Below are 57,294 nucleotides of genomic sequence, written 5' to 3'. Positions count from 1 at the left end.
TCTCGTACCGGCTCATGCAGCAGAAGTTCACGGCCATCTCGAAGCAGGTGCTCGCCAATCCGAACGTGCAGGCCGTGGGCGGCTTCATCGGCGGCACCAACGCGATCAACACGGCGATCCTGTTCGTGACGCTCAAGCCGCTCGGCGTGCGCCACGCGACGGCCGACGAGGTCATCGCGCAGATCCGCCGCACGCTGGGCGACATTCCGGGCGCGCGGCTCTATCTGCAGTCGGCCCAGGACATCACGGTGGGCGGCCGGCAAAGCGCGGCGCAATACCAGTACACGCTGACCGCCGACGACCAGGACGACCTCGACAAGTGGGTGCCGAAGGTGGTCGCGCTGATGCACAAGATCCCGATTCTCCAGGACGTCAACACGGACCAGCAGGACAACAGCATGCAGGCGACCGTGAATGTGAACCGCGATGCGGCGGGACGCCTCGGCGTGAACTTCGACTCGATCGACAACGCGCTCTACGACGCGTTCGGCCAGCGCCAGGTCTCGACGATCTACAAGTCGGCCAACCAATATCACGTGGTGATGGAACTCGCGCCCGAGTATTGGACCGACCCCGCCGCGCTCAAGGGCATCTACGTGCCGGCCGGCGCACCGAGCGCGGGCGGCGCCGGCTCGGGCGGCAGCGGCAGCCCGGCGGGCGCGAGCGTCATGACCTCGGCCAGCGAGACCGCCGCGCTCGCCGCGGCGGCTTCGGCCGCCGCCGCGGCCGGCCCCGCCAGCACGACCGTCACGCCCGCCACGGCCGTGCTTTCGAGCGGCGAGCCGCTCGTGCCGCTCGCCGCGATGGCGCATTTCTCGATCGACCGCACGGCGATCTCGATCAATCACCAGGGCGTCTTCCCGGCCGTCACGGCGTCGTTCAACCTCGCGCCCGGCGCCTCGATCGGCGCGGCCACGCGCGAGGTCGACGACGCCGTCTCCCAGTTGCGCATGCCCGCCAGCATCACCGGCAATTTCGCGGGCACCGCGCAGGTGTTCCAGCAGTCGGTGTCGAGCGAGCCGCTCCTGATCGTGGCCGCGCTGCTCTCCGTGTACATCGTGCTCGGCATGCTCTACGAGAACCTGATGCACCCGCTCACGATCCTCTCGACGCTGCCCTCGGCCGGCGTGGGCGCGCTGATCGCGCTGATCGCCACGCATACGGAGCTTTCGATCATCGCGCTCGTCGGCGTGATCCTGCTGATCGGCATCGTGAAGAAGAACGCGATCATGATGATCGACTTCGCCATTACCGAAGAGCGCCAGCACAAGCTGCCCGCCGAAGAGGCCATCACGCGCGCATGCCTGATCCGCTTCCGGCCGATCATGATGACGACGAGCGCCGCGATACTCGGCGCGCTGCCGCTCGTGTTCGGCTCGGGCTACGGGTCGGAATTCCGCAAGCCGCTCGGCATCTCGATCATCGGCGGCCTCATCTTCAGCCAGATGCTCACGCTCTATACGACGCCCGTCATCTATCTGTGGCTCGACCGGGCCTATCAACGCTTGCGTCGCCGCAAGAAGGAAGCATGACCATGACTACGCCGTCATTCTTCGCGCAGTCTCTCTTCACTACGCTGTCGCGCCCGCGCGCCGCGCGCCCCGCCCTGCGCCGCTGCGCGGCCGCGCTCGCGCTCCTGTGGCTCGCGGGCTGTGCCGTCGGCCCGGACTACCACAAGCCCACGACCGAGATTCCGGCCACCTTCAAGGAAGGCGTGGACTGGCAGCGCGCCGACGCGAATCCGCAGGGATCGCTCTCCAGCAGTTGGTGGACCGTCTACGACGACCCGAAGCTGACCCAGCTCGTCGAGCAGTCGCTCAAGGCCAACCAGTCCATCGTCGCGGCCGAGGCAGCCTACCGGCTCGCGCAGGCCACCGTCGACGCCAGCGTGGCGAGCCTCTTTCCGGTCGTCACGGCGGGGCTCTCGGCCACGCGCAGCGGCACAGGCCCGGGCGCCGCCACGGGCGGCGTGAGCCCGACAACGGGCAGCACGATCGTGGGCGTGCACAACGCCGTGAGCGCAAACGTCGCCGCGAGCTGGGAACCCGACCTGTGGGGGCAGATACGCCGCGAGATCGAATCGAGCAAGGCCAGCGCACAGGCCTCGGACGCCCAGCTCGCAGGCGAGCGCCTTTCGATCGCCGCGAGCGTCGTGGACGACTACTTCGCGCTGCGCCAGGCCGATATCGACATCGCTTCACTCAAGACGCAGCGGGACATCGAGGCGCGCCTGCTCGACATCACGCGGTCGGCCTATTCCCAGGGCACGGCTTCGAACGACGACGTGCTCGCCGCGCAGGACGCGCTCGAACTCGTGTTGGCCGAGCTGCAGACCACCGAGACCTCGCGCGAGCAGGACGAGCACGCCATTGCCATGCTGGTCGGCGTGCCGCCCGCGAGCTTCACGCTCGCGCCGCAGCAGGATTACGCGTTCGGCACGCCGGCCGTGCCGCTCTCGCTGCCGTCGCAGTTGCTTGAGCGGCGGCCCGACGTGGTGAGCGCCGAGCGCTCGGCGGAAGCGGCCAACGCGAAGATCGGCGTGGCCGAAGCGGCGTTTTTCCCGGCGCTGGACCTGAGCGCGCAGGGCGGCTTCGAGCACAACACGTTCGCGCATCTGTTCTCGCTGCCAAGCCGCGTGTGGACGCTCGGCCCGGACCTTGCCGCGACGATCTTCGATGGCGGCGCGCGCACGGCTGCCGTGCACGAGGCGCAGGCAAGCTACGACGAGGCCGTGGCCAACTATCGGCAGGCCGTGCTGGGCGCGTTCCAGAACGTCGAGGACAGCCTGTCCTCGTGGAACCATCTCGCGCAGCAGGAAACGGCCTACGCGAACATCTACCAGCGCAACCAAGCGTTGTTCGCGAGCGTGGAGGCGCAGATGAGCGCCGGCACGGCCAGCGAGGCAGGCCTGCTGACGCAGCAGCTCACGCTGCTGCAGGCTGAACAGAACGTGAAGGACACCCAGGCGCAACTGGTGCAAAGCAGCGTGGCGCTGATCAGGAATCTGGGCGGCGGCTGGCAGTGGGATGAGCGCCGGGGCGCGGCAGTGGCGGCCGACGGTCCCGGCAGCGCCGGGCACGAGGCGCAACAGGTGCAATAGCATCACGGGCAGGGCGCCGCGAACAGACGCGGGCGCCCTGCCCGGCAACACCGGCTGAAAATCCGGAATCCGGTTTTACAGTCTAAACCCTGTATTTTCCATTTACAGCTTATACGTTGTATTTTGAATTTACAGCCTGCAGGCTGTATCATCCGGATAGCGATCCCCGCGCCCTGGAGATCCCCGTGGACTATCCGATCAAGACCCTCAGCCAGTTGCGCCCCATTCTCGTGGGCTTCCGCAAGGAGGCTGGCCTCACCCAGGAGGCCATCGCCCGGCGTCTCGGCATCTCGCAGCAGAGCTACGCCGCCTTCGAAGCCAATCCGGAGACGGCAAGCGTCGAGCGGCTCTTTCGCGTGCTGAGGCAGTTCGATGCCGCGATCAGGCTCGGCGCGCCCGAACCCTCCGAACGATCCGCGCCATCGACCGGTCCCGCCACGCCGCCCGCCCGCATGCAGGCTCGCGCCGGCCGGAAAGAGGCCGACGCCGCCAGCCAGCCCGCGCCCGCGAAAACGGCGTCGTCCCCCTCGCGCAAGCGCCGCAGCCCGTCGGCGGCCGGCAGCGGCACGCCACGCGCGCAGCGCCCGGCCGGCAAGACACGGGAGGACTGGTGAGCACGCGCCGCCCAGCGAACCGCCTCGACCTCTGGATGAACGGACTGCCTGTCGGGTATTGGGAAAACGTCCGCGGCGCCGAGCGTCTCGTGTACCTGGAGAGCTGGATCGGCGACGAGCAGGGCCGCCCGCTCTCCCTTTCGCTGCCCTTCACGCCCGGCAACCAGCCCTACCGGGGCCGGATCGTCTCCGACTACTTCGACAACCTGCTTCCGGACAGCGACCGGATCCGCAGGCGGATCGCCGTCCGCTACCGGACCGGCGGGACCTCCCCGTTCGAACTGCTCGCGGCACTGGGGCGCGACTGCGTGGGCGCACTGCAGATACTCCCCGCCGGAGAAGAGCCCACGGGACTCACGCGCATCAAGGGGCGCCCGCTCGGCGAGTCCGACATTGCAGCACTCCTCAGGGAAACAACGGCCGCCCCGCACGCGGGCGAGCCCGAATCCGCGGACAACCTGCGCCTCTCCATTGCCGGCGCCCAGGAAAAGACCGCGCTGCTCCACCACGGCGGTCAATGGCTGCTGCCCGAAGGCAGCACGCCCACCACCCACATCCTGAAGCTGCCGCTCGGTCTCGTGGGCAACATGCGCGCCGACATGCGCACGTCGGTGGAAAACGAATGGCTGTGCTCGAAGATCATCGCCGCCTTCGGCCTGCCCGTCGCGCACTGCGACATCGCCCGCTTCGACGACGCCAAGGCGCTCGTGGTCGAGCGATTCGACCGGCGCCTGGCGAGCGACGGCAGATGGATCGTCAGGCTTCCTCAGGAATACCTGTGCCAGACAACGGGCACGCCTGGACTCGGCAAGTACGAGGCCGACGGCGGCCCCGGCATCGAAGGCGTGATGGCCGTGCTCGACGGGTCCGCGCGCGCAGCGGACGACCGCCACGACTTTTTCCTCTCGCAGATCGTCTTCTGGCTGCTTGCGGCAACCGACGGCCACGCCAAGAATTTCAGCATTGCCCTGCTCTCGGGCGGCCGGTATGTCTCGACGCCGCTCTACGACGTTCTTTCGGCCCACCCCATCGTGGGACGCGGCCGCAACCATATCGCCCCGCAACGCGTCAGTCTCGCGATGGCGGTGCGCGGCCGGAACCGGCACTACCGCATCGACGAGATCGCTCCGCGGCACTGGATCGCCCAAGGCCAGCGAGTGGGGTTCGCCGCCGGGGAAATCGGGCAGATGATCGCGCGCGTGGCGGCGGACACGCCCGGCGTCATCGAAGCTGTTTCGGCGCAGATTCCCGCCGACTTTCCCGAAGACATAGCCGAGGCGATCTTCTCAGGCATGCGCAGGCTCGCGGCGCGGCTCCATTCGTGAGCGGACCGACGCCGCTTACAATCTGCCGGATAGACGACAACCCACACGATCACGCGATTCGCCGATGAATGCGCCGCAACGCTACCGCCCGCAACTGGAAACGACCGGCTGGTTCCACGGCCTGCCGGCCGGGCTCAAGGACTGGCTGATCGCCCACGGCTCGCTCATGACGCTCGACAAGGGGCAACGGCTCTATCGCTACGGCGACCGGTCGAACGGGCTCTATGCGGTGCTGGGCGGCGGGCTCACCATCGGCACGGTCGGGGCCGACGGCAAGGAAGCACTCCTCGCCGTGCTCGGCCCCACGGCCTGGATCGGCGAGATTTCGCTGTTCGACGGCCTGCCGCGGCCGCACGATGCAACGGCCGCCAGCCGCACCCTGCTCATGCACGTGCCCGAAGCAGCGCTGCTCACCCTGTTGGAAACGACACCCGCGTATTGGCGCGACTTCGCGCTGCTGATGGCGCAGCGGTTGCGCCTCTCGTTCGCGAACACCGAAGACATGACGCTGCTGCCCGCCGCGCAGCGGCTCGCGAGCCGGCTGCTCTCGATCGCGGGCGGCTACGGCGGCCTGCACGAGCGCGGCGAGCGCATCCGGCTCTCGCAGGAGCGTCTCGCCTCGATGGTGTCGCTGTCGCGGCAAACCACCAACCAGTTGCTCAAGAAGCTGGAGAGTCAGGGGATCGTGGCCCTGAAGTCCGGGGAGATCGCGATCCTCGACTTTGCGAGGCTTGGTGCCGCAAGCCGCGGCGAAGGCGATTCCGATACTGCGTAGCCGCTCAAGCCGCTCAGAGGCCCACGGCAAAACGGTCGAACGTGACGGCTTCGCTGGCGCGAGGCAAGGCCGCATCGAGCCTGCCCACGGCCTCCAGCAGCCGGCGGCCGGCCCTCGTCAGCGACAGGCGGCGGTCGCCGCCGGAACGCGATTCGAACGAAACCAGGCGGCGTTCGAGCAAGGTGCCGAGTTCGGTGCGATTCATGTCGATCTGGTCCGGCGAATGACGGACCAGCATCAGCGTGGCAAATTCGTGCGGGCTCAACATCGGGTCGTCTCCCAGTAACAGTCATGCCGCAACCAGGGGCACAGGGCCGTGTATGTTCGGGGAGAAATGTGACAGACGCATGAATGTCACAAAAAATTCGTGCCGCGACCCACGGCGTTCGATCCGCCTCTCAGGCCTCCGCCATGCGCCGGATTCGCCCCGGCAGCAGCAGCGCCGCGCCGAATGCCAGCAGATGCAGTCCGGCGAGCGCCACGAAGACCGGAAGATAGGACTCCGAACGCGCGCTGCCCGGGTGCTGCGTCGCCAGCGAGACGACCACGGCCAACAAGGTGGTCGCGACGGGTCCGCCCAGTCGTTGCGCGATGTTCAATGCCGTGTTCGCCACCGGAATCCGCGCTTTGGGAATCGAGGCATACGCGGCCGATATGGCCGGTATGCTGATCGTGCCCTGCCCCACACCCGCCGCGAACAGGCCAATCACGGCCCACACCGCCGAGAAGCCCTGCCCGGCCATCCACGCGAACGCGACCGTGCCGAGCAACGCCAGCCATGCTCCGCCCGCCGCGACTGCACGACAGCCGAATTTGTCGCTCAGGAATCCGAGCGTAGGGAACGAGCACATCATGCCCACGCCCGTCACCGCAACGAGCCAGCCCGCCTGCGAGGCGGCCAGCCCGCAGCCCGCTATCAGGTAGAGCGGCACGGCAAGCTGACGGCCATACAGGATGGCGTTGGCAAAAAACTGCGTGAACGCGGCAATGGAGAAAATCCGGTCCGCGAAGACCCGCACGTCGATCAGCGCCGTGCCGCCCTTGCGCACCGAATGCCACAGGAATCCCGCCAGCAACGCCGCGCCGGTGAACAGGAGCCACAGTCCTTCGGGATGCGAAGCATTTTGCAGCCCGTCAATGAGTGCGACGAGACCCGGCGAGATCAGCGCGAAACCGGTGAAATCGAACGGACGCTTCTGCAAGGCGCCGCTATCGCCGGGCAGCAGCGACGCCGCCAGCACGACACCCAGCAGGCCGACCGGTACGTTCAGATAGAAGAGCCACGACCACGTTGCGTGGGCAAGGATCGCACCGGCCAGGACCGGGCCCACAATGGGAGCGAGCAGTATGGGCAGGCTCGCGTAACCCATCACGCGCGCCATGTTCTTCCCCGCCGCCCGCGCGATCATCATCTGCGTCATGGGCGCCAGAATGCCGCCGATCAGCCCCTGGAATACTCGCGCCCCGGTCAGCTCCGCGATGGTTCGCGATGCACCGCATAGCACCGACGCCACGGTGAACATCGAAAAGCAGATCATGTAGAGCCGCTTTGCGCCGATGCGGTCGACCAGCCAGCCGTTGAGCGGCAGCATGAGCGTCATGGCCAGCAGATAGCCGCTCACGATCCACTGCACGGTCGCGACGGGCGAATCGAAAACGTGGGCAATCGTCGAGAGCGAGACGTTGACAACCGTCGAATCGAGTTGCGCCATGAACGGCCCGATCGTGGCGACCATCGCCACCTTCCAGACCGTCCAGTCGACCGCGGCAGCGTCGGCCGCCCTGGCCCGCTTGCCTGCCCCGCTCACGACCCGGCTATCCGGCGCATGATCGCGGCGGCCTTGAAGAGCGTCTCGCGTTCGCCGGCATCGAGTTCCGCGATCGCCTCCGAAAGCCATACCTGCTTCGCCTCGCGCGTCTTCTTGCGCAACTGTACGCCTTTCGGTGTCAGTTCGATCAGCATCTGGCGGCCATCGGTCTCGTGCGGGGTGCGCCTCACGAGACCCATTTCCTCCAGGGCCGCGACGGTCGTTCCCATCGACTGCGGCCTCATGCCTTCGGCGCGCGCCAGCGCCGCCGTGGTGGCCGGGCCCTCGCCGGCAAGACGCGACATGACGACGGACTCCGTCATGGAGAGTTCGTCCGCATGCGCTTCGCTGCGGGTACGCCGCACGAGCAGACCGATCGCCTGGATCAGTTCGAGAACGGCCTCTTCGAATGCCTTGGTACGCATAATTTCCGGAACGGTATGGAAAGGGATACCGGAAGCATGCCGGAAGCCAGCCAAACTTACAAGGCAAACTTGCAAGTTTGGCTGACTTGATTTCGCAGCGATGCCGCAGTGATACCGTAGTGACGCCTTTTTCAGCCCGTCCTCGTGGGCCGCTCCTCGCCCGCCTGCCCCGCCGCGCATTCCTCCACGAGATCGCGCAACGTCGCCGCAAGGCGCGCCCCCGGATCGTCGACGATCACGGGCCCCTCCTCGCGCCGCAGCGTGCCCACGCCCACGAGAATTTGCGCACGCGCGGTGCGCTCGCACAGCCGTCGCACGAGGTTGCGCAGATAGGGCGGCGCCTCCGGCGTGTCGAGCGACACCACGCAGATCACGGGCGTAGCGTCCGGATCCACCATGCCCGCGCGCGTGCTGCGCACCTGCTCGTAGCTCGTCGTCACGCACGGCACGCCGCGCCGCGCAAGCAACTGCGACACGACGGCCGCGACGACGTCGTCGAACGCCCCGCGGCCCGGCACGCACAGCACGGGATGGCCCTCGCCGCGCGTCGATGCGGCGCTTTCGGCACCCGGTCCTTCCGGCGGGAAATGGCGCGAGTCGTCCACGGATTCGAGGTCTTCGACGATGTCGAGCAGTGCCTGGTTGATGCGCGCCAACTGTTCGGCGGGCAGCACGCCTCGCAAGGCGTCGTTGCGCGCGAAGCGCAGCCCCTCGAACACGACCTGCTCGTAGTAGTCGATCAGCGGCATCTCCGTGAGCAGGCGATCTGCCTGCAGCAGCGCCTCATGCGGGTCGTCGGCGAGCAGACGCTGGTAGCAGGTCTGCGCCGGCGTGAGCGCGGGCTGGTCGCCCAGCAGGATGGTCAGGAAGTTGAGGCGGTCCACATAGCGGCCGAGCGTGACGATGCACAGCGTGAGCGGCGTGGAAAGCACGAGCCCGACGGGTCCCCAGAGCCAGGTCCAGAAGATCGCCGCCACCACCACCGCCAGCGGCGAGAGCCCCGAGCGGCGCCCGTAGAGCATAGGCTCCGCGAACTGCCCGGCCACGACATCGACGACGATGAAGAGGATCAGCGTCGACACGGCCATGGTCCATTGCGGCTGGATTGCGGCAGCTAGGACGGTGGCAAGCACCGCCGCGATCCAGATGCCGATGTAGGGCACGAAGCGCAACAGTGCCGCCATGGCCGCGAACAGCAAGGCACCCGGCACGCCGATACCCGCGAGCCCGACGGCAATGACCGCGCCCACCGAAACGTTCACGCCCAGTTGCGCGACGAAGTAGCGCGACAAACGCTGGGAGGCGTCGTTGATGGCCGTCGTGGTGCGATGCAGGTCCTCCGAGCCGAACACGCTGATCAGCCGGTCGCGCAGGTCCTCGCGCTGCAACAGGATGAAGATCGTCACCACCAGCACGATGAAGCCGGTTTCGAGCGGCCCGACGATCGGCGACAAGGCCCGCTGCGCGAGTTCCATGGGCGTGGGCGCGGGCGTATGAACCTCCACGGGCATCGGCACCGCGGGCGCGTTGCGTGCGGCCCGGCCGCGCGGCGGCGGCAGCGCGGGCGGGGGCGTCGGCGTGATGCGCTGCAGCGCGGTCGCGGTACGCGCCATGAGACTGTCGGCACGGCCCACGGTCTTTTCGTGGACCGTCTCCACTTTCTGTTCGATCGCCTCCTGGTATTGCGGGAGATCGGCGGCAAGCTGAACGATCTGCGCGGCGATCAGCGCGCCGGTGCCCGCCAGGGCGAGCACCGTGGCGAGAACCGCGAGGAAGATCGACAGGAACTGCCCGAGGTGCAGGCGGCGCAGCGCCGTCACGAGCGGCGCGAGCAGGAAGCTCAGCAGGACCGAAAGCGTGATGGGTATCAGCACCTCCCGCCCGAAATACAGCCCACACACCACGACCACGCCAGTGATCACGGACGCGAGACCGTGCAGCGTGGGCGAACTCGGCGGAAAAACACGGTTGCGCCGGCCATGCGGCGGCAAGGGAAAATTCATGTCGTAGCGAGGCGGTTTCATGGGGCGGCCCGGCGGACCGTTTGCGGGATCATGGAGGCTCATGACTTGCCCGGCGAGAGTTCCTGGTTGCGCGAAGCGAGGAACTGGATCAGGCCGTCGATGCCGCCTTCCTGGATCTTCTCGCTGAACTGCGCCCGGTAGGTCTGGATGAGCCACGCACCCAGCACGTTCAGGTCGTAGAGCCGCCAGCCCTGCGGGGTCTTGTACAGCCGGTAGTCGATCTCGACGGGCTTGCCGCTCGTTTGCGCCAGTGTGCGCACGACGGCGTCGGTATCGCCGGGCGCGGTGCGCATGGGCAGATATTCGATCTGCTGGTCGGGCGTGAGCTGTGCGAGCGCGCCCGAATACAGATGGATCAGCAGCAACTGGAACTGCGTGACGAGCTGCTCCTGCTGCTCCGGGGTGGCCGTGCGCCAGTAGCGCCCCATCGAGAGCCGCGTCGTGCGGCGGAAGTCCACGTAGGGCAGGATATCGCGGTCCACGATGCTGCGGATGCGGGCAATGTCGTCCGGTGCGATCGCCTGGGTCCGCACCTCGTCCAGCACTTGCTGGGTCGCGGTCTTGATGAGCGCCTGCGGATCGGACTGGTCGACGGCGCTCTCGGCCAGCGCCGGCGCGGCAGGCGCCAGCGAGACCAGCAGCACGAAAACGAGGAATAGCCTTTTCATTGAAATCTCGCAGGTGGGCCGCGCCGCTGGGGCCGCAGGGGGGGCCGCGCCGTCCTGGCCGGATCTCGCGGGCCGGGTCGCCAAAGACGCATGCGCGCCATGCCGGTCAGTCTATCGGTTCGGGGCGTGGAAGGTCGGAATGCTGCAGGGTCGGCGCCGCGCATCGTTCAATCTTGCACTGAAACATCATTTTGAAGCAAATCGCATACCAGTGCGCGACGGGGCCGCGCCGCCGGATTCCGGCCCGGCAGGGCGCCCCAATCCGGTCGCTATGCGCTTGTAAAAATTTCAGCGCCGGCAATCACGCCTCGAACGTGCCGCGATATTCCGGTGCGGCGTCCCGCCTCGTGTTGATCTCGAACATCACGCCGCCCGGCGCCCGGCAGAAGAAGCGCGAGCCGCGTCCGTTGTTGAAGACCTCCGTCTCCATCTCCACGCCCTCTTCCCTGAATCGTTCGTACAACTCTTGAACAGCTTCGAAACTCGGTAGCTCGAACCCGGCATGGAAGGCGCGAGGCCATGCGGGCGCATCGCCTTCGGCGTGGTCGATCACCACGTCGAAGCCCGGACGCTTGAGGATATACGAACGCTCCCACGTTCCAGAGATCGAGAAGCCCAGGTAGCGCTCGAAGAATGCAGCCGTGGCAGCCGTATCGGCAGAAGGAAAGCTCAAGTGATTGAGTTTCATGCTCTTGATGTCATCAGTCATCGTCGTTCTCACGTAATGCGGCAAAGGCCCCATGCCCTCGCCAACCGACGACATCAGAATATAAGCAAAAGCTCGCATTCCTCAACTCGCATTGCGAACTGGGAGACGAACCGTCCAACCTCAATCAGGACAAGGGTTTCGGCGTGCCGCTAACCTGCCGGCGCACACGTTGCTCGTTTTCAGGCGGCGGCGCGCACTGCCTGAAAGCCGTATTTGGCCCGGAGGAACCCGATCAGATTTCGATGCCGAGCGCGACGATACGCCGGTAGAGCGTTGCGCGCGCCATGCCGATTCGCGTGGCGGCCTGCGCAACGTGGCCGCCAGCCGCGCGCAAGGCATCGATCAGGAAGCGCCGCTCGAACTCGCGCATGGCGTCGCCATAGCTCGACGTTTCGATGCCTTCGCTCCCGCCGTTCACGAGTGCAGGCCCACCGCCGCCCCGCGCGACACCCTCGCCGCCACCGTCGCCGATGAAGCTCGCAAGCGAACGGCCATCAATACATTCGTTCTCCGAAAACAACACCGCACGCTCCAGGGTATTGCGCAGTTCGCGCACGTTGCCGGGCCACGCATACGAGCACAGCAGCGCCAGCGCATCGCGGTCCAGTTCGAGATGCCCCGCGCCGGTCTCGACGGTGAGCTTGTCGAGGATCGCGGAAGCGATGGCCTCGATATCGGTCAGGCGCTCGCGCAGCGGCGGCACGCGGATCGTCAGCACGTTGAGGCGGTAATAGAGGTCAGCCCGGAACCTGCCCTGCGCCACGAGCGCGGGCAGGTCGGCCGAGGTAGCGGCAATGATGCGCACGTCGGCGCGAACGATGCGATTCGAGCCGAGCGGCTCGAACTCCTGCTCCTGCAGCACGCGCAGCAGCTTGCCCTGCAGGGCGAACGGCATGTCGCCGATTTCGTCGAGAAAGAGCGTACCGCCGCTCGCCAGCTCGAATTTGCCGATACGCCCCTTGCGGTCCGCGCCCGTGTACGCGCCCGCTTCGGCGCCGAAAAATTCCAGTTCCAGCAAGGTTTCGGGAATGGCCGCGACGTTGACCGTCACGAGCGGCCCGTCGGCACGCCCCGAAGCGCCGTGTATTGCATGGGCAAGCAGCTCCTTGCCGGTGCCCGTCTCGCCCAGCAGCAGGACCGGCGAGGCCAGGCGCGCCGCGCGGCGCGCCTGCCGCTTGACCTCCAGACTGACCGCGCTCGTGCCGATGAGGCTCGAGAAGCTGTACTTGGGGCGGCGCACCTGCGCGAGCGAGTGCCGCGTGCTGATCAGCTCGGCGCGCAGGCGCGCGTACTGGCTCACGAGCGGCGACAGGCCCTTGATCTCGTTGAACAGGACGAAGCCCACCGCGCCGATCGTCTCGCCGTCGTCGTCCTTGATCGGCAGGCGCGTGACGACGATCGAGTCGCGGTCGGTTTCGAGAATGTCGAGCAGGATCGGCTCACCGGTCTGCACGACCTCGCGCATCATGCTGTTCGGAATGACCGCCTCGCAGTCGAGGCCGATGACGGCCTGCGGATCGTCGAAACCGAAACGCGCGGCGTAATCGCGGTTGATCCAGACGACCCGCGCATTGCGGTCGACGATCACGGTCCCTTCGCTGAAATTTTCGAGAGTCTTGAAGAGCGACTGCATCGCCAGCCGCCTCACGTGGTCGTAGTCGGCAAGCAGTGCGGGGGGGGCGAGTTCCATCCAGTGTTCCGTAGGGTGCGGGCCCGGTACAGGCCTTGATTCTCATTTTCGGGACGCATTATCCCAGAAGCGAGATCACGGCGCAGGCAGGCATGCGCGCGCTGCCAGAGACGGTAGTCGGCTACGATCTGCCCTCACGTCTCAAATTTGGGACGCACAGGCGCCGTGCGAAGCCAGCAAGGCTCCGCGGCATGCCCCCGGAACCCGCCGGCACACCGGTGAGCCGCTTGCAGCAAGGCCGGCCACCAACTGGCATACTCCGTGCTTAAAGCCGACGTCGCGCACAACCGCCGCGCGATCGCATGACGCGCAGACCCCGCGCGCACAAACAAACCCCTGGAGACAAGATGTCCTTTGTAATTGTGATCGCCGCTCTGGCGTTCCTGATGCTGGTGGCCTACCGCGGCTACAGCGTCATTCTCTTCGCCCCCATCGCCGCGATGGGCGCCGTTCTGCTGACCGATCCCGCCGCCGTCGCGCCCGTTTTCTCGGGCATCTTCATGGACAAGATGGTCGGCTTCGTGAAACTCTACTTTCCGGTGTTCCTGCTCGGCGCCGTCTTCGGCAAGGTCATCGAACTCTCGGGCTTTTCCGAAGCGATCGTTGCGGCAGCCATCCGGTACATCGGCCGTTCGCGCGCCAATGCCGTGATCGTCGCCGTGTGCGCGCTGCTGACCTACGGCGGCGTCTCGCTCTTCGTCGTGGTCTTCGCCGTCTATCCGTTCGCGGCCGAACTCTATCGCCAGAGCAACATTCCGAAGCGGCTGATGCCCGGCGCGATCGCACTCGGCGCCTTTACGTTCACGATGGATTCCCTACCCGGCACGCCGCAGATCCAGAACATCATCCCCACCACGTTCTTCAAGACCACCGCATGGGCCGCGCCCGTGCTCGGCACCATCGGTTCGCTCTTCATCATCGTGGTGGGCCTCGCGTATCTCGAGTGGCGCCGCCGTGCGGCCATGGCGAAGGGCGAAGGCTATGGCACCTCGCTCGTGAACGAGCCGGAGCACGTGCAGACGACCGACCTGCCGAATCCCGTGCTCGCCATCGCGCCGCTCGTGCTCGTGGGCGTGGCGAACTTCGCGCTCACCAAACTCATTCCGCAGTGGTACGGCGCCAGCTACACCGTTTCGCCCGACGTGCTGCCTGGCGTCCACACGCCCGTGAGCGTGCCCGTGAAGAGCGTGGTGGCAATCTGGGCCGTGGAAGGCGCGCTTTTGCTCGGCGTGCTGCTCGTCATCGTGACGGCGTTCGGCCGCGTGAAGGAGCGCTTTGCGGCCGGCACCAAGACCGCCGTGGCAGGCGCGCTGCTTGCCACGCTCAACACGGCTTCCGAGTATGGCTTCGGCGGCGTGATCGCGGCGCTGCCGGGCTTTCTCGTCGTCGCCAACGCACTCAAGGCCATCCCGAACCCGCTCGTCAACGCGGCCGTTTCGGTATCGGCGCTCGCGGGCATCACCGGCTCGGCGTCGGGCGGCATGAGCATCGCGCTCGCCGCCATGTCGGACACCTTCATCAAGACCGCGCAGACCATGCACATTCCGCTGGAAGTGCTGCACCGCGTGGTGGCCATGGCGAGCGGCGGTATGGATACGCTCCCGCACAACGGCGCCGTCATCACGCTGCTCGCCGTGACGGGGCTCACGCATCGCGAGTCGTATCGTGACATCTTCGCAGTCACGATCATCAAGACGCTTGCCGTTTTCTTCGTGATCGCCGTGTACTATACGACCGGGCTTGTTTGAGGGATTGGGATCGTGTGCCGGTCTCCGTCCTGGCGGGACCGGCACACGCAGCACATTGCGCGCGGGGTTACGCGCCAATGTGCAATCCTGAACGTCAGGGCGTTACGACCTGAATGGCGTGCCGCAGCTCCTGGAAGCTGCGCAAGCCCGCAAGACCCAGCTCCCGCCCGATGCCGCTCAAGCCGAATCCGCCCCACGACACCTGCGGATAGATGAGCTGCGGCGTATTCACCCACACGAGTCCCGCACGCAAGGCACGCCGATAGCGTTGCGCCATCTCTTCGCTGCGCGTGACGACCGTCGCGACCAGACCATAGCGCGTGTCGTTGGCGAGCGCGATGGCTTCGGCGTCGGTGCGAAACGACTTGACGCATGCGACAGGGCCGAAAATCTCGTCGGTCCACAAGACGTTATCGGCCGGCGGCTCGGCAATCACGACCGGCGCCATGAAGAAGCCGTCGCCGGCATCCTCCATGCTTTGCCCCTGGAATGCGACCTGCGCACCGCTGCGGATGCCGGCCTCGACGAGCGACTGGACGCGTGCGCGCTGCGCCGCTGAAATGAGCGGCCCCATCCCCACACCCTGCGTTCCCGGTGGCGCGACAACCAGCGCGTTCACCGCCGTTTCGAACGCCGCCATGAACTTGCGGTACAGGCTGTCGTGCACGAGGATGCGCGCGGTAGCCGAGCACATCTGCCCGGCGTTCGCGAACGCGCCGCCTACCGCGAGCGAGACGGCCAGGTCGACGTCGGTATCCTCGCGCACGATCAACGCGGATTTGCCGCCCAGTTCGAGCGTCACGCGCTTCATGTCCTCTGCGGCGGCGCGCATCACATGCTTGCCGGCGGCCGTACTGCCGGTAAACGAAATCTTGTCGACGAGCGGATGCCGCGTGAGCAGCGCGCCCACCTCGGCGCCGCCGTTCACGACATTGAGCACGCCCTCGGGCACGCCGGCCTCGGCGAGCAGGTCCACGAGCGCGTGCTCCGTGGGCGAGGTGAGCTCCGAAGGCTTGAGCACGACCGTGCAGCCGGCCGCGAGCGCGGGAGCCAGCTTCCACGCCGTCGTCACCATCGGGAAATTCCATGGCACGATCAGCGCGGCCACGCCGACGGGATCGTGAAAGCGCTCTGCCGCCACATCGGCACCCGGAAGCGGCACCGACTCGGCCTGGAACGCGGCAGCCTGCGTACAAAGTTCGGCATACCAGGCAAAAGTCGCTGCAACGTCGCTCACGTCGGTCGAGGCCTCCCCAGGAGGCTTGCCGCTCACGCGCATCTGCAGCACGGCCAGTTCGTCGCGCCGGGCCTCGACAAGATCGGCGACCTTGCGCAGGATTGCGCCGCGCTGCGCCGGCGTGGTGTCGCGCCAGCCGACAAAGGCCTCGCTCGCCGCGCGTACGGCCCCGTCGATCTGCGCGGCGCTCGCGCTCTCCTGCCAGCCTATCGTGGCGCCAGTCGAAGCATTGCAGACCGCACTGCGGCCTTCGGCGCCGCTCGCATACGCCGCCCGTCCGGCAATACGGGCGGCAGGCAGCACGGGCAATTCGCCCGCGCTGCCGTCGAACCATTCGATCCTGTTCATCGCATGCGCCCTCAACGATAGTGAACGCCAGGCATTATGCAGAGCATCTCGTAGGCGAGATTCGCGCCCACGAGTGCCGTCGTGCTCGCCTGGTCATAAGGCGGCGAGACCTCCACGAGATCCGCGCCGACCACATTGAGTCCCTTCATGCCGCGCACGATCTCCAGCCCTTGCTGCACGGTCAGGCCACCCACCTCGGGCGTGCCCGTGCCCGGCGCGAAGGCGGGATCGAGCCCGTCGATGTCGAAGCTCAGATAGACGGGCGTATCGCCCACGCGCGCGCGCACCTCTTCCATCAGCGGCGCGAGCGAGCGGTTCCAGCAGGCCTCGGCCTGCACCACCGTGAAGCCCTGCGCGCGGCACCAGTCGAAGTCGTCGGCGTGATAGCCGGTGCCGCGCAGGCCGATCTGGGTGACCTTGTCGCATTGCAGCAGCCCGTCTTCCACGGCGCGGCGAAACGGCGTGCCGTGGGCGATCTTCTCGCCGAACATGGTGTCGTTGACATCGGCGTGCGCGTCCACGTGCACGACGGCCACCTTGCCGTACTTCTTGTGCAGCGCGCGCAGGATCGGCCACGCGATCGTGTGATCGCCGCCGAGCGTGATGGGGCGGCAGCCGTTGGCGACGATGCGGTCGTAGGCGGCTTCGATCAGGCGGATCGAATCCTTGAGGTCGTAGGGATTGGTGGCGACGTCGCCGATATCGGCCACCTGCAGCGAATCGAACGGCGCCGCGCGCGTCGCCATGTTGTACGGGCGAAGCAGTACGGACTCCGTACGGATCTGGCGCGGACCGAAGCGGGCGCCGGAGCGGTTCGAGGTGCCGATATCGAGCGGCACGCCAACGAAGCAGGCGTCGAGTCCCTCGGTGGTGGCCGCGTGCGGCAGCCGCATCATCGTGGCGATGCCGCCAAAGCGCGGCATGTCGTTGCCGCCGAGCGGCTGGTTGAATTCGTGCGTCATGGCGCCGGTCTCCTCATCGGTGAAAACGATCGAGCCGATGATAAGTGGAGAACGTGCGCGCAAAAATTCCAAAGACGCGGTGTTTACATCGAAGTTATCGATGTAAACACCGCGTCCTTTCCGCGAAAGCGAGGGATTACCCTGGGATCGTGTCAGGCTGCGTAAGGCCCGCCGTGGCGCGAATGCCGCCCTGCTCGCAAGCCGCGGTCACTCGCGCCACGAGTTCGCGCTTGTTGCCCACGCCGAGTTTCGCAAACGCGCGCTTCGCATAGGACTCCACCGAAGCGTGCCGCACGCCGAGAATCTCCGCGGTTTCAGGCAGGGTCTTGCCGGAGATGAAGTGCTTGCAGGCCTCGTACTCGCGTTTCGACAGACGAATGCCGCCGGCCGCGACCATGGCGTCGAAGCGGGTCAACGGTACGTCGGTGGATTTTCTCTGCGCAACGAGCCTTGCCGCTGTCGTGGACGCGTGCAACTCCAGCGCGGGAAAGAGAAAGTCGCTGACGCAACGAAACTGCCGCATCTCTTCGAGCGAAAAGGGCGGGCGGTCCAGCGACCGTTCGAGCGCGATCGAAAGCTGGGCAAAACGCGTACCGCGGGCCAGCACGCATTCGTGCCCGATCGAAACGTCGTCGTAAATACGCTTGCGGAATTCGCCGGGAGGAATCGCCTCGATGTCGCGCACCACGAGCAAGGTGCCGATCTTGCCGCGTATGCCTGCGAAAAGGGGATCGTTGGCCTGGAAGCGCTCGTAGTAGAGCGTCATGACCTCCGAAATCTCCGTGTCGGCCCGTTCGATACCACTGCTGCCTATCCATTCGCAGCGATAGCCCGACGGCATCGTATCGTCCACGCGCGAGCGCTCCACGTGTGCGACGTCGATTGGAATCACGCTATTGAGGAACCTGGCCAATTGGGGCACGAAATCAGGTGTGCCGATGACCTCGACCATATCGCCCATCGACTTGAACGTAACGGGAAGAGGATCGGTGTTTTTACTGGAGGGGGAAGTATTTAGCAGCATGCCGTTCTACCTTTGGCAGTTCCCGCCAGTATAGCAGCGCCTTTCGCGCGGTTGGACCGCTCCGCCGAAAGCGGGGCGCCCTCGCGATAAAAGCCACTTTGCCCCCCCGAATCCGGGGCATACCGGGCAAGCCGGAATCGATAACTTCCTGCTTACCTTATCGACGGTTGAGTGAGACATAAAAATGAGCAAGCTGATTCAGGACATCGTATTGCTGGGCGCAGGCGAAGGCGAATTCACCAGGCTGGAATTCGGCATGGACGAAATCGACTGGCGCGGCGCGGCGGGCGAAACCCGCAACTACGTAGCCGGCTGGTGGGAAGGCAAGGTCGGTTCCGTCGACTTCCCCGAAACGAGCGCCGACGAAGCGGTCTGGCTGACCGAAGGGCGCATTGCGCTGACCGACGTTGCCGGCAACCGCAAGGAATTCAGCGCCGGCCAGGGCTACCTGCTGCCCGCCGGCTTCGCCGGTCGCTGGGAAACGCTCGAAGACGCCAAGAAGTTCTACGTCGTGCTCGAACGCGCGTAACTTTGCGCCGCGGCGCGCCACTATCAGAAAGATCATGAGTGAAATCATGGAGAGGAGAACGGCGGCAAAGATGGCCGCCCGGGACCGGCGCGCGCCGGTGACGCCGGACGTCGAAGCTGCGCTTGCGAACGCGAAGCTCTCCCCGTATTGGCTCGACAATCCGGCTGCGCCCGCTGCCGAGCCGGCACTGACCGGCGAAACGAAAGCGGACCTGCTCATCGTCGGCGGCGGCTTCACGGGCCTGTGGGCAGCGGTGCAAGCGAAGGAACTGATGCCCGAACTGGACGTCGTGGTGATCGAGGCGAACCTCGTGGCCCACGGCGCCTCGGGACGCGCCGGCGGCATCATCTCCACCTCGGTGATGCACGGCCTGCCCAACGCGGTACGCGTGTTTCCCAACGATATCGACCAGCTCGAACAGTTCGGGCAGCACAACCTCGATGGTTTCGAGGCTACACTCAAGCGCTACGGCATCGATGCGGACATCGAATGGAACGGCGAAATGACCGTGGCCGTCGATCCCGATCATGTGGAACATCTGCGCGCCGACTACGAGCTTCACAAGAGCCACGGACACGACGTGACGCTGCTCGGCCGCGAAGCAACCCGGGCACAGCTCGATTCGCCGCTTTTTGCCGGTGCGCTGTGGTCGCGCAATCGCAGCGGCATCGTGCATCCCGCGAAGCTCGCTTGGGGCCTCAAGCGCGCCGCGCTCTCGCTGGGCGTTCGCCTTTACGAGCACACGCCCCTCGAAACCGTCGCCGACGAAGGCGGCACGGTGTACGTGACGACGCCCAGGGGGGGCGTGCGCGCGCCGCGCGTGCTGTTCGGCAGCGGCACGGCCAAAGTGGGCGTGTCCGACATCAACCGCCGCGTGATGCAGGTGCGCGACCACGTGCTGGCCACCGAGCCGCTCACCGACGAACAGCTCGCGCGCATCGGCTGGACGAATCGCCAGGGTATCTACGACACGCGCACCCAGCTCAACTACTTCCGCCTGACCCGCACCAACAGCATCATCTTCGGCGGGCTCGTGAGTTACCACTTCGACGGCAATCCGGATCCGCAACAGGATCGCCAGCGCGAAACATATACGCGGCTCGCGCAGGCGTTCTACAAGACGTTTCCGCAGCTCGCCGACGTGCGCTTTTCGCATGCGTGGGGCGGACCGATCGATTATTGCTCGCGCGGTTCTGTCTTCGCGAAGCGCTACCTGGGCGGCAAGGGCGTGTTCGTCGCGGGCTACACGGGCTTCGGCGTGGCCGCGAGCCGGTTCGGCGCCTTCATGGGCCTGAACATCCTCTTCGATCGCAACAGCCCTGAACGCAAGCTCGATATCGCCAACCAGAGTCCGACGTGGATCCCGCCGGAACCGTTCCGCTGGATAGGCGCAAAGATCACCTTCCACGCGTTCGACGGCGCGGATGCGGAAGGCGGCTGGAAGCGCGCGTGGATCAACGGGCTGAAGTCCATGGGCTTCCCGATGTAAGCGGTCGACGGCCTGCGCGCACCGGTTGCGTAGCGCCAGGCAGTCCGAATTGCAGGATGCGTCACGATGTTTTCGAATACCTCTGACCTCGATTTGCGGCTGATCCGCGTGTTCCTGGCGGTCGTGGACGCCCGCGGAATCACGGCAGCCGAAGCCTCGCTCGGCGTGCGCCAGTCGACGATCAGCACGCAGCTCTCCGTGCTCGAAGCACGCGTGGGCTTCAAGCTTTGCGAGCGGGGACGCGGCGGCTTTCGGCTGACCTCGAAGGGCGAGCGCTTCGCCGCGACGGCTCGCGAACTGATGGGCGCCACGAGCGAATTCGTGGCGCGCGTACGCGAGATCGACCGCAAGCTCGTGGGCACGCTGTCGATCGGCCTGATCGGCCACGCGCCGCTCGTCGAAAACGCGCGGGTGGCCGAAGCCATAGGCGCATTCCAGCAGCGCGACCAGGCGGTAAGCATTTCGATGAAGGTGAAATCGCCCCAGGAGCTGGAGGAAGGGCTCATCAATCGCCAACTGGATCTCGCTATCGGCTACTTCTGGCATCGTGCGCCCGGGCTCGTCTATCAGCCGCTCTTCACCGAAAGACAGGTCATTTACTGCGGCCGCGGGCATCCGCTCTTTCATGCGAAAGCGCCGGTCACCGCGGAAGACCTGAGGGGCAGCAATTGGGTATGGCGCAGCTACCCAATACCGGAAGAGCAGACGGGGTTCGCGGAGCGCCGCGTGACGGCGCACGCGGACAGCATCGAGGCAGCGACGATCCTGATCATGTCGGGCGGCTATGTCGGCTACCTCCCTGCCCACCACGCAGCCCCGTTCGAGCAGAGAGGGCTTATCCGGGCACTCGGCAAGGCGGAATTCAGCTTCGATGTGCCGCTGCATCTCGTCACGAGGCGTAGCGCGGCGGCAAGGCCGATTGTCGACGCGTTTGTCGAAGATCTGCTCGACGTTTATGGACAAGGCGCCGATGCCTGTCATCGGTCCGATCGAGTGGTCGCGAGGTCGGTCTCGACAGCGAGTTCCGACGAGGACGAACCGGTGCTGAGCGGGTAGCAGCGGGTAGCAGCGGGTAGCGGCAGCATCGGGCCTCGCGATAGCGTAGCCCCAATGAAAAAATCCGACGCCGCGCCGCACGTCATGTGCAGGCCGGGCATTCCACAGGAGTGGGAGACAATGGTTGCAAGCAATTTCGTGCAAGTCGAGACATTCGGCTTCGAACCTCTTCGCGATCTCTCGCGTCACGCGCGATCGATCGACCTGTTCGATTTGCTGTTCGGCGAAATCGACACGTTTTCCAGTTCGGCGCCCGGCCGCTATCCAGCGCCGGTCCGGCTTTCCGCGTTCACGATCGCGCTACGAAAGCGATCGTCGCCGCGAACGTCGCGGCCCGCACCTTCATTCGCGGCCTGACCGGCCGGCTCCGTTTGTCATCCCCTTTGCCCCCCTTTGTCACGCCGTTCGCCCTGCAGTTTGCTCGACGGGCGGCGGCATCGCCCGATCATTATCTTCAGGAAATACCAGCATGAGTCTTTGCCATCTTCGTCGTGCGACCGCTGTGGCGGCCGCCACCTTGTTTGCAGGTCTCTCCGTCGCCGCGAGCCAGCCTGCCCAGGCGGCCGACGACGTCTTGAACGTCTATAACTGGTCCGACTACATCGCAAAGGACACGATTCCCGATTTCGAAAAGCAAACGGGTATCAAGGTCAAGTACGACAACTACGACAGCGACGACACGCTGCAGGCCAAGCTGCTCGCGGGAAACTCGGGCTACGACATCGTCGTGCCGTCGTCGAACTACATGGCCAAGCAGATCCAGGCCGGCGTGTACCAGAAGCTCGACAAGTCGCAGATTCCGAATCTGAAGAACCTGAACCCGACGCTCATGAAGATGATTGCCGATAGCGACCCGGGCAATCAGTATGGCGTGCCCTGGGCCTATGGCATCGACGGCGTCGCCTATAACGAGCAGGCCGTCAAGAAGGCCCTCGGCGACAAGGCGCCGGTGGACAGTTGGGCTCTCGTGTTCGATCCGCAATACCTCTCGAAGCTGAAGGGTTGCGGCGTCTCGTTCCTCGACCAGCCCGCCGACGTGTTCGCGGCGACCCTGCAATACCTGCACAAGGACCCGAACAGCACGAACCCGGCCGACTACCAGGCTGCCTTCGAAGTCCTGAAGAAAGTTCGCCCGTACATCACCCAGTTCAATTCGTCGGGCTACATCAACGACCTCGCCAACAACGACGTCTGCGTGGCCGTGGCGTATTCGGGCGATGTCGGCATCGCGCGCCGCCGTGCCGAGGAATCGAAGCGTCCGTACACCATCCGCTTCTCGAACGTGAAGGAAGGCGGCGTGCTGTGGTTCGACATGATGGCCGTGCCGAAGGATGCACCGCATCCGCAAGCCGCGATGAAGTGGATCAACTACATCGAAGATCCTAAGGTTAACGCACAAATCACGAACGAGGTGTTTTATCCGACGGCCGACGCTGCCGCTCGCCCGTTCGTGACGCCGGCCGTCGCCCAGGACACGAGCATCTACCCATCCGAAGAGGACATCAAGAAGATGACCTTGCTGAAGTCGCTGCCGATCGAGATCCAGCGCCTTGAAAACCGTCTGTGGGCTCAGCTCAAGACGGGCCACTGATTATCTGAAGAAGAGACAAAGGAGACATTGCGATCATGAAATCGACGCCTTCAGTCAACGCCCGTCAGGCCGCGCCCGCACCGGCCGCCACGTCCCGGGACGCGTTCGTCCGCATCGAAAACGTCGTCAAGAAGTTCGGCGAGAGCACCGCGGTGGACAACGTGAGCCTGAGCGTCGCGAAGAACGAACTCTTCGCCCTGCTCGGCAGCTCCGGCTGCGGCAAGTCCACCCTGCTGCGCATGCTCGCCGGGCTCGAAACCGCCACCTCCGGGCGCATCTACGTCGACGGCGAAGACCTCGCGACGCTGCCTCCCTACCGGCGTCCCGTCAACATGATGTTCCAGTCCTACGCCCTCTTCCCCCACATGAGCGTCGAGGCCAACGTCGCCTTCGGCCTCAAGCAGGAAGGCACGCCCAGGAACGAGATCAGGGAGCGCGTCGCCGACGCCCTGAACCTCGTGCAGATGAGCCGCTACGCCCAGCGCAAGCCCCACCAGCTCTCCGGCGGACAGCAGCAGCGCGTCGCGCTCGCCCGCTCGCTCGTCAAGCGCCCCAAGCTCCTGCTCCTCGACGAGCCCATGTCCGCACTCGACAAGAAGATCCGCCAGAAGACCCAGCTCGAACTCGTCGGCATCATCGACAAGGTCGACGTCACCTGCGTCATGGTCACCCACGACCAGGAAGAGGCCATGACCATGGCCAACCGCCTCGCCGTCATGAGCGAGGGCCGCATCGTGCAGACCGGCACGCCCTCCGACGTCTACGAATTCCCCAACAGCCGCTTCTCCGCCGAATTCATCGGCTCGACCAACCTCTTCGAGGGCAAGGTCGTCGAGGACGAGCCCGACCACATCTTCGTCGAGAGCGGGGACCTCGAAACGCGCATGTACGTCAGCCACGGCATCACCGGGCCGCTGGGCATGCCCGTGGGCATCTCGGTGCGCCCCGAGCGCGTGCGCGTCACCCGCGAGAAGCCCGGCACGCCCCACAACTGGGCACGCGGCGTCGTCTCCGACGTCGCCTACATGGGCAGCTACTCGCTCTACCACGTGCGCCTGCCCGGCGGCAAGGTGGTCGTCTCCAACCTCTCCAGCTCGCACCTCATGAGCGAGGGCGCGCCCGCCTGGAACGACGACGTCTACGTCTCCTGGTCGCCCGCCAGCGGCGTCGTGCTCACGCAATGAGGAAGAGGACACCATGAGTACTTCCCTGCCCTCCACCCATGCCTCTGCCGCTTCCGGCGGCGCGCTGCGCGTCTTCTCGCGCCTGTTCTCCCGCTTCGTGCCCTCCGGCCGCACCGCCGTCATCGGCGTGCCCTTCCTCTGGCTCACGCTCTTCTTCGCCGTGCCCTTCGTGCTCGTGTTCAAGATCAGCTTCGCCGACCAGATGATGGCCGTGCCCCCCTACACCAACCTCGTCGGGATGAAGGACGGCGTCGTCCATTTCGCCCTGCAGCTCGGCCACTACGCCTTCCTCCTCCAGGACGACCTCTACATCGCCACCTACATCAGCTCCCTGAAGATGGCGGCCGTCTCCACCCTCCTGTGCCTGCTCATCGGCTACCCCGTCGCCTACTACATCGCCCGCTCGAACCCCGCCACCCGCAACCTCCTCATGATGGGCGTCATGCTGCCCTTCTGGACCTCCTTCCTGATCCGCGTCTACGCCTGGATCGGCATCCTCAAGGACGACGGGCTCCTGAACCACGCCCTCATGGCCATCGGCCTCATCCACTCGCCCCTGCGCCTCTATCACTCCGACGCGGGCGTCTACATCGGCATGGTCTATTCCTACCTCCCCTTCATGGTCATGCCCCTCTACGCCCACCTCGTCAAGATGGACCTCACCCTGCTCGAGGCCGCCTACGATCTCGGCGCGAAGCCCTGGGTCGCTTTCACCCGCATTACGCTGCCGCTCTCGAAGAACGGCATCATCGCCGGCAGCCTGCTCGTGTTCATCCCCGCGGTGGGCGAGTACGTGATCCCCGAACTGCTCGGCGGCGCCGACACCCTCATGATCGGCCGCGTGATGTGGGACGAGTTCTTCAACAACATGGACTGGCCGATGGCCTCGGCCGTCACGGTGGCGATGGTGCTGCTGCTGCTCGTGCCGATGGCCCTCTTCCAGCACAACCAGGTCAGGCAACTGGAGCAAGGCAAATGATCAGGCCCAACCGCACCCTCTCCACCGGTGTGCTTACACTCGGCTTTCTGTTCCTGTACATCCCGATCATCAGCCTCGTGGTGTATTCCTTCAACGAATCGAAGCTCGTCACCGTCTGGTCGGGCTTCTCGCTGAAGTGGTACGCCGCGCTCCTGCAGGACGACGAACTGCTCAACGCCGCGTGGCTGTCGCTGAAGATCGGCCTGATGACCGCGTTCGCCTCGGTCGTGATCGGCACGTGGTCGGGCTATGTGCTCGCGCGCATGGGGCGCTTCCGGGGTTTTGCGCTCTTCGCGGGCATGATCAACGCGCCGCTGGTGATTCCCGAGGTGATCCAGGGCATCTCGCTGCTGCTGCTGTTCGTGGCGATGGAGCAGTTCCTGGGCTGGCCGAAGGGCCGGGGCGTGCTGACCATGTGGATCGGCCACGTGATGCTGTGCGTCTCGTACGTGGCGATCATCGTGCAGTCGCGGGTCAAGGAGATGAACCGCTCGCTGGAGGAGGCCGCGCTCGATCTGGGCGCGACACCCTTCAAGGTGTTCTTCGTGATCACGCTGCCGCTGATCTCGCAGGCGCTCATCTCGGGCTGGCTGCTCTCGTTCACGCTCTCGATCGACGATCTGGTGCTCTCCGCGTTCCTCTCGGGCCCGGGCTCGACCACGCTGCCGCTGGTGGTGTTCTCGCGGGTGCGCCTGGGGCTCAATCCCGAGATGAATGCGCTGGCCACGCTCTTTATCAGCGCGGTGACGATCGGGGTGATCGTGGCCAACCAGATCATGATGGCCCGCGAGAAGAAACGCATGCGCGACATGCAGATGGCCTTCATCCAGCCCGATCCGGCCGGGGCGGAGCCGCCTGCCGCGCCGGTGGGCGCCGTGGGGGCGCCGCTGGGACGCCGCGCGGCGTGATTCGCGCCTGATTCCGGCGCGCTCCGGGTCGGGTTGCGATCCAGCCACGGCCCGAACCGCAAGCACCCGCAGGGCCTGAGAGACATCCGAACCTGTATCCGTAGTACACCGAAGCACAGCGTGGTCGAGTGTGCCGGATATCGGCGGCTCGTTCAACATCGGAAGCCAGACGCTCTCGAGCGCCACCAACGCCGATGATCCGACGCAGCAGATCACGGTCAGGGTGGAGTATCGCCACGACTGGGCCACGCAGCAGGTGTTCCTGCGCAGCGATGGTTCGTACAGCAGGAACAACGACCTGCCCGGCGCGCAGTTCACCTACTCGTTCTGACGAGGTCGCGGCGGACGGCAGCGGCGTGTACGCCGCCCTTCCCGCTTCCTTATTCTCCAGCCACCATGCCGATATCGCGCAACTGGCGCAGCCGCGCGTAAACGGTCGTGCGCGAAATCCGCAACTGCCGCGCGACCGCGGCTACGTTGCCGTTATGGTCGAGCATGGCCTGCTGAACGGCGCCGAGCATCTGTTCTTCAAGACTCGAACCCGCTTTCGGCGCGGCGGGCCCAGCACCGGACGCGATCGTTCCGGCATCGGCGCTGCCTGCATCGAGGTCCGTCTGCACGTGGCGCGCCGTGCTGCGATTGAGCGGCGCGCGTGCATATTGCACCCATAGATGACTGCCATCCGCGCGGGCAATGCGCTGCGGACCGCGCCGAGGCTTCAGCAGACGGCTCAGCAGGGCCGGGGGCGCATCGTCGAACACGTCGCGCAGCGCGAACTGCGCCATCGGCACGCCGTGGGGCAACGAAAGCATGCGCCGTGCGAGACGGCTCGCCGCACGCAGATGCCCGTCCTCCTCCACCGCCAGCACGCCCGCGAGCGGCGTGGCCAGCCAGCGCGGATCGTGCTGCAGACGCAGCAAATGACAACCGCGCAAGGTCGCGAAGAGACGCTGTTCGGCGGCCAGTGCAGCGAGCCGGAACTGCTCCTTCAGTTGTGCGAAATCGCGCTGCCCCGTGCCGGTGATATCGAGCGCGCCGACCACCTCGCCGTGCAGTCCGAATAGCGGCACCGCGAGGCAAGACACGCGTTCGAATTCGTCGAGATAATGCTGGCCGCCCGTCACCGTCGCTTCAATACCCTCGTGCAGCACGCAGCTTGGCGCTGTCGTGCCGATATGCGATTCGAGAATGCGGCGGCCGGCGATGATCGGCAGGATCAGTTCGTCGTCGCAGCCGGGGCTGCGGCGCGCGTGAATCACCGTGCCCTGCGGATTCACGCAGAAGATGGTCCACTCGTCGCCGCCGAATGCCTCCCAAAGTTGCTCGACTTCGTCGACGATGCAACTAAAGAGTCGCCGGTCGTCGAGCGATTCCCGCGTGCTGCGCGAACCGCTGAGCAGTTCGTATTCGGGTGCCTGCCAGGGCATCACACCCGCGTCGCGCGAGCGCGCCCACGAGCGCGCCACGGATTCGGGGAGCAAACCGGGGGTCAGGGCCTTGGGGAGTTGTCCGCCGTCGCCGAAGCGTTCACGGGCCGAATGCAGTTGTGCGAGCGGACTGGCGTTCAAGGGTGCGGGCGCGGACATGCGATTCATTCGGGCTCCCGTCGCTGCGAGGCAGGCGTGGCAATAAGGCGGACACCCGTGAGAATAGCGTACCCTGTGGCCCTCTGCGCGGCCACAGGTGCCCTATCGGCCGCCCGCTCACTCACGCATGCGCGAAACGCAGGATCGGCTTGAGCGTGATGCCGCGCGTGCTGTCCTCGGCGGCTTCGTTGATCTGCTCGACCGGATAGAACTTCACGAGCTTGTCGAACGGAAAGCGCCCCTGCCGATAGAGTTCGACGAGCTGCGGAATGAAGCGTTGCGCAACGCTATCGCCTTCCACGATGCCGCGTATCGTGCGCCCGCCCAGCAGCAGGTTGTTGATGTCGAACTCGGCCCGGGTGCCGAGAGGCGGCGCGCCCACCACGCCAATCGCGCCCAGCGTGCCAAGCGACTCGATCGCGCCTGCCAGCACCTTCGGATTGCCCGTCGACTCCAGCGCGAAGTCCACGCCGCCACCCGTGAGCGCGCGAATCGCTTCGATCATGTCGACTTCCGCGCTGTTGACGGTATGCGTAGCGCCCAGTTCCTTCGCGAGTTCGAGCCGCGAAGGCACGATATCTACCGCGACGATGGTCGTTGCGCCCGCCACGCGCGCGGCCATCACGGCGGACAGGCCGACCGCGCCCGCGCCGGTCTGGATGCCGCAACCGAGCGGCCCCAGCAACTCCAGCGGCGCATCGTGCGGCACCTTGATCGCGTTGTTTTCGCGTGCAAGCGCATGGCTTGCGAACGACGACTGCGAGAAGAAGTGGTCGTGCAGCGGCCGGCCTTCCTGGTCTTCGATGGCCGTATGCCCTTCGGGGTCTGAACCACCGAAATTCAGGCCGAAGAAGTGGCTGCAATACGCGCCGTGCCCGCCCGCGCACGGCTGGCAATGACCGCACGCGCCATAGGTCAGCACAACGTGATCGCCGGGCTTCAGATTCTTCACGTTCGGGCCGACCTCCTCGACCACGCCCGCGCCTTCATGGCCGAGCACGGCAGGCAGCGGCACCGGATAGTACTGGTCGCGCACGATCAGGTCCGTATGGCACAGGCCCGTGGCAACCACGCGCACCAGCACCTCATCGTCCTTCGGGCCACGCAGGCGCGCCTGCTGGATGACGAACGGTTCGCCCTTGCCGCGCGCGACCGCTGCCGTGACGGTACGGCCTGCGGTTGTCGTACTCATGTTGCGCCTCCTTGTTGCGTCGATAAGTTCGGGATGACTCGCATCGTCCGGCCCGCTCAGAGGGGATAGCGCGGCGCTTCGCCCTTCACGGTGAGCCACTGCCACTGCGTGAACTCCTCCCAGTTGGCCGGCCCGCCAATGCTCGTGCCGTTGCCGGAGGCGCCCACGCCGCCGAACGGATTGATCACTTCGTCGTTGACCGTCTGGTCGTTGATGTGCAGAAGCCCCGTGCGCAGGCGCTCGCCCATGTGCAGCGCCCGTCCTACGTTCGACGTGACGATGGCCATCGAGAGGCCATATTCCGTGTCGTTGGCGAGCTTGACGGCTTCGTCGTCGGTATCGAACGGCACGACCACGGCAACCGGCCCGAAGATCTCCTCGTTGAACGCCGGGTTTTGGGCGTTCACGCCGCTCAGCACGGTGGGCTCGAAGAACAGATCCTTGAAGGTCCCGCCCGTTTCGACCCGCGCCCCCGCTTCCTGCGCTGCCGCCAGCGCCCGCACGATATGGTCGCGCTGTGCCGTGTCGATGATCGGCCCGAGCGCGACATTGTCCGCAGCCGGATCGCCCACCGTGAGGCTCGACGCTTTCGCCACGAGCTTCTCCACGAAACGGTCGTAAATGCCGCGTTGCACGAGTACCCGGCCGGCCGCCATGCAGATCTGCCCCTGGTGCAGATACGCCCCCCACGCCGTGTTGGCAATCGCGAGATCGAGATCCGCGTCGTCGAGCACGATCAGCGAGTTCTTGCCGCCCAGTTCGAGCGAGACCTTCTTCAGGTGGCGGCCGGCCGCCTCGCCCACCTTGCGGCCCGCACCGGTCGAGCCCGTGAACTGGATCATCGCCACATGCGGATCGCTGGTAAGCGCCGCGCCCGCCGCACCGTCGCCCGGCAACACATGCAGCACGCCCGCGGGCAGGCCCGCCAGTTCGAACAGGCGCGCGATGGTGAAGCCCCCGCAAACGGAGGTGCGCGGATCCGGCTTGAGCACGACGGCATTGCCGAGTGCGAGAGCCGGAGCGACCGCGCGCATCGCCAGATAGAGCGGGAAATTGAACGGTGCGATCACGCCCACGACGCCCAGCGGACGGCGGCGCGCGAGCGAAAGGCGGCCCGGCACCGAAGGCAGGACTTCGCCCGCCGAGCGCGAGGGCAGCGCGCTCGCCTCGTGCAGTGCCTTGACGGTGACCTGGGTTTCGAAGCCCGCCTTGCCGCGCGTCGAGCCGCTCTCGCGCACGATCCAGCCGGCAATTTCGTCGAAGGACGCTTCGGCGAGCCGTGCGGCGCGGCGCAACACGGCCGCGCGCTCGTCGTAAGGCAGCGCGGCCCAGGCCTGCTGTGCCTCGAATGCCGACTTCGACGAAGCGGCCACGAGTCCGGCGTCGGCCATGCCGATCCGCGCAAGGCGCTTGCCGGTGGCGGGTTCGAGCACGTCGGCGGCCGAGGTGCCCTCGCACCACGAACCGGTGAAGAGCCGGCCATGCCAGACGTCGTCGTCGAGAAGGCGGGTGGAAGAAGAAACGCTCATGCTGACTCCTGTGTATATCAAGCTATCAAGCGAAAGCCGGGACGCAAGCGCGTGGGAGGCGCGGATCGCTGCCGGAACATCGCTACGTTAGGGAACAGGGGCCAGCATCACTATCGGGAATTGTTCGTGCCCCGGAAGGGTCCGTGGCTGCGAAGCCGGACGCCGGAAAGCGTTCAGTTACTGAACAGTGCGAAAGCGGCTGCGCGAGTCGCTCAGTATGTCTCGAGGTGCAGCCGCCCTTCACGCTTGAGACGCGGCCAGAGGGCGTTCCAGTCCAGTCCATGCCGACCGGCGATATCCTGGAGCGCCTGCAGCACCCCCTCTTCCATGCCCTTCAAACCGCAAACGTAGACATAGGTGCTGTCGTCTTTCAACAGTTGGGCGACATCCACGGCCCGCTCGCGCATGGCATCCTGAACGTAGCGCCTGGGCTGACCCAGCGTGCGCGAAAACGCCAGATTCGTGTCGATGAAGTCTTTCGGCAGATTGGTAAGCGGTCCGAAGTATGGTAATTCCTCTTTCGTCCTGGCGCCAAAAAACAGCATCAGCTTTCCAGTCACGCCCTTGAGGCGCCGCCGCCGGCGATATTCGGTCATCGCGCGCATCGGCGCGGAGCCGGTGCCCGTGCAGATCATCAGCAAATGGGAATTCGGATGGTTGGGCATCAGGAAGGTGCTGCCGAATGGCCCGATCACCGTCACGACGTCGCCCTTCTGCAGATCGCACAGATAATTCGAGCAGACGCCCAGGGTGTCGTTGCCGTCGTGATCGCGCGTGACGCGCTTCACGGTCAGCGAAACGTTGTTGTAGCGCGGACGCTCCCCGTCGCGCGGGTTCGCCAGCGAATACTGGCGTGCGTGATGGGGCTTGCCGTCCGGGGTCGTGCCGGGCGGCAGGATGCCGATCGATTGCCCTTCGAGCACCGGGAACGGCAGCGCGCCGAAATCGAGGACGATGTGATGGATATCGCTCTCGGCCGACTCGCCGGTCAGGCGGTAGTTGCCCATCACCGTCGCCGTGGCCGGTGTCTTGTGCGTGTAGAGGTTCACATAGGGCTTCGAAGCGGACCACGGCGGCACATTCGATCCGCGCCCGGTGTCCGTTTGCTGAACACCCGCCGGCTCGACCGGGCTCTCGGTCACAACGTCGGCGCCCGCCGGCTCTGCCTGAGCGCTAACCGATGCGCTCTGCGCCGGCAGTTCGTCCCACCCGAACTGCTGCTCGATGCCATAGGCGTCCGCTTTCAGGACGTTGCGCCAATTATCGATCGCTCCCGTAGGGCAGGGCGGGACGCAAGCCATGCAGCCGTTGCAGACGTCCGCCTTGACCACGTAGTTGCTGCCGTCGTGGGTAATCGCGTCGATCGGACAGGTCTCTTCACACGTATTGCACCGGATGCAGATTTCCGGATCGATCAGGTGCTGCTTCAGGATTTCCATCGGAATCGCTGCATTCATGGTTGTGCTCCCACCCCTACCGTCCGGTCTGCCTCAATGACGGGCGAAGCCGATCAGTTGAAACGGACGTATTCGAAATCGACAGGCTGACGGTTGATGCCCATGGCCGGCGGCGCGATCCAGTTCGCGAACTTGCCCGGCTCGATCACGCGGCCCATCAGGGAGGCCACGTAAGCGCGATCCTCCGGCGTCGCCAGCCATTTCGACTCGTTGGCCGCCCACTCGGCCTCGCTCACCACGCGCCCATCCGGCGAGATGCGCACGCCCGCGAACGTGCCGATCTGGCGGTTGAACGCTTTGTGCGGCACGGTCAGGCGGAAATCGATGCCGGCTTTTTCGAGCACCTTGTTCCAGCGATTGACGCCCGCCACCGAGTCCTTGATGTAGTCGTCGCGCAGCACTTCGTTCATCGCATTGAGCATGGGCACTTCGCGCTCGACGAGTTTGCCGTCCTGAACATCGAGCAGCCTGTAGCTCTGCCCCGTCAACTGGTGGTCGTCGTCGCGCTTCGTCTCTTCATAGCGGCCCTTCAGGCCCGAGCTGTAGAACGTCGCGGCGTTCGACGACTGGTCGGCACCGAACAGGTCGATCGTCACCGAGTAGTGGAAGTTCAGGTAGCGCTGGATCGTCCCGAGGTCGATCACGCCTGCGGCGCGCAACCGGCCTGCGTCATCCGTCTTCAGCTCGTTCATGACCTGTGCCGTGCGCTGCACCACGCGCGACACGCCGGATTCGCCGACGAACATGTGGTGCGCCTCTTCGGTCAGCATGAACTTCGTCGTGCGGGCCAGCGGATCGAAGCCCGACTCCGCGAGCGCCGAAAGCTGGAACTTGCCGTCGCGGTCCGTGAAGTACGTGAACATGAAGAAGGCCAGCCAGTCGGGCGTCTTCTCGTTGAACGCGCCGAGAATGCGGGGGTTGTCGTCGTCGCCCGAACGCCGGCCGAGCAATGCTTCGGCCTCCTCACGTCCGTCGCGGCCAAAGTAGCGGTGCAACAGGTACACCATGGCCCACAGATGGCGACCCTCTTCCACGTTCACCTGAAACAGGTTGCGCAGGTCGTACATGGAAGGCGCCGTGAGACCCAGGTGCCGCTGCTGCTCCACGGAGGCTGGCTCGGTATCGCCCTGCGTGACGATGATGCGGCGCAGGTTCGCGCGATGCTCGCCAGGCACGTCCTGCCACGCCGTTTCGCCCTTGTGCTCGCCGAAATGGATCTTGCGGTCCGCCTCGCCCGGCGTGAGGAAAATGCCCCAGCGATAGTCCGGCATCTTCACGTAGTCGAAGTGCGCCCAGCCACCCGGGTCGACACTCACGGCCGTGCGCAGATAGACGTCGTAGCCGTGCGAGCCCTCGGGCCCCATGTCGCCCCACCACGAGAGGAAGTTCGGCTGCCACTGCTCGAGCGCGCGCTGCAGCATGCGATCGTCGGCCAGATTGACGTTGTTGGGGATCTTCTCGCTGTAGTTGATCGTGGACATTACGGTTCCTTGTACGGTAGCGGGAGGCCTCGGAGGAGCCTCAAAGAGGCATCAAACGCGGGCGGTGTCGAACTGCGCCTTGCTGCCCTTGCCATAGACCTTCAGCGCGCCCTTCTCTCCCACGGCGTTCGGACGGTTGAAAATCCAGTTCTGCCAGGCAGAGAGGCGGCCGAAGATGCGCGTTGCCATCGTCTCCGGACCGTTGAACCTCAGGTTCGCTTCGAGACCCGTCAGCGCGTCGGGCGACATGGCCATGCGTTCCTCCAGCGCGATGCGGATTTCGTCGGCCCAGTCGATGTCGTCGGGCGCGGCGGTCACGAGGCCGAGGCGCTCGGCCTCCACAGACTTGACCGGCTGGCCGATCTTCGCGCGCGCCGCGTCGAGCGGTTCGGTTTCCTCATAAAAACGCCGCGCGAGACGCGACTGCTCCGTGACCATCGGATAGAGGCCGAAGTTGGCTTCGGAAAGCGTGATCGCGGGCTCTTCTTCCTCGTTCGACGGCAGCGCCACCATATAGGTCCGGTCGGCGGCGAAAGCCAGCTCGGCGAACGTGCCGGCGAAACACGAGCCGGGTTCGATCAGCGCGAACAGCGAACGCGACGATACGTCAATACGCGCCAGCGTACGGCGCAGCATGCCGATGGTTTCCCGGACGAACCAATGATCGCGATGTTCGAGCAGCGCGGCATCCGCGGCGAGCACGGCCTTCGCATCGCCGCCCGTCTTGAAGATCCAGGTGCCGATATCGAGCTCGTTCGTGCGCATCGACAGAATGGCGTCGTCGAGCTCGCGCGCGAACTGCAGCGGCCACCACGATGCGCCGGCCGCGACGATCGCGCCGATGCCTTCGGGAAGCGGGACCGCGGGCGCCTTCACGGTAAACGTGGCGGTACGCTTGGCACGGTCGATGGCGACGTCGACCGTTGCATAACTGAGGATGTCGTCGTGCTGGATGCGTTCGATGCGCGTGAGCACGATGCCTTGGGCGTCGGCCGGACGATCGCTTTGCGCCGCGAGTTCGAGCGCGCGTGCCTGCACGGCCTGGTCGAACTGGTTCGGCTTCACGACAGCGTCGACGAGGCGCCATTCCTTCGCCCGTTCGCCGCGTATGCCTTCCACCACCGTGCAGAAGATGTCGGCGCGGTCGTGACGAACCTTGCGCTTGTCGGTGAGGCGCGTGAGCCCGCCGGTGCCGGGCAGCACGCCGAGCAGCGGCACCTCCGGCAGCGCCACCGACGACGAGCGATCGTCCACGAGCATGATCTCGTCGCACGCCAGCGCCAGCTCGTAGCCTCCGCCCGCACAGGCGCCGTTCACGGCGGCAATGAACTTCAGGCCCGAGTGACGCGACGAGTCCTCGAAGCCGTTGCGCGTTTCGTTCGTGAACTTGCAGAAGTTGACCTTCCAGGCATGCGTGGAAAGTCCGAGCATGAAGATGTTCGCGCCCGAGCAGAAAACGCGGTCCTTCAGGCTCGTCACGACCACCGTGCGGACTTCCGGATGCTCGAAGCGGATGCGCTGGAGGGCGTCGTGAAGCTCGATGTCGACGCCCAGGTCATACGAATTCAGCTTGAGCTTGTAGCCGTCGCGAATACCGCCGTCTTCGGCAATGTCGATGCCCAGCGTCGCTACCGGACCGTTGCATGTCAGCTTCCAGTGCCGGTACTGCGAGGGGTCGGTGCGATAGTCGACCTGCGGGACAGCCGTTTCTGCTGCGGACATGAACGTCTCCTGATAGGCGCATCGTATTTCATGAACGATAGTGCATCATCAGGATCGTGTAAAGCATTTTAATGCATGAGTGTGCAAAGCGAGGTGCAAGCCCAGGCCGAAGCGCCCGGTCACAGCCCGCCGGAAACGTCCTCCGCGCCCAGCCGCGCGGCCAGCCGGTCGCGCAATTGCAGGTAGGCGTCCGCCAGCGTCTTTTCGCTCGTGTCGAAGGCCAGGTCGGCGCGGCTATAAAGCTCGTTGCGGCCCGCAAGGATGCGCTTGAGGTCTTCCATGGCCTCGCTGTTGCCGCGGTTGCCCGACATCGGCCGCAGATCACCTTGCGCAACGACCCGGCGCATATGGTCCTCCGGCGTCGCCTGAAGCCAGACCGTGAAGCAGTGGGCCAGCAGCGTATTGAACGTGGAAGGCTCGGAAACCAGCCCGCCCGGCGAGGCGATGACGGCGCGCGGGTGTTCGGCGATCACGGCTTCGAGCGCACGGCGCTCGTAGCGGCGGTAGGCACTGGCGCCATAGAGCGCGTGAATCTCGCTCGGCGGGCAACCCGCGAGTTGCTCGATCACGCGATTGAGCTCGACGAACGGCACCTTCCGCTCCTGCGCGAGCATGCGCCCGAGCGTGGATTTGCCGGCGCCGCGCAGGCCGATCAGCGCGATCCGCTCATGGCGATGCGGATCCCGCGAGGTCTGCGCGAACAGTTCGGACAACGCAATCCGGGCGCGCTGCAGCGAGGCCAGGTCGCGCCCCTGCAGCAGCTCGCGTATCAGCAGCCATTCGGCCGACGAAGTCGTCTCGTCGCCGATCACCTCGGCGAGCGGGCAATTCAGCGCGGCCGCGAGCTGCCGGAGCACAAGTATCGAGGCGTTGCCGGTACCGGTCTCCAGATTGGCGAGGTGGCGCTCCGAAAGCCCGGTCTCGAGCGCCAGCGACTTGCGTGTCATCCCCCGCCGCGCGCGCAGGAGGCGCACGCGCTCCCCCATGGCCGCGAGGAAAGGATCGCGGCTGGCCGCCTTATCCTGCTCGCCCGGCTCACCCGATTCGCCAGGCTCCCGCCCGGCCGCCTCGGTGTCCGCCAGGCTGTCGCCCGGTTCCTGCGCGCCATCGCGCCGCCCTTCAGAGTAAGTTTGCTTCATATCGCCAGACCAATTCCCACCGAAAAATGTACTATAGTGCTTGACAACGGTAATTCGACAAGATAATTTTCGCCAAAACGCTGACCGGCAGCAATTCCAGATACACGTGCCAGGGACACGCGAACTTCCGGCTCGTCGCGCCGGGAGCGAAACGCGCGGACAAGGTGCATCAAATTGCATCTCCCGCATCCGGAGACTAACGCATGTCCCCAGAAGACTTTCAGCGTCTGATCGCGGGCGTCACGCAGAGGATCGCCGGCCGCGACCTCGACGGCGGCCTCGAGGCCTGGCTCAACGGGACCTGGCCGCCCGGCAGCGAGACGTTCGAGGCGCTCGCGCAAGCCTGCCGCACCGGCGTTGCCGAGGGCTGGCTCTGCAACCGGGAAGGAGGCGGCATCCGTTACGGCCGGATCTTCAAGGCCTTGCCGCAAACGCACGGATTCTCGGTCGATGTCGTCGAGATGAAGGATCTCGTGGGCCCTCACCACGTGCACCCCAACGGGGAAATCGATCTGATCATGCCGCTCGCCGGCGGTGCGACCTTCGACGGCCATCCGGCCGGGTGGTGCGTCTATGGCCCCGGCAGCGCGCATTGCCCGACCGTAGCGAATGGCGAGGCGCTGGTCCTCTACCTGCTACCCGGCGGCGCCATCGAGTTCACGCCCGCGCCCGCCCGGAACTGATGAGTTTCGCAAGGGAAAGCGGTGGTGGCGGGCGCGCACGACAATCAGACAGCGAGCAGGGACGGAGACGAATACAGATGGACACCCCACTCAGGGCCGCAACCGGCTCCCCCCTTCCGGCCGTGGAACCAGCGCCGCCACCGCCGGCGCAATTCAACTTCGCCGCCCATATTTTTGCGCTCAACGAACCGCGAAGCGGCAAGCTCGCGTACATCGACGACGCGGGCGCAACGACCTACGGGCAGCTAGAGAACCGCGCGCGCCGCTTCGCCTCGGTCCTGCGCGCACAGGGCGTGCATGCGGAAGAGCGCGTTCTGCTGGTCATGCTCGACACCATCGAGCTGCCCGTCGCGTTCCTCGGGGCGCTCTATGCCGGCGTCGTGCCCGTCGTCGTGAACACGCTGCTCACGGCCGCCGATTACGGCTATATGCTTGCCCACAGCCGCGCTCGCGCCGTGGTGGCGTCGGGCGCCGTGCTGCAGGCCGTGACCCCTGCCCTCGATGCCGCCGCGCAAGAGGACCGCCTGCTGATCGTGTCCCAGCCGACCGGCGGCGCGCCGTCCGCCGCACCCGTTCTCGAAGCCCTGCTCGAAGCGGCCGAGCCCGCGGCGCATGCGGCGCCAACCGGCTGCGACGACATCGCTTTCTGGCTGTACTCCTCAGGATCGACCGGCAAGCCGAAAGGCACGGTTCACACCCACGCCAACCTCTACTGGACCGCGGAAACCTACGCGAGGCACGTGCTCGGCATCCGCGAAACCGACGTGGTATTTTCCGCCGCCAAGCTCTTCTTCGCGTACGGCCTCGGTAATGCCCTGACGTTCCCGCTTTCCGTGGGGGCCACGGCGGTGCTGATGGCCGGACGCCCGACCGTCGACGCCGTGTTCGAGCGTCTCGTGAAACACCGCCCCACCGTCTTTTACGGTGTCCCGACGCTCTATGCCAGCATGATGGCGGCGCATACGCGGCCGGCCCGAGCGGACGTCAGCCTCAGGATCTGCGCCTCGGCAGGCGAAGCGCTGCCTCGCGAAGTGGGCGAACGGTTCACGGCGCATTTCGGCTGCGAAATCCTGGACGGCATCGGATCGACAGAGATGCTGCACATTTTTCTCTCGAATCATCCGGGCGAGGTCCATTACGGCACGACCGGAACGCCCGTACCCGGATACGCGGTGGAACTGCGCGACGAAAACGGCGGTCCCGTGCCGGACGGCGAGGTGGGCGACCTGTACATCAAAGGCCCCAGTGCCGCGCTCATGTACTGGTGCAACCGCGAGAAGTCCCGCGCGACGTTCCTCGGCGACTGGGTGCGAAGCGGCGACAAGTACCGGAAACTGCCGGACGGCTGCTACGTCTACGCGGGCCGCAGCGACGACATGCTGAAGGTCAGCGGCCAGTACGTCTCCCCGGTCGAGGTCGAGATGGTGCTCGTGCAACATGACGCCGTGCTCGAAGCCGCCGTGATCGGCGTCGACCAGGGCGGGCTCGTCAAGACCTGTGCGTTCGTCGTCCTGAAACCGGACTTCGCCGCCAGCACGGCCCTCGCAACCGACCTCAAGGCCTTCGTGAAAGACCGGCTCGCGCCCCACAAGTATCCGCGCGACATTCTCTTCGTGGACGATCTGCCGAAGACGGCGACCGGTAAAATCCAGCGATTCAAGCTGCGGGAACAACAAAGCCAGGCTATGCAGCCTGCGACCTGATCATGGAAAGCACGGTCTTGACCTCATCGCCGGAAAATTATCCGTTTGCCTCGCTGCCCCCTTCGGACAATCGGGGGCCCGTGAAAATCGAATACCGATGGTTGAATGCGCATCTTCGCGACCAACCGGTCGCCGTCTTTCTGCACGAGGGGCTAGGTTCGGTCGCCATGTGGAAGACGTGGCCGCAAGCACTATGCGACCGGCTCGGCATGCGCGGGCTGGTGTATTCGCGCCCCGGTTACGGCCGCTCCACGCCCCGGCCGCCCGGCGCCAGTCTGCCCGTGAATTTCATGACGGACCAGGCACAGGATGTCCTTCCGGCGCTTCTCTCGGCTCTGGGCATTGGCGCCGCGGAACGCCGGCGGATGTGGCTCATCGGTCACAGCGACGGCGGAACGATTGCCCTGCTTTACGCGAGTGCATTTAACAATGAGCTGGCCGGCGCCGTGGTGATCGCTCCGCACGTTTTTGTCGAAGACATTTCCGTCGAAAATATTGCCGAAGCAAAGATAGCCTATGAAACCACTCCCATGCGGGAGCGCCTCGGCCGTTATCACGACGACGTCGATTCCGCGTTCTACGGCTGGAACGACGTCTGGCTGAGCGCGGCGTTTCGCGAATGGACTATCGTCCGCGAGCTCGCGGGCATCCGCTGCCCCTTGCTGGCCGTGCAGGCGCGCGACGACCAGTACGGAACCATGGCGCAGGTCGAAACCATTGTCGATCGCGTGCCCGGCTCGCAACTCTTTCCGCTCGAAAACGGCGGGCATTCGCCGCACGTTACCGTGCCCGCCCTCCTGAATGAGGAAATTCACCGGTTCATTTTATCGGCTGGAGAATCGGCCGGGGAATCGGCCAGAAAGCACGCGCCTTGAGCAAAGCCGCCGGAGAAGCGGCGAATCGATTTTCCGCGGTATCTCGCGCCACTCGGGAATTAGTGAAAACGTGTACTCGAATAGATTGCAACACAGGGGTCGCCTTGATTGACACTCGAATATGGCGTTTTTAAGATCGTCCGGAAATCCAGCCATGCAAGACGCAGTTCCCGATTCCAATAACGCTGCGCAAACCCATTTGCCGTCTTTAGAAGATCCCGCTTAAAGAAATAAAGCTCGTTGCGCGCGCACGCTGTTCGCTCGCGCAGACGATGCATCGAGCTGCCACGGCATCGAAGCTTTAAATAGCATTACTAATCAAGCCGCGTCATTCGACTATTACAGAAACTCGACGGCACGTTCCGTCCCGAAGGAGATCGACGATGTACAAGCAACGAGGTCTGCGCCTGAAGCTCATCGCCGCTGCAACCTGCCTGCTGGCAGGCGGTGCTGCCCATGCCCAGAGCAGTGTCACGCTGTATGGCCTGGTCGATGGCGGCCTGCTGTACACGAGCAAGACGCTCAACACGACCACCGGGCAGAACGCCGGCCATCAGTTCTCCATGATCGACAGCGGCAACTCGCCTTCGCAGTTCGGCGTGATGGGCACCGAAGACCTCGGCGGCGGCCTGAAAGCGGAATTCAAGCTCGAAAGCGGCATCAGCATGTCCAACGGCGGCCTGAACGACTCGAACGGCAACCTGTTCGGCCGCCAGGCCTATGTGGGCCTCGACAGCAACTACGGCGACGTGAAGGTCGGCCTGCAGTTCTCGCCGTTCTTCCTCTCGGTCTACGAGCTCGATCCGCGCGACCTCTCGCAGTTCGGCAGCGGCCTGCTGCCCTACCTCGACAGCGTCATCGCCACCGGCATCTTCAACACCAATTCGATCTCCTACACGAGCCCCAAGGTCTACGGCTTCCAGGGCAGCGTGATGCTCGGGCTGGGCGGGGTGGCGGGCGACTTCCAGGCAGGCCGCAACTATTCGGCGAACCTCTCGTACAGCACCGGCACGTTCCTGATCAACGCCGGCTTCTACGACAGCAACGCCGGCGGCGCCGCCACGCCGGTCCCCTCGACCTACGCGTTCGAAGGCCGCGTCATCGGCATGTCCTACAAGTTCGGCAAGCTCACCGCCAAGGCCTCGTTCACCAGCTACAAGGGAACGGGGCTGGCCGGCTCGTTCAACGACAACGTCTACAGCGGCGGTCTCGACTGGCTCGTCACGCCCAGAGTCGACCTGAACGGCGGCGTCTGGTACACGAGCGACCGCAGCGACACCACGAACCACTCCGTCATGGGCGCCATCGGCACCGACTATTATCTGTCGCGTGCCACGACCCTCTATGCGCAGTTTGGCGTGGTCAACAACCATGGCACGATGGATACCGGCCTTTCCGTCGACAGTGCGCTCAACGGCGCAGCCGGCACGACGGTCGGCGCGGACATCGGTATCCGCCACATTTTCTAACTGCCGGTCCGCCGTTCCGCGCGTCAACCTCCTCTTGAAAGGAAGAGAAACAACATGAAGAAGGCTAGCCTCATCACCACGCTCGCGTGTTCGCTGCTCCTGCTCGGTACGGCAGGCGCCTGGGCGCAGGGCAGCGGCGCCGCGGCCAGCGCGCCGGCCATGAGCAGCACGGCGCAGAGCCCCAAGGCCATGCGCAAGGCCAACCGGCTGCTCTCGAAGAACGTGCAGCGCGCGCTCGTGAAGGTCAAGGGACTGGATTCGAGCAATATCGTCGTTTCGGCGAAGAGCGGCGCGATCCTGCTGGGCGGCACGGTGCCCGAGGCCGACCAGATCCAGATGGCCGTGACCGCCGCGCAGGGGGTGAACGGGGTTCAGAGCGTGCAGAACGCCCTGCGGGTCAGGGCAATCGGCCAGTAACGCCCGCCTCGGGCGCAGCGCGGCGGATGCCATCTCCCGCGCTGCGCCCGGCTTCCCACCGCGCATTGCCGCGCAATTATCTCAAAACCCGCAACAGTCAATCGCACAACCGGGTCTTTGCCCCACTCCGGGCCACTTCTAGACTATCGCCACAGCGCCGCAAAACCGTCCGCAGCGCATTTCAAAATAATCCGTGGAGAGAGTCACCATGAAGTCGGTCATTCGCACCCTTGCAGTCGCCCTGCTCATCGCCGCTCCGGTGGCCGCTTTGGCCCAGACGAGCCAGCAGCCCGTCACCCGCGCCCAGGTGGAAGACCATCTCGCGCAACTCGAACAGGCGGGCTACCAGCCGAACGACTGGATGCACTACACGACCAACCTGCCCCAGGCCGAAATGCGCGTCGCCCAGCAGAACAGCGGCGACACGGCTTATGGCGGCGCCAACGGCGGCACGTCGCAAGCGGGCAAGTAATCCCCTCGCGGCCCTACGCCGGCATCGTCTGGGCCAGCCAGTCGATCAGCGCCCGCACCTTGGGCGGCAGGAAGCGGTTTGGCGGATAGAGTATCCAGACCGGGCCGCTATAGGCCCGCGGCTCGAACTCCCATTCAGGCAGCACCCGCACCAGCCGGCCTTCGCGCAGCGCCTGCGCCGCCGCGAACTCCGGAAGGCTGGCAATGCCCCAGTTATCGATCGCCGCGTCGAGCCGCGCCCCGACGTCGTTGGCGATATAGCGCCCGCCGACCTGCACCGTATGCCGCTGGGCGCCGCGCCGGAACGACCAGCGGTTGTCGTCCGCCGTCTCGCCCAGATAAAGGCAATCGTGCTGCGCGAGGTCCTTCGGATGGACCGGCATGCCGCGCTCGTGCAGATACGCCGGCGAGGCGCACGGCATCCAGCGCACCGTCCCCAGCCGCCGCGCGGCGAGCCCGGGCGGCGGCGCGGACGTCGGGCGGATGACGAGATCGACGTGATCCCGGATCGGATCGACCTCGTGATCCGTGAAGACGAGCTGGACCTCGACCTCCTCATAGGTGCGCAGGAAACCCGGAATCAGCGGATGGATCACGCTTCTCGCCACAGAAATCGGGGCGCTCAGACTCACGCGTCCGTGAGGACGCCCCGTCATCTGGGTGGCGGCATCCGCCGCGCTGGTAGCCGCGTCGACCATTTCCTGGCAGTGCCGATAAACCTGGGCGCCCGACTCCGTGAGCCGGATGCTGCGCGTGGAGCGCTCGAGCAGCCGCGCGCCCAGCGCCCGCTCGAGGCGCTGCATCTGCCGGCTGACGGTCGAGGGCGTGCTGCCAAGCTGGCGCGCGGCGACCGAGAAATTGCCCGCCTCCACCACCCGGGCAAACGTGGCCAGATCCGGCAGCAAGGAAAAGAGATCGGTAGGATTCATGCCTGCGGGAAGCCGTCCGGACGGCACGCGCATCTATGCATTCCAGACATAAAAGATGTTCTGAGGTAGCCGATTATCGCGCAGCGCGCATCATCGGACAATGTGGGCGTTTTCAACGACAGCCTCGCATGGGATCCTCATGAACGCATTCCCCCCTTCGTCCCGCTGGGCAGATCTGCTGGTGATCGCCGTGGCGCTGATCTGGGGCACCAGTTACGGCGTGGTCAAAGGCACGCTGCTGGTCTACCCGGTACTGAGCCTGCTCGCCCTGCGCTTCGGCATCACCTTCGTGCTGCTCGCGCCCGCGCTGCGCAAGCTGGCGACCCTACGGCCGGCGCAACGCTGGGGCGTATTCGGCGCGGGGCTCCTGCTGCTCGGCATCTTCCTCGCGGAGACCTTCGGCGTTGCCGCGACCCGTGCATCGAATGCGGCCTTCCTGATCAGCCTGTGCGTAGTCATGACGCCGCTCGTCGAGTGGGCATGGTTCGGGCATGCGCCGCGGCCCGCCGAGTGGGCGGCGGTGGGGCTTTCGTTCCTCGGCGCCTTCCTGCTGGCCGGGGGCCACTTCGTGTTCGGCTGGGGCGACGCGCTGATCGTGCTCGCCGCCCTGTTGCGCGCCTTGAGCACCTGTGCCGCGAAGCGCGTCATGAAGACCGGAGCCGTGCCGCCCCTGACCTTGACGGCCGTGCAGGCCGGCATCGTATCGTGCGGCTGCCTAGTGCTGGCATGGACGGTGGCCCGCGGGCAATGGCAGCCGCCGCCGGCTTTCAGTGGACACGGCCTGTTCTGGGGCAGCGTGATCTATCTCGTGGCGGGCTGCACGCTGTTCGCGTTTCTTGTGCAGAACTACGCAGTCCACCGCAGCAGCCCTACCCGCGTAGCGCTCCTGATGGGCAGCGAGCCCGTGTTCGGCGCGCTGTTTGCGAGCGTCTGGCTCGGCGAACGGCTCTCGCTTCCGGCATGGCTTGGCGGGCTGCTGATCGTCGCGGCGTCGCTCGTTGCCGTCGCCCGCCGCGAGCCGGCGGCGGTGCAGGAAAGCGTGACGGCTTGATGGCCTGGTGGTTGCGCGAGGCCATCGGGCGTCCAGTCACAGCGCCATCACGTCACGGTATAACGCCGCGGGAATGCGCACGCCGTTGCGCTCGCTGCGTGCACGCGCTTCGAACCGGCGCTGCGACGGCAAGCGTGCACCCTGCCCCGTCACCGCCTCGAAAAGGCGCTCGGCGCGCGCCTCTCCCGCCCGATAGTCGTCGCCCAGGAAGCGCCGCGGATCGATGGCGATCACGAGTTCGCCGTGGCAAGGGCTGGCGCCCGCTCCGGCGTCGAAGGCTTGCGACTCCATGCTGGTCAGGTCGCCAATCAGCGCGCCCGCCAGCAATTCCACCATCGCGGCCAATGCCGATCCCTTGTGCCCGCCGAAGGTCTGCATCGCACCGGCGAGCGCCGCGCGGGCGTCGGTCGTCGGCGCGCCGTCGCGATCGATGGCCCAGTGCCCGGGAATCGGCTTGCCTTCGCGCGCATGCAGCTCGATGTCGCCGCGCGCAATCGCACTCGTCGCGAAATCGAAGACGAAGGGATAGCCCTCGGCACGCGGCCACGCAAAGGCGATGGGATTGGTGCCGAACACCGGCCGCGTCCCGCCCGCTGGCGCGACCCAGCTATGACTCGGATTCATCGCGAGCCCCACGAGGCCCAGCGCCGCGATCGCCTCGACTTCGGGCCATAGCGCGGAAAAATGAAAGCAATGGTTGATCGCCATCGCCGCTATGCCTTGCGAAAGCGCTTTTTCGGCGAGCCGCGGCAAGCCCGTCTCGAACGCCAGCAGCGAAAAGCCGTAGTGCGCATCGACGGCAAAGAGGCCCGGCGCGATGTCGCGCAAGGTCGGTTCGGCGCGCGGGTCGACCTTGCCGCTCTTGATCGAGCGCACGCAGCCAATGAGCCGGTAGATACCATGTGAATGGCATTCGTCCCGCTGCCCCTGCACGATCACGCGCGCAATCGCGTCCGCGTGCGCCGGCGACGCGCCATGACGCACGAGCACCTCGCGCGCCAGCGCAAACAGTTCGTCAAGCGAAAGAACGATGTCCGCGCTGTCGTCACCCATTCCGGTCTCCGCGTTGGCGTATCAAAGACCGACGTCCGGCAGCGCAGGACGCGTGGCGAGCGCCTTCTCGACAATCGTCTTCACGAAAGCGAGCGTCTCGCCTTCCAGCGCCAGCCGCGGCGGACGCGTCACCGCGCTGCCCCGGCCCACCAGTTCTTCGCACAGCTTGATGCACTGAACGAGATCGGGACGCGCGTCGAGATGCAGGAGCGGCATGAACCAGCGATAGAGCGCGAGCGCCTCGTCGAAGCGCTTTTGCTTCGCGAGCCGGAAAAGCGTTTCGCCTTCCTTCGGGAACACGTTGGACATGCCCGAAACCCAGCCCTGCGCACCCACGGCAATGCTTTCCACCACCACGTCGTCGAGCCCCGCGAACAGCACGAAGCGATCGCCCACGGCGTTACGCAGGTCGATGAAGCGGCGCGTATCGCCGGAGGAGTCTTTGAAGCAGACGATGTTTTCGCAGTCCTGCAGGGCGATCAGCACGTCGGGCGTGACGTCGTTCTTGTAGATCGGCGGATTGTTGTAGACCATGACCGGCAGGTCGGTACTCGACGCCACGGCGCGAAAATGCGCGGCGGTCTCGTGCGGCTTCGCGGAATAGACGAGCGCGGGCATCACCATCACGCCGTCCACGCCCACGCGCTGCGCCTCGCGCACGGTCTGCCGCGCGAACGCGGTCGTGAACTCGGCAATGCCGGCGATCACGGGCACCTTGCCGGCCGCCGCGTCGCGCGCGGCTTCGATCACGGCAACCTTCTCGGACGTGCTGAGCGAGGTGTTTTCGCCGACCGTGCCGCACACCACGAGGCCCGACACGCCATCCCTCACGAGATTGCTCACGACCCGGTGCGTCGCCTCGATGTCGACAGAAAAATCGGCCTTCAACTGTGTACTGACCGCGGGGAACACACCGCTCCATTGGATAGCGTTACGGCTCACTGTGACAATCTCCTTCGTTGAATGTGTCGCTCCCACGCAGCGGCGGGAGGCATGAACGAAGTATCGCCATCCAGATTGCGCAAGGCTTGAGGGCAATCGCAGCGCAAAGAGACGAAATCGGCACAATCGCAGCACAATCGCGGCACGGCCCCGCGCGGCTCAACCCTCGTGGGAATCGGCGGCGCCGTGCTGCGACTGCAGCACGGCGCGGTACTGGCTCGGCGTGAGACCGACGGTGGCCTTGAACTGGCGCGTAAAGGCGCTGTGATCGTTGTAGCCGCAACGCGTGGCGACATCGGTGATGCTCAGGTCGTCCGCCAGCATCTCCGAAGCGGCGTCGAGGCGCGTTTTCAGCAGCATCTGCCGCGGCGTGAGGTGGAAGATCTTGTGGAAGTAACGCTCGATCTGCGCGACCGACATGTCGATCAGCGTAGCGAGATGCGAGAGCTTGAGCGGCTGCGCATAGTTGTCCTGGATGTACTTCGCCGCGATAGCGAGGCGCTGGTAGGCGGGGTGCGTGCCCTCGGCGGCCTGCAGGTCGCGCGAGATGCCGGCCACGCCCAGCACGCGGCCGTGCGCGTCGTGCAGCGGCACCTTCGAGGTGAGACACCAGCCGGGCTGCCGGCCCGGATACAGGTGCAGCTCCAGTTGATCCACGAGCCAGATGTTCTGGCGCACGACGGCCTTGTCCTGCTCCGTGTAGATGCGTCCAAAGCGTGCGGGAAAGACCTGCTCGGCCGTCTTGCCGAGGATCGCGCGCTTCTCCTTCACCGCACAGCGAGCCGCGAGCGTGGCGTTGACGAGCACGTAGCGCGCCTCGTGGTCCTTCACGAAGAAGACCACGTCGGGCATGGCGTCGAAGAGCGGTTCGAGCAGGGCGAAATGCGCCACCATCTGCGGCAGCGTCAGGTGCTCCGCGGCGGCGGGCAAAACCAGATCGGGCATGGCAGGATCGGACAAGTCGGAACCGGACCGATTATGCCGGTCTTGCGAACGCTTGCGCATCGGCAATTCCATCAGGCACGCCCATCGAGACCGCGCGGGCGTCGAAGCTCAGGTTTGGGATTCGGATTCGGCTTCCATCAGCGTGCCGATGCGCGCGGGTGCGAACGGCGGGCGCTGCCCGGCCCCTTGCCAGCCGAAGCAGAACGCCGCCGCCTCGCCGCAGACCTTGCCCTGGCACGCGCCCATTCCGCAGCGCGTCTGCAGCTTCGCGTCGCGCCAGGAACGGTGCCGCGCGGCCTCGCCGAACGAGACGTCCTCGCAGCGGCACAGCAACGTGTCGGGCGTGGCGAGCGTCCTCAATTGCGGATTCAGCGCAAACGCGGCGTCGAGGCGCGCGGCAAAGCGGCGATAGCGTTTGCGCGTGGCGAATAGCGCGGCCGCCTTTTCGCGCTCGCCGAGCGCGGCACAGGCGGCGATCCCGCCTTCGACGGCCGAAAGCTCCATACCGCCCACGCCCGTGCATTCGCCGGCCGCATAGACACCGGCCACCGATGTCGCTTGCCAGGCGTCGACGGCAAGCGCCGCCCCGCCCGCGCCATCTTCGAGACGGCAACCCAGCGCGGCGCCCACCAGCGTATTCGGAACCAGCCCGTATGCGCAGGCAAGACGATCGCATTCGATGCGCTGGACGTCACCGCCCTTGCGCACGAGTACATGCGTCAACTGCGTTTCCCCGCCCGCTTCGGCGACGTGCGCGCCGCACCAGTACGGCGTGGCGCGCAAGGCGGCGCGCAGGCGCACGGCCTGTGCGAGTTTGGCCGGAGTCGGCACGAGGCCCAGCGCGAAGCGCGCAACGCTCCGGGTATCGGCCTGCTCGACGATCGCCAGCACGCGTGCGCCTTGCTCGTGCGCCGTGACGGCGGCGGCCAGCAGCAGCGGCCCGGTGCCGGCGATCACGATGCGTTCGCCCCTTACCGGCATGCCGGCCTTCACGAGCGCCTGCAAGCCGCCCGCACCGGTAACGCCGGGCAAGGTCCAGCCGGGATAAGGAAGAAACCGCTCGCGCGCACCGGTGGCAAGAATCAGCTTGTCGTAGCCGACGCTAAAGCCGCGCCTCGCGTCCTGCACGAGCAACTCGCGCTCCGCCAGCGCCTGCACGACGCGTGCGGCACCGAGATAAGTCACGTTGGCGCGCTGTCCGAGCGGGTCCAGTACCGCGCGCGCGTCGCGATTGGGCGCATGGCCCGGCCCCTGCCGCCAGATCTGGCCGCCAGGCAGCGCGTTGTCGTCGACCACGCCGACGCTCGCCCCCGCTTCGGCCGCCGCTCGCGCCGCATTCAGGCCCGCGGGACCGGCGCCCACTACGAGAATGTCGAATTTCACAGACCCGCGCTCCCGGTCACGACTTCCATGCCGAACGCACAGACAGTCTGGCAAGCCAACTGATGCGGCAGGCCGTCGATCGTCACGCGGCACTCCTGGCACACGCCCATGCCGCAGACCGGCCCGCGCAATGCGCCGCCCACCGAGCGGCGCGTGACGCAGCGCTGCGCCTCATCGGCGATCGCAATGGCGGCCGCCACCGAACTGCCCGCGGCGACGTCGACACGCTTGCCGTTGACAGCGAGTGTCACGATCTCAGACACGGACCGCCTCCAAGGCCGCGAAACGGGCAGGCAGGTAGGGCGTGGCGTCGATCGGCAGACCCTGTCCCGCGCGCAGCATCTGGGCGGCGATGAGCCTCGCCGTGGCAAGCGCCGTGGTAACGCCGAGGCCCTCGTGCCCGGTGGCGAGCCACGTCGAAGGATGCGCATGCGCCGTCGCAAACGGGCCAGCCGGGCCGATCAGCGGCATGCCATCGCGCGTCGCGGGACGCATACCGGTCCATGCGCGGATTCCGTTCAGCGACGGCAATTGCGGCAGGTAGCCGGCGGCGCGCCGCAGCATGCGCGCGAGAATCGCGGGCTCCACCGCGGCATCGTCGTTGTCGAACTGCCGCGACGAACCGATCAGCAATTGTCCCGTGGGGCGCGGTTGCACATTGAACGCCACCGACGTGCCGTTCGTGTTGTGCGCGCTCTTGATGTAGCCGAGTTCGAGAATCTGATGCCTCACCGTGCCGGGATAGCGGTCGGTGATGAGCAGGTGTCCTTTTTTGGCCTCCAGCGGCAGGCCCGGCAACAATTCGGAGGCCTGAAGACCATTGGCGAGCAAAACCGCTCCCGCGGCAATCGTTTCGCCGCTCGCCAGCAGAACCCCCGAGCGGTCCACCCGCACGACTGGCGTATCGAAGCGGCACACGATACGGCCGGGCCCAGGCTGCTCGAGCAGGTGGGTGCAAACCGTCGGCGCGTACACGGCTGCGTCGTCGGGCACGATCATGCCGCCTTGCAAGCCTTCGCGTAGTTGAGGCTCCGCCTCGCGCAGCGCCCGCTCGTCCAGCATGGCGCACGCCACGCCCTGACCTGAGAGCGCCTGCTGACGCGTCTGCGCGAGCGCATACTCTTCGTCGTCCGCAGCAACCCAGAGGGTGCCGCAGCGAATGAAGGCATGCCGCGCGTCGAGTTGCGGCGCCAGCTCGTGCCACAACGAGCGTGACCATGCGGAGAGGGCGAATTCCGCGGGCGTGTCGTCCATCACGACGAGATGCCCCATGCCCGCCGCCGTCACGCCGCCGCCCGCGCCGGCGCGGTCGATAACGAGCACGTCGGCGCCCTGCTGCGCAAGCTCGTGAGCGCATGCTGCGCCGACAATACCCGCGCCGATCACGACGACATCCGGATGCGTGCCGGGCGCTTTCATCACGCGCGTATGCCCCACGCGAACGGGTCGTCTTCACTGAAGATCAGCTTCGACTCGGCGTTCACGTGCGCCGTGCCGCGAATGACCGGTCGCACATACCCCGCCGGCAGCGCCGGATCCGCTTCGTAGCATGCCTCGAACACGCTGCCGATAATGCTCTCCTGGCGCCACGTCTCGCCCGGCGCGAGCGCACCGTCGAGCGCGAGGCATGCCACCTTCGCGCTCGTGCCGGTACCGCAGGGCGAACGATCGTAGGCCTTGCCGGGACACAGCACGAAGTTGCGGCTGTCGACATCGGCACGCGCCGGGTCGGCGAAGAGTTCGATGTGATCGATAAGCGCGCCGCCCTCGCCCGTGATGCCGTTCGCTTCCAGCGCCTGCCGGATGCGCCACGCTGCCTCGGTCAATGACTCGGCGTTGGCCGCGTCGAGCGGCAGACCGTGGTCCGCAACGAGAAAAAACCAGTTCCCGCCCCACGCAATATCGCCGTGCACGCGGCCGAGGCCGGGCACGTCGAGCGGCACGGCCTTGCGGTACCGGTAGGCGGGCACGTTGCGCACCGTCACGCTGCGGTCCGCGTGCAGTTCGGCCTCGACCACGCCCACCGGCGTTTCGATACGATGCACGCCCGGCTGGATGCGCCCGAGATGCGCCAGCGACGCGACAAGACCGATCGTGCCGTGGCCGCACATGCCGAGAAAGCCCACGTTGTTGAAGAAGATCACGCCCGCCGAACACCCCGGGTCGTGGGGTTCGCACAGCAGCGCGCCGACCAGCACGTCCGAGCCGCGCGGCTCGTTGACGACGCCGGCACGCACGCGGTCGTACTCGCGGCGGAAAATATCGAGCCGCTCGGCAAGCGGGCCGCGGCCGAGATCCGGGCCGCCTTCGGTCACGAGCCGCGTGGGCTCGCCGCCGGTATGGGAATCGATTACGGTCAGCGTTTTCATGCCGCTAATCGTAGGTCCCGCCCCCGCAACCGTCTTGGTCGATTGCCTTGCCCGCAATGACGATTTCCGCACAGCGAAGCCGGAAATGGACCCGGCGTCATCCCTCTGATTAGCAGGGTATGACAGCCTGACGCGCTTCGATAAGATATTTGTAAGCAAGGCGATAAGCCGCCATCACGCCGGGCCGTAGCAAGTCAAAAAAACATAGCAACCTGAGAGAGCCACATGAAAACGCGGACGAGGGAGGCGACAGCCGACAAGGTTCCGTATTGCGCGCAGACCGCCGACGCGGCCATCGCCCATCTGGAGCGGGTCCTGACGGTCGAAGATGCGTGCGTAATCTTCGGGCATCGTTACTGGCTCGAACGCGTGCAACACCTGCTGGCCGCGCCGGACCTGCTTCCGCCGCATCGCGTACGTCTGCTGCATCTGCTGGAGCGCCTTCGCACGCCGCCGGTAGCAGTCCAGACCTGATCGGCGAGGCACCCCCTTGCCGCTAACCCTGGCCTTTGTCCGAAGGCCAGACACCCGAGGAAAGGTGCTTCAGCCACAGACTCATCAAGCCGGCACGGCCACGCACGCCGTATTTGCGAAAAATCCCGGTGATATACGAATGGGTGGTCGAAACGGCCAACCCTAGCCTCTCGGCAATCTGCTTCTCCGTGGCCTCGGTCAGCAGCATCGCCAGGACCTTGCGCTCATGGGGCGCAAGCTGGGCCAGCAGGACCGGTACGCCCGTTATGCCCGTCATGCCGCGCCTGAGTTCCGTCACGTCGCGCGCCACCCCTATGCGCACCCGCTCGCGTTCGAGCCAGCGCGCCGACCATGTGATGTAGACCTCGCTGCCATCCTTGTGGCGATAGCGGTTCTCGAAGCCTACCCGCTTGCGGCCCGCCAGCACCTCCCGCGCTTCCCTGAGCGTCGCGTCCTGATCGGCAGGAACCACGAAATCGATAATCTGTTGATCGATGAAGTCGGACGGCGCATACCCGAATATTTCCCGGCAGGCGTCGCTCACGTGGCGTATGTGTCCTCGCTCGTCCACGAGAAAGGTGGCGTCCGGCGAAAACTGCGCCGAAGTAATGACGAGTTCCAGCGAAGATTCACGCTTCATGGCGGTCTGGATGCTCTCGTGCATGACGGAATCAGGCTGCCAGACCGGACGCAGGCGTCCGGCACAAACGGGTCTGGCACAAAGGGCCTGACACAAACAGAATACAGCACGATCCGACCGGCCGCGAAGGCTTTCGAGCGGAAAGGAAGGCGGCGCGCGCATGCCGGGAAATCGCCCGTCCAGCGCCTCCACATGTCCGCAAACACCCTCGCTTTTCCAGTCCGCCGCAAGCTTGCTCAATCTGTTTAGGGAACCGAAGAGACTGGACATTCAGATGAGGAATTCTAAAATGCTAACGTCCGTAGCGAACGCCGCATAATCTGCCAGGCTTCCGTCAAGACGAACGCAACCTCTTCGCGCGGTTGCTTTCCCGCTGTTGCGTTTCCTTCAACAGGGAGGCGGCATGAGCACGAACGGATCGGCACAGGCGCTCGACCCCTCCGAATATATTGCCCGGCATCTGCAGCATTTCTCCGTACCCCAACCGGCGTCGACGGTCGTCGGTCATCACGCGGGATTCTTCCCGTGGAATCTCTACGTGCTGGCTCTCGCAGCAGGCCTCTTTGTCGTGATGGCTGGCGTAGCCACGCTCACGGACCGGCGGCCTCTGTTCCGGCTCACCCGGAGCATGAGCTTCGGGCGGCGCCTCTATGTGTGGTGGTCCTGCGCCTGGCGCCAGTGGCTCGCCAGCGCGCTGCTCTGCCTCGCCTTTCTCGTCGGGTACAACTACCTGGATTGGAAGACGGCCGCGCCGCTCATGCGGCTCTCGGCCGCGCTGACCCCGTCGGGCGCAACGGCATTATCGGCCATCGTGCCGGTCGTGATCATGGCCCTGCCGCTCGTGGCCACCGTTCTGGTCTATGTACTCCTGAGCCTGCCGCTCTCGGGCTACATGGTTCGAAGCGGACTGGCCGCGCACGCCTTGCCCGGACCCGAACGGCTCGGTCTATGGCACGCAACCCTGCTCGGCCTGACCACCTATCTGTGGTCCGTACCGGGCAGCCTGCTGATTGCGGAACTGATCGTTGCGCTGCCGCATCATGTCGAGGACGTGCTGCGCGCAATGCTCCTCGTGATCTGGAGCATGTATATCGTGCTGCCGCGCCAGGTGCGCCGCATCGCACGCCTTGCCACGCCTCTGCATTGACATGCCGCTAGCAAGGCCAGGGCGCGCCCTGCGTCCGGGTTTGAGTTCCGTCCTCACGGAAATGCCCGGCACCGGGCTACAGCAGGTGCGCGAGACGATTGCAGGTTTCCGGTGTAAAAATCGCATCGTAGCGGCCCCTGGCTGGCCGAATGAGACGATTGAGCAGGATATTGCTTCTTCGTGGCATTCATCGGCCTGCGCGCCCTTCTTACACTGTATGCAAGCCGTGACGAGTGGCGCACCGCGAAATCGCGCGAAGCCCATCGGTTACGTTCCGCCATTCAAGGAGGGATTGCGCCATGCGCATGATACAGAAAGACGTCGCCATCATCGGCGCGGGCACCGCGGGGCTGAGCGCCTACCGCGCGGCCCGTGCGGAGGGCGCCACCGCCGTGATCATCGAGGGCGGTCCATACGGCACGACCTGCGCGCGCGTGGGCTGCATGCCGTCCAAGCTCCTGATCGCGGCGGCCGAGGCGGCGCATACGGCAAGCCACGCGGCTCCGTTCGGCATCCATGTAGCCGGCGTGCAGGTCGATGGCGAAGCGGTGATGGCGCGTGTGCGCCGCGAGCGGGACCGCTTCGTCGGCTTCGTGATCGAGGGGGTGGAAGCCCTGCCGGCGGAGGACCGGCTGGTGGGATATGCGCGTTTCGTCGATGACCGCCTGCTGCAGGTGGGCGACCATACGCAAGTGCGCGCCGGGCGCGTGGTGATCGCAACCGGCTCGAAGCCCGTTGTGCCGGAGGTGCTGGCCGGGCTTGGCGACCGCGTGGTGGTGAACGACGACGTGTTCGATTGGACGACCCTGCCGCGCAGCGTGGCGGTGATGGGCCCCGGCGTGATCGGCCTCGAACTCGGGCAGGCGCTCGCGCGGCTTGGCGTACGCGTGAGCGTGTACGGCGGGCGCGGCAGCGTCGGCCAGTTGACCGACCCGAAGCTCGTGGAAACGGCGCGCGCGATCTTCGGGGAAGCGTTCCATTTCGAGCCGAGCGGCACGATGCTGAGCGCAACGCGCGACGGCAACGATGTGAGGTTGCGCTATCGCCGCCCCGATGGAACCGTTACTGAGGATAGCTATGAATATGTGCTGGCAGCCACCGGCAGGCAGCCCAATGTCGGGAACCTCGGGCTCGAGAACACATCGATCGAACTCGACGAACACGGCATCCCTCAGTTCGACGCAGACACGCTGCAAGTGGGCCCGCATCCGGTCTTCATCGCAGGCGACGTGAACGGCGTCGTGCCGCTCCTGCACGAAGCCGCCGACGAAGGCCGCGCAGCGGGCCGCAACGCGGCGCGCTATCCCGACGTGGCGAAAATCGAGCGCCGGGCGCCATTGGCGGTCGTGTTCTCCGACCCGCAGATCGCCCTCGTGGGTGCGCGGCATCGCGAGCTGCCCGAGGGCAGTTTCGTGACCGGCGAAGTGAGTTTCGAGGACCAGGGGCGCAGCCGTGTGATGCTGAAAAACCAGGGGCGGGCGCATGTGTACGTCGATCGCGCGACGCGGCGCTTTATCGGTGCGGAGATGCTGGGCCCCTCGGCCGAGCACATCGGCCACCTGCTCGCGTGGAGCCTGCAGATGGGCCTGACCGTCGACGCAATGCTGGCCATGCCGTTCTATCACCCCGTCGTCGAGGAGGGGCTGCGCACGGCGCTTCGGGATGCGGCGGCAAAGCTCGCGGCATGACCGAAGGCCGTCTCTCGACATCTGCCATGCTGCCCGGTGGGTGGGCTCTCGCCCGCCTAAATCCGGGCCGGGAGCGCCTTGGCAAAAAACTCGGTTACGCGGCGCAGGCGTGCCGGAACGAACCGGCGCTTCGGCCAGATGAGGCTGATGTCTCTGGCGTCGCGGATAAAGTCGTCGAGAACCGTGACGACTTCCGGATGCCGGAGTTCGTCGGCAAGAGAAGCCTTCGTGAACAGGCCGATGCCCATACCGGCCAGCACGCCCGCCCGGATCGTTTCGACGCTGTTGGAGGAAAGATTCCCGTGAACGGTTACGCTGAACCGCCCCTCTGGCCCGACAAACGGCCAGTTGACCGATTCCATCAGGCCTCCATATAAAAGGCAATTGTGATGAACGAGGTCGGCGGGAGTTCTGGGCGTGCCGAATCGCTCGAAGTAACGACGCGACCCGACGCAGACGAGCGGACTGCTGGCCACGGGCTTGACCACGGCGTCCGGTTCGTCGACCGGCCCCACGCGAATCGCCAGATCGATCCGGTCTTCCACCATATCGCGCACGAAGTCGGAAAGGATCAGATCCACTTGCAGGCCCGGATGGCGCGACAACAGCTCGGGTATCAGCGGAACGACGTGCAGGCGGCCGAAAGTCGACGCCGAGGCGATCCGGATCAAGCCCGAAACATCGAGCGTGCTGCTCGTCAGTTCTCCATCCACTTCATCCATCTCGTCCACCAGCGGTTTGGCCCGGTCGTAGTACCGCTGCCCCTGATCGGTCAGGGTCACGCTGCGCGTACTGCGGTTGAACAGCACGACGCCAAGACGCTTTTCGAGGGCGCCGATCGCCTTGCTGATGGCCGACTGCGACTCGCCCGTCCTGCGCGCCGCAGCGGAAAACCCGCCCGCTTCCACGACGGCAATGAAGGCGCTCAATTCGTGAAACCGATCCACCGCATTCCTCCAAAGAATCAATACCGCGGGACGCTCTGTCATTATGAACACTTTCGGCATGACTCACGCGGCGCGGGCGAAGATGGCCGATTCCCCTCGCGAATAGGTCTTATGAAAAATTTGCGGATTATCATCCGCACGGCCAGCAATTACGCTCTTCCTGTCATCCATCAGCAGACGAAGGAAGGTTCCCGTGTCCACTCTCACAGACAAAGTTGCCGTCATTAGCGGCGGAACGACTGGCATCGGTTTGGCTATCGCCCGGCGGTTCGCCGCCGAAGGCGCTCACGTTTTCATATTCGGCCGTCGCGAGACCCAGCTCGACGAGGCCGCCGCCCAGATAGGCCGCAACGTCACCGCAATCCGGGCCGACGCCGCGAACCTCGATGACCTCGACCGCGTCGCCGCGGCAGTGAGGGACGAAAAGGGACGCGTCGACATCGTCGTGTCGAACGCGGCCCTGGTGGAGCAGGCTCCCATCGACACGCTCACGCCCGAACACTTCGACAAGACCTTCAACCTCAACGCCCGCGGCCCCGTATTCCTCGTGCAGAAGCTGCTGCCGCTGATGACACGAGGCGGATCGATCATCCTCGTCTCCTCGGCCATGCACCTCATGGGCATTCCCGGTCATACCGCCTACGCGGCGACCAAGGCGGCGCTGCGTTCCTATACCCGCACGTGGGCAGCGGAATTCAAGGATCGCGGCATTCGCGTCAATACGCTGAGCCCAGGCGTCACCGACACCCCGATGCTCGACTCCCAGGTCTCGACGCCCGAAGAACGCGAGGCGCTGGTGAACATGTACCTGAGCATGGTCCCGCTCGGCCGGCTTGCCCGGCCCGAAGAGATGGCCAATGGGGCGCTCTTCCTCGCGTCCGACCAGAGTTCCTACATGACGGGCGCGGACCTGATGGACGACGGTGGCGTCGGCCAGGTTTGACTTCGGGCACGACGGAAGGAGCATTCAATGAGCTACGCAATCATCGGCCTCGGCAAGATCGGAACGGCCATCGCCCAGGCGTTCGCGCGCCAGGGAATCGAAGTCGCGGTGGCGGGCAGACGGCCGCCGGCGGCACTCGCGGCACTGGCGGCGCAAATCGGCCCGTCGCTCGTCCCGCAGCATATGGAAGACGCGGTCAAGGCCGACGTCGTTATCCTGGCCATGCCGTTCGCTGCCCACCGTGACGTCGCGCGGGCCGCCGAAAGCTGGCAGGGGAAACTCGTGGTCGACGCAACCAATGCGTTCGGCGTCCCCCCGGAGGAACTCGACGGGCTGCCCTCGACCGCCGCCATTGCGAAAGCGCTGCCGGGAGCGAAACTGGTGAAGGCTTTCAACCACCTGCCCGCCGGGACCCTGGCCCAAGGGGCCACGACACCGCAGGGAGGCCGGCGAGTCGTGTTCGTCTCCAGCGACGACGGCGCGGCCAGCGCCTCCGTGGCGGATCTGGTCGACCGGCTCGGCTTCGCGCCGGTCGAACTCGGGAAGATCGCCGAGGGCGGCCTGCTCGTCCAGGCGCGAGGCCAAACGTGGGGGCGGCTCATTTTCCAGGACCTGGCCAGGTTCGACCCACAGAAGCGGGCAGAGATCCGGGGCCGCCGTCAAGAGAGCGAGGACAACGACGAGATCTCGCCGGACGAACTGACGGGACTCCTGAATTCCCCCCGATGATCGCATCCCGGACGCTCAATGCCCCAATCCGCTGGCGGCAATCTGCTGCTCCACGTACTGAGCGAAAAGCGCATGCAAACGCGTGGTCGGATGCAGGTCGTCGGCGAACAGGTACGTCTGGTCCGCATTGGGCACGA

52 protein-coding genes and 3 pseudogenes (2 of these 55 running past the window's edge) are annotated in these 57,294 nt (G+C 65.8%); 27 read left to right on the top strand and 28 right to left on the bottom strand.

What is annotated here, in order from left to right; translation table 11 throughout:
* From WJ542_RS27575 to WJ542_RS27555, 5 genes are all read left to right on the top strand, one after another.
* Positions 1-1,532, top strand: partial view of an efflux RND transporter permease subunit gene (locus WJ542_RS27575; protein ID WP_411192741.1) — the final stretch only. Its footprint begins 1,696 nt before the window's first position; only the last 1,532 of its 3,228 coding nucleotides appear in the window; the start codon falls outside the window, past its left edge; the stop codon is at positions 1,530-1,532.
* Positions 1,533-1,534: 2 nt separating this feature from the next.
* A complete protein-coding gene (locus tag WJ542_RS27570) occupies positions 1,535-3,100 on the top strand; it encodes an efflux transporter outer membrane subunit (RefSeq protein WP_411192740.1) in 1,566 nt (521 codons plus the stop codon).
* Positions 3,101-3,285: 185 nt separating this feature from the next.
* Positions 3,286-3,714, top strand: a complete 429-nt coding sequence (locus WJ542_RS27565; protein WP_411192739.1) for a helix-turn-helix transcriptional regulator — start codon at positions 3,286-3,288, stop codon at positions 3,712-3,714.
* A complete protein-coding gene (locus WJ542_RS27560; RefSeq protein WP_411192738.1) occupies positions 3,711-5,039 on the top strand; it encodes a type II toxin-antitoxin system HipA family toxin in 1,329 nt (442 codons plus the stop codon). Before WJ542_RS27565 ends, WJ542_RS27560 begins: the two co-directional genes overlap by 4 nt.
* A 64-nt stretch (positions 5,040-5,103) precedes the next feature.
* The gene (locus WJ542_RS27555; protein WP_411192737.1) at positions 5,104-5,814 is read left to right on the top strand and encodes a Crp/Fnr family transcriptional regulator; all 711 of its coding nucleotides are present in this window, start codon (positions 5,104-5,106) and stop codon (positions 5,812-5,814) included.
* Between the two features lie 13 nt (positions 5,815-5,827).
* Here WJ542_RS27555 and WJ542_RS27550 read toward each other — a convergent pair whose 3' ends face one another.
* The 7 genes from WJ542_RS27550 to WJ542_RS27520 form a co-directional block, all read right to left on the bottom strand.
* On the bottom strand, positions 5,828-6,082 hold the full coding sequence (locus WJ542_RS27550) for a hypothetical protein (RefSeq protein ID WP_411192736.1): 255 nt from the start codon (positions 6,080-6,082) through the stop codon (positions 5,828-5,830).
* 130 nt (positions 6,083-6,212) lie between these two features.
* On the bottom strand, positions 6,213-7,622 hold the full coding sequence (locus WJ542_RS27545; RefSeq protein ID WP_411192735.1) for a DHA2 family efflux MFS transporter permease subunit: 1,410 nt from the start codon (positions 7,620-7,622) through the stop codon (positions 6,213-6,215).
* Positions 7,619-8,047 (bottom strand): MarR family winged helix-turn-helix transcriptional regulator, encoded by a 429-nt coding sequence (locus WJ542_RS27540; RefSeq protein ID WP_411192734.1) that lies wholly within the window; start codon positions 8,045-8,047, stop codon positions 7,619-7,621. Before WJ542_RS27540 ends, WJ542_RS27545 begins: the two co-directional genes overlap by 4 nt.
* Positions 8,048-8,178: 131 nt before the next feature.
* Positions 8,179-10,050 (bottom strand): AI-2E family transporter, encoded by a 1,872-nt coding sequence (locus tag WJ542_RS27535; protein ID WP_411193510.1) that lies wholly within the window; start codon positions 10,048-10,050, stop codon positions 8,179-8,181.
* Between the two features lie 59 nt (positions 10,051-10,109).
* Complete coding sequence (locus tag WJ542_RS27530) at positions 10,110-10,739, bottom strand: MlaC/ttg2D family ABC transporter substrate-binding protein (RefSeq protein WP_411192733.1); 630 nt, start codon at positions 10,737-10,739, stop codon at positions 10,110-10,112.
* 301 nt (positions 10,740-11,040) lie between these two features.
* Complete coding sequence (locus WJ542_RS27525) at positions 11,041-11,427, bottom strand: VOC family protein (RefSeq protein WP_411192732.1); 387 nt, start codon at positions 11,425-11,427, stop codon at positions 11,041-11,043.
* 253 nt (positions 11,428-11,680) lie between these two features.
* Complete coding sequence (locus WJ542_RS27520; protein WP_411192731.1) at positions 11,681-13,138, bottom strand: sigma-54 interaction domain-containing protein; 1,458 nt, start codon at positions 13,136-13,138, stop codon at positions 11,681-11,683.
* A 347-nt stretch (positions 13,139-13,485) separates the two neighbouring features.
* On the opposite strand from WJ542_RS27520, the gene WJ542_RS27515 reads away from it, so the two are divergent.
* On the top strand, positions 13,486-14,886 hold the full coding sequence (locus WJ542_RS27515; protein ID WP_411192730.1) for a GntP family permease: 1,401 nt from the start codon (positions 13,486-13,488) through the stop codon (positions 14,884-14,886).
* Between the two features lie 94 nt (positions 14,887-14,980).
* On the opposite strand, the gene WJ542_RS27510 is transcribed toward WJ542_RS27515, so the two are convergent.
* The 3 genes from WJ542_RS27510 to WJ542_RS27500 all read right to left on the bottom strand — a co-directional run bounded on the left by WJ542_RS27510 (position 14,981) and on the right by WJ542_RS27500 (position 18,457).
* Entirely contained in the window at positions 14,981-16,471 is a 1,491-nt protein-coding gene (locus WJ542_RS27510) for an aldehyde dehydrogenase family protein (RefSeq protein ID WP_411192729.1), read from the bottom strand.
* 11 nt (positions 16,472-16,482) lie between these two features.
* Positions 16,483-17,433, bottom strand: a complete 951-nt coding sequence (speB, locus tag WJ542_RS27505; protein ID WP_411192728.1) for an agmatinase — start codon at positions 17,431-17,433, stop codon at positions 16,483-16,485.
* 136 nt (positions 17,434-17,569) lie between these two features.
* Positions 17,570-18,457 carry a helix-turn-helix transcriptional regulator gene (locus WJ542_RS27500; RefSeq protein WP_411192727.1) on the bottom strand — a complete coding sequence of 296 codons (888 nt, stop codon included), beginning with the start codon at positions 18,455-18,457 and terminating at the stop codon, positions 17,570-17,572.
* A 184-nt stretch (positions 18,458-18,641) separates the two neighbouring features.
* Between WJ542_RS27500 and WJ542_RS27495 the strand changes: the two genes are divergently transcribed.
* The 9 genes and pseudogenes from WJ542_RS27495 to WJ542_RS27455 form a co-directional block, all read left to right on the top strand.
* A complete protein-coding gene (locus WJ542_RS27495; protein ID WP_411192726.1) occupies positions 18,642-18,986 on the top strand; it encodes a cupin domain-containing protein in 345 nt (114 codons plus the stop codon).
* Positions 18,987-19,056: 70 nt separating this feature from the next.
* A complete protein-coding gene (locus WJ542_RS27490) occupies positions 19,057-20,475 on the top strand; it encodes an NAD(P)/FAD-dependent oxidoreductase (protein WP_411193508.1) in 1,419 nt (472 codons plus the stop codon).
* 66 nt (positions 20,476-20,541) lie between these two features.
* Positions 20,542-21,531, top strand: a complete 990-nt coding sequence (locus WJ542_RS27485; RefSeq protein WP_411192725.1) for a LysR family transcriptional regulator — start codon at positions 20,542-20,544, stop codon at positions 21,529-21,531.
* Between the two features lie 120 nt (positions 21,532-21,651).
* The gene (locus WJ542_RS27480) at positions 21,652-21,888 is read left to right on the top strand and encodes a hypothetical protein (protein WP_411192724.1); all 237 of its coding nucleotides are present in this window, start codon (positions 21,652-21,654) and stop codon (positions 21,886-21,888) included.
* Between the two features lie 112 nt (positions 21,889-22,000).
* Positions 22,001-23,122, top strand: coding sequence for a polyamine ABC transporter substrate-binding protein (locus tag WJ542_RS27475; protein WP_411192723.1), 1,122 nt, complete (start codon positions 22,001-22,003; stop codon positions 23,120-23,122).
* Positions 23,123-23,157: 35 nt separating this feature from the next.
* Positions 23,158-24,306, top strand: a complete 1,149-nt coding sequence (locus WJ542_RS27470) for an ABC transporter ATP-binding protein (protein ID WP_411192722.1) — start codon at positions 23,158-23,160, stop codon at positions 24,304-24,306.
* Between the two features lie 13 nt (positions 24,307-24,319).
* Complete coding sequence (locus WJ542_RS27465) at positions 24,320-25,285, top strand: ABC transporter permease subunit (RefSeq protein ID WP_411192013.1); 966 nt, start codon at positions 24,320-24,322, stop codon at positions 25,283-25,285.
* Positions 25,282-26,193 carry an ABC transporter permease subunit gene (locus tag WJ542_RS27460; RefSeq protein WP_411192012.1) on the top strand — a complete coding sequence of 304 codons (912 nt, stop codon included), beginning with the start codon at positions 25,282-25,284 and terminating at the stop codon, positions 26,191-26,193. Before WJ542_RS27465 ends, WJ542_RS27460 begins: the two co-directional genes overlap by 4 nt.
* Before the next feature lie 199 nt (positions 26,194-26,392).
* Positions 26,393-26,524, top strand: a pseudogene (locus tag WJ542_RS27455) (DUF3138 family protein); the annotation flags it as partial.
* A gap of 49 nt (positions 26,525-26,573) precedes the next feature.
* Here WJ542_RS27455 and WJ542_RS27450 read toward each other — a convergent pair.
* The 7 genes from WJ542_RS27450 to WJ542_RS27420 all read right to left on the bottom strand — a co-directional run bounded on the left by WJ542_RS27450 (position 26,574) and on the right by WJ542_RS27420 (position 36,299).
* Positions 26,574-27,788: a helix-turn-helix domain-containing protein gene (locus WJ542_RS27450; protein ID WP_411192721.1), complete on the bottom strand. Its 1,215-nt coding sequence runs from the start codon at positions 27,786-27,788 to the stop codon at positions 26,574-26,576.
* A gap of 112 nt (positions 27,789-27,900) precedes the next feature.
* A complete protein-coding gene (locus WJ542_RS27445) occupies positions 27,901-28,971 on the bottom strand; it encodes an NAD(P)-dependent alcohol dehydrogenase (RefSeq protein WP_411192720.1) in 1,071 nt (356 codons plus the stop codon).
* Between the two features lie 56 nt (positions 28,972-29,027).
* Positions 29,028-30,500, bottom strand: a complete 1,473-nt coding sequence (locus WJ542_RS27440; RefSeq protein ID WP_411192719.1) for a benzaldehyde dehydrogenase — start codon at positions 30,498-30,500, stop codon at positions 29,028-29,030.
* Positions 30,501-30,712: 212 nt separating this feature from the next.
* Positions 30,713-31,957 carry a benzoyl-CoA 2,3-epoxidase subunit BoxA gene (gene boxA / locus WJ542_RS27435; RefSeq protein ID WP_411192718.1) on the bottom strand — a complete coding sequence of 415 codons (1,245 nt, stop codon included), beginning with the start codon at positions 31,955-31,957 and terminating at the stop codon, positions 30,713-30,715.
* A gap of 53 nt (positions 31,958-32,010) precedes the next feature.
* A complete protein-coding gene (boxB, locus tag WJ542_RS27430; RefSeq protein ID WP_411192717.1) occupies positions 32,011-33,438 on the bottom strand; it encodes a benzoyl-CoA 2,3-epoxidase subunit BoxB in 1,428 nt (475 codons plus the stop codon).
* A gap of 51 nt (positions 33,439-33,489) precedes the next feature.
* A complete protein-coding gene (gene boxC, locus WJ542_RS27425; protein ID WP_411192716.1) occupies positions 33,490-35,160 on the bottom strand; it encodes a 2,3-epoxybenzoyl-CoA dihydrolase in 1,671 nt (556 codons plus the stop codon).
* Between the two features lie 119 nt (positions 35,161-35,279).
* Positions 35,280-36,299: a helix-turn-helix transcriptional regulator gene (locus WJ542_RS27420; RefSeq protein WP_411192715.1), complete on the bottom strand. Its 1,020-nt coding sequence runs from the start codon at positions 36,297-36,299 to the stop codon at positions 35,280-35,282.
* A gap of 203 nt (positions 36,300-36,502) precedes the next feature.
* Between WJ542_RS27420 and WJ542_RS27415 the strand changes: the two genes are divergently transcribed.
* The 6 genes from WJ542_RS27415 to WJ542_RS27390 all read left to right on the top strand — a co-directional run bounded on the left by WJ542_RS27415 (position 36,503) and on the right by WJ542_RS27390 (position 41,918).
* Positions 36,503-36,982 (top strand): DUF4863 family protein, encoded by a 480-nt coding sequence (locus tag WJ542_RS27415; RefSeq protein ID WP_411192714.1) that lies wholly within the window; start codon positions 36,503-36,505, stop codon positions 36,980-36,982.
* A gap of 77 nt (positions 36,983-37,059) precedes the next feature.
* On the top strand, positions 37,060-38,685 hold the full coding sequence (locus tag WJ542_RS27410) for a benzoate-CoA ligase family protein (RefSeq protein ID WP_411192713.1): 1,626 nt from the start codon (positions 37,060-37,062) through the stop codon (positions 38,683-38,685).
* A gap of 2 nt (positions 38,686-38,687) precedes the next feature.
* Positions 38,688-39,560 (top strand): alpha/beta fold hydrolase, encoded by an 873-nt coding sequence (locus WJ542_RS27405; protein WP_411192712.1) that lies wholly within the window; start codon positions 38,688-38,690, stop codon positions 39,558-39,560.
* Positions 39,561-39,943: 383 nt separating this feature from the next.
* Positions 39,944-41,029 carry a porin gene (locus WJ542_RS27400; RefSeq protein ID WP_411192711.1) on the top strand — a complete coding sequence of 362 codons (1,086 nt, stop codon included), beginning with the start codon at positions 39,944-39,946 and terminating at the stop codon, positions 41,027-41,029.
* Positions 41,030-41,083: 54 nt separating this feature from the next.
* Complete coding sequence (locus WJ542_RS27395) at positions 41,084-41,446, top strand: BON domain-containing protein (protein WP_411192710.1); 363 nt, start codon at positions 41,084-41,086, stop codon at positions 41,444-41,446.
* A 208-nt stretch (positions 41,447-41,654) separates the two neighbouring features.
* Entirely contained in the window at positions 41,655-41,918 is a 264-nt protein-coding gene (locus tag WJ542_RS27390; protein WP_411192709.1) for a DUF4148 domain-containing protein, read from the top strand.
* Between the two features lie 13 nt (positions 41,919-41,931).
* On the opposite strand, the gene WJ542_RS27385 is transcribed toward WJ542_RS27390, so the two are convergent.
* A complete protein-coding gene (locus WJ542_RS27385) occupies positions 41,932-42,846 on the bottom strand; it encodes a LysR family transcriptional regulator (RefSeq protein WP_411193507.1) in 915 nt (304 codons plus the stop codon).
* 139 nt (positions 42,847-42,985) lie between these two features.
* Here WJ542_RS27385 and WJ542_RS27380 point away from each other — a divergent pair, with 139 nt between their 5' ends.
* Positions 42,986-43,897: a DMT family transporter gene (locus tag WJ542_RS27380; RefSeq protein WP_411192708.1), complete on the top strand. Its 912-nt coding sequence runs from the start codon at positions 42,986-42,988 to the stop codon at positions 43,895-43,897.
* Positions 43,898-43,933: 36 nt separating this feature from the next.
* On the opposite strand, the gene WJ542_RS27375 is transcribed toward WJ542_RS27380, so the two are convergent.
* The 7 genes from WJ542_RS27375 to WJ542_RS27345 form a co-directional block, all read right to left on the bottom strand.
* The gene (locus WJ542_RS27375) at positions 43,934-44,950 is read right to left on the bottom strand and encodes an Ldh family oxidoreductase (RefSeq protein WP_411192707.1); all 1,017 of its coding nucleotides are present in this window, start codon (positions 44,948-44,950) and stop codon (positions 43,934-43,936) included.
* Between the two features lie 21 nt (positions 44,951-44,971).
* Positions 44,972-45,892 carry a dihydrodipicolinate synthase family protein gene (locus WJ542_RS27370; protein WP_411192706.1) on the bottom strand — a complete coding sequence of 307 codons (921 nt, stop codon included), beginning with the start codon at positions 45,890-45,892 and terminating at the stop codon, positions 44,972-44,974.
* A 159-nt stretch (positions 45,893-46,051) separates the two neighbouring features.
* On the bottom strand, positions 46,052-46,837 hold the full coding sequence (locus WJ542_RS27365; protein WP_411192705.1) for an AraC family transcriptional regulator: 786 nt from the start codon (positions 46,835-46,837) through the stop codon (positions 46,052-46,054).
* A 108-nt stretch (positions 46,838-46,945) separates the two neighbouring features.
* Positions 46,946-48,220, bottom strand: coding sequence for an FAD-dependent oxidoreductase (locus tag WJ542_RS27360; protein WP_411192704.1), 1,275 nt, complete (start codon positions 48,218-48,220; stop codon positions 46,946-46,948).
* On the bottom strand, positions 48,217-48,483 hold the full coding sequence (locus WJ542_RS27355) for a 2Fe-2S iron-sulfur cluster-binding protein (protein ID WP_411192703.1): 267 nt from the start codon (positions 48,481-48,483) through the stop codon (positions 48,217-48,219). The genes WJ542_RS27360 and WJ542_RS27355 overlap by 4 nt, the downstream gene beginning before the upstream one ends.
* Entirely contained in the window at positions 48,476-49,639 is a 1,164-nt protein-coding gene (locus tag WJ542_RS27350; RefSeq protein ID WP_411193506.1) for an NAD(P)/FAD-dependent oxidoreductase, read from the bottom strand. The genes WJ542_RS27355 and WJ542_RS27350 overlap by 8 nt, the downstream gene beginning before the upstream one ends.
* Complete coding sequence (locus WJ542_RS27345; RefSeq protein WP_411193504.1) at positions 49,639-50,598, bottom strand: 4-hydroxyproline epimerase; 960 nt, start codon at positions 50,596-50,598, stop codon at positions 49,639-49,641. The genes WJ542_RS27350 and WJ542_RS27345 overlap by 1 nt, the downstream gene beginning before the upstream one ends.
* 216 nt (positions 50,599-50,814) lie before the next feature.
* Between WJ542_RS27345 and WJ542_RS27340 the strand changes: the two genes are divergently transcribed.
* The gene (locus tag WJ542_RS27340) at positions 50,815-51,063 is read left to right on the top strand and encodes a hypothetical protein (protein ID WP_411192702.1); all 249 of its coding nucleotides are present in this window, start codon (positions 50,815-50,817) and stop codon (positions 51,061-51,063) included.
* 22 nt (positions 51,064-51,085) lie between these two features.
* Here WJ542_RS27340 and WJ542_RS27335 read toward each other — a convergent pair whose 3' ends face one another.
* Positions 51,086-51,973, bottom strand: coding sequence for a helix-turn-helix transcriptional regulator (locus WJ542_RS27335; RefSeq protein WP_411192701.1), 888 nt, complete (start codon positions 51,971-51,973; stop codon positions 51,086-51,088).
* 133 nt (positions 51,974-52,106) lie between these two features.
* Between WJ542_RS27335 and WJ542_RS27330 the strand changes: the two genes are divergently transcribed.
* Positions 52,107-52,850, top strand: a complete 744-nt coding sequence (locus WJ542_RS27330; protein ID WP_411192700.1) for a hypothetical protein — start codon at positions 52,107-52,109, stop codon at positions 52,848-52,850.
* Between the two features lie 299 nt (positions 52,851-53,149).
* Entirely contained in the window at positions 53,150-54,538 is a 1,389-nt protein-coding gene (locus WJ542_RS27325) for a dihydrolipoyl dehydrogenase (protein ID WP_411192699.1), read from the top strand.
* Positions 54,539-54,594: 56 nt separating this feature from the next.
* Here the strand turns inward: WJ542_RS27325 and WJ542_RS27320 are convergent, their stop codons facing one another.
* Complete coding sequence (locus WJ542_RS27320) at positions 54,595-55,485, bottom strand: LysR family transcriptional regulator (protein ID WP_411193502.1); 891 nt, start codon at positions 55,483-55,485, stop codon at positions 54,595-54,597.
* Positions 55,486-55,678: 193 nt separating this feature from the next.
* On the opposite strand from WJ542_RS27320, the gene WJ542_RS27315 reads away from it, so the two are divergent.
* Both WJ542_RS27315 and WJ542_RS27310 read left to right on the top strand, forming a co-directional pair.
* On the top strand, positions 55,679-56,428 hold the full coding sequence (locus tag WJ542_RS27315) for an SDR family NAD(P)-dependent oxidoreductase (RefSeq protein ID WP_411192698.1): 750 nt from the start codon (positions 55,679-55,681) through the stop codon (positions 56,426-56,428).
* 27 nt (positions 56,429-56,455) lie between these two features.
* Positions 56,456-57,055 (top strand): annotated as a pseudogene (locus tag WJ542_RS27310) (NADPH-dependent F420 reductase); the annotation flags it as partial.
* A 117-nt stretch (positions 57,056-57,172) separates the two neighbouring features.
* Here WJ542_RS27310 and WJ542_RS27305 read toward each other — a convergent pair.
* Positions 57,173-57,294: pseudogene (locus WJ542_RS27305) on the bottom strand (SGNH/GDSL hydrolase family protein) (its annotated part continues 250 nt past the right edge of the window); the annotation flags it as partial.

The organism is Paraburkholderia yinzeri (assembly GCF_046581065.1).
In the GTDB taxonomy this organism is placed as follows: domain Bacteria; phylum Pseudomonadota; class Gammaproteobacteria; order Burkholderiales; family Burkholderiaceae; genus Paraburkholderia.
This window is presented reverse-complemented; position numbering and strand designations above follow the sequence as displayed.

Coding starts and splice junctions, on each gene's coding strand:
- WJ542_RS27420 (WP_411192715.1), bottom strand. CDS start 36,299: ATGAAGCAAACTTACTCTGAAGGGCGGCGCGATGGCGCGCAGGAACCG.
- WJ542_RS27515 (WP_411192730.1), top strand. CDS start 13,486: ATGTCCTTTGTAATTGTGATCGCCGCTCTGGCGTTCCTGATGCTGGTG.
- WJ542_RS27525 (WP_411192732.1), bottom strand. CDS start 11,427: ATGAAACTCAATCACTTGAGCTTTCCTTCTGCCGATACGGCTGCCACG.
- WJ542_RS27485 (WP_411192725.1), top strand. CDS start 20,542: ATGTTTTCGAATACCTCTGACCTCGATTTGCGGCTGATCCGCGTGTTC.
- WJ542_RS27550 (WP_411192736.1), bottom strand. CDS start 6,082: ATGTTGAGCCCGCACGAATTTGCCACGCTGATGCTGGTCCGTCATTCG.
- WJ542_RS27475 (WP_411192723.1), top strand. CDS start 22,001: ATGAGTCTTTGCCATCTTCGTCGTGCGACCGCTGTGGCGGCCGCCACC.
- WJ542_RS27555 (WP_411192737.1), top strand. CDS start 5,104: ATGAATGCGCCGCAACGCTACCGCCCGCAACTGGAAACGACCGGCTGG.
- WJ542_RS27340 (WP_411192702.1), top strand. CDS start 50,815: ATGAAAACGCGGACGAGGGAGGCGACAGCCGACAAGGTTCCGTATTGC.
- WJ542_RS27470 (WP_411192722.1), top strand. CDS start 23,158: ATGAAATCGACGCCTTCAGTCAACGCCCGTCAGGCCGCGCCCGCACCG.
- WJ542_RS27375 (WP_411192707.1), bottom strand. CDS start 44,950: ATGGGTGACGACAGCGCGGACATCGTTCTTTCGCTTGACGAACTGTTT.
- speB (WP_411192728.1), bottom strand. CDS start 17,433: ATGACGCACGAATTCAACCAGCCGCTCGGCGGCAACGACATGCCGCGC.
- WJ542_RS27540 (WP_411192734.1), bottom strand. CDS start 8,047: ATGCGTACCAAGGCATTCGAAGAGGCCGTTCTCGAACTGATCCAGGCG.
- WJ542_RS27445 (WP_411192720.1), bottom strand. CDS start 28,971: ATGAGTACGACAACCGCAGGCCGTACCGTCACGGCAGCGGTCGCGCGC.
- WJ542_RS27495 (WP_411192726.1), top strand. CDS start 18,642: ATGAGCAAGCTGATTCAGGACATCGTATTGCTGGGCGCAGGCGAAGGC.
- WJ542_RS27480 (WP_411192724.1), top strand. CDS start 21,652: ATGGTTGCAAGCAATTTCGTGCAAGTCGAGACATTCGGCTTCGAACCT.
- WJ542_RS27365 (WP_411192705.1), bottom strand. CDS start 46,837: ATGCCCGATCTGGTTTTGCCCGCCGCCGCGGAGCACCTGACGCTGCCG.
- WJ542_RS27390 (WP_411192709.1), top strand. CDS start 41,655: ATGAAGTCGGTCATTCGCACCCTTGCAGTCGCCCTGCTCATCGCCGCT.
- WJ542_RS27400 (WP_411192711.1), top strand. CDS start 39,944: ATGTACAAGCAACGAGGTCTGCGCCTGAAGCTCATCGCCGCTGCAACC.
- WJ542_RS27380 (WP_411192708.1), top strand. CDS start 42,986: ATGAACGCATTCCCCCCTTCGTCCCGCTGGGCAGATCTGCTGGTGATC.
- WJ542_RS27385 (WP_411193507.1), bottom strand. CDS start 42,846: ATGAATCCTACCGATCTCTTTTCCTTGCTGCCGGATCTGGCCACGTTT.
- WJ542_RS27450 (WP_411192721.1), bottom strand. CDS start 27,788: ATGAATCGCATGTCCGCGCCCGCACCCTTGAACGCCAGTCCGCTCGCA.
- WJ542_RS27510 (WP_411192729.1), bottom strand. CDS start 16,471: ATGAACAGGATCGAATGGTTCGACGGCAGCGCGGGCGAATTGCCCGTG.
- WJ542_RS27530 (WP_411192733.1), bottom strand. CDS start 10,739: ATGAAAAGGCTATTCCTCGTTTTCGTGCTGCTGGTCTCGCTGGCGCCT.
- WJ542_RS27460 (WP_411192012.1), top strand. CDS start 25,282: ATGATCAGGCCCAACCGCACCCTCTCCACCGGTGTGCTTACACTCGGC.
- WJ542_RS27410 (WP_411192713.1), top strand. CDS start 37,060: ATGGACACCCCACTCAGGGCCGCAACCGGCTCCCCCCTTCCGGCCGTG.
- WJ542_RS27440 (WP_411192719.1), bottom strand. CDS start 30,500: ATGAGCGTTTCTTCTTCCACCCGCCTTCTCGACGACGACGTCTGGCAT.
- WJ542_RS27570 (WP_411192740.1), top strand. CDS start 1,535: ATGACTACGCCGTCATTCTTCGCGCAGTCTCTCTTCACTACGCTGTCG.
- WJ542_RS27520 (WP_411192731.1), bottom strand. CDS start 13,138: ATGGAACTCGCCCCCCCCGCACTGCTTGCCGACTACGACCACGTGAGG.
- WJ542_RS27330 (WP_411192700.1), top strand. CDS start 52,107: ATGAGCACGAACGGATCGGCACAGGCGCTCGACCCCTCCGAATATATT.
- boxB (WP_411192717.1), bottom strand. CDS start 33,438: ATGTCCACGATCAACTACAGCGAGAAGATCCCCAACAACGTCAATCTG.
- boxA (WP_411192718.1), bottom strand. CDS start 31,957: ATGAATGCAGCGATTCCGATGGAAATCCTGAAGCAGCACCTGATCGAT.
- boxC (WP_411192716.1), bottom strand. CDS start 35,160: ATGTCCGCAGCAGAAACGGCTGTCCCGCAGGTCGACTATCGCACCGAC.
- WJ542_RS27490 (WP_411193508.1), top strand. CDS start 19,057: ATGGCCGCCCGGGACCGGCGCGCGCCGGTGACGCCGGACGTCGAAGCT.
- WJ542_RS27415 (WP_411192714.1), top strand. CDS start 36,503: ATGTCCCCAGAAGACTTTCAGCGTCTGATCGCGGGCGTCACGCAGAGG.
- WJ542_RS27335 (WP_411192701.1), bottom strand. CDS start 51,973: ATGTCCAGTCTCTTCGGTTCCCTAAACAGATTGAGCAAGCTTGCGGCG.
- WJ542_RS27325 (WP_411192699.1), top strand. CDS start 53,150: ATGCGCATGATACAGAAAGACGTCGCCATCATCGGCGCGGGCACCGCG.
- WJ542_RS27535 (WP_411193510.1), bottom strand. CDS start 10,050: ATGAATTTTCCCTTGCCGCCGCATGGCCGGCGCAACCGTGTTTTTCCG.
- WJ542_RS27465 (WP_411192013.1), top strand. CDS start 24,320: ATGAGTACTTCCCTGCCCTCCACCCATGCCTCTGCCGCTTCCGGCGGC.
- WJ542_RS27350 (WP_411193506.1), bottom strand. CDS start 49,639: ATGAAAGCGCCCGGCACGCATCCGGATGTCGTCGTGATCGGCGCGGGT.
- WJ542_RS27500 (WP_411192727.1), bottom strand. CDS start 18,457: ATGCTGCTAAATACTTCCCCCTCCAGTAAAAACACCGATCCTCTTCCC.
- WJ542_RS27395 (WP_411192710.1), top strand. CDS start 41,084: ATGAAGAAGGCTAGCCTCATCACCACGCTCGCGTGTTCGCTGCTCCTG.
- WJ542_RS27405 (WP_411192712.1), top strand. CDS start 38,688: ATGGAAAGCACGGTCTTGACCTCATCGCCGGAAAATTATCCGTTTGCC.